Source organism: Kocuria sp. 2SI, from assembly GCF_005502825.1.
Taxonomy (GTDB): Bacteria; Actinomycetota; Actinomycetes; order Actinomycetales; family Micrococcaceae; genus Kocuria; species Kocuria palustris.
This window is the reverse complement of record NZ_SCNB01000002.1, coordinates 171,101-228,403: the sequence shown is the minus strand read 5'-3', so window position 1 is coordinate 228,403 and position 57,303 is coordinate 171,101. Positions and strand designations below refer to the sequence as shown.

The 57,303-nt window shown below is 71.0% G+C and carries 52 protein-coding genes, 1 tRNA gene and 1 other RNA gene (2 of these 54 only partly in view); 18 read left to right on the top strand and 36 right to left on the bottom strand.

The genetic code is table 11. The features are described from left to right. Positions 1–27: the final stretch of a peptide deformylase gene (gene def, locus FFS25_RS02250; protein WP_137801761.1), read on the top strand. The gene continues 546 nt to the left of window position 1, outside the view; the window shows 27 of its 573 coding nt (coding positions 547–573); the start codon falls outside the window, past its left edge; the stop codon is at positions 25–27. Between the two features lie 438 nt (positions 28–465). On the opposite strand, the gene FFS25_RS02245 is transcribed toward def, so the two are convergent. Further along, on the bottom strand, positions 466–1,254 hold the full coding sequence (locus FFS25_RS02245; protein WP_137801760.1) for a YaaA family protein: 789 nt from the start codon (positions 1,252–1,254) through the stop codon (positions 466–468). Between the two features lie 44 nt (positions 1,255–1,298). Between FFS25_RS02245 and rnpB the strand changes: the two genes are divergently transcribed. Continuing rightward, positions 1,299–1,670: RNase P RNA component class A (gene rnpB / locus FFS25_RS02240), an RNA gene on the top strand. A 35-nt stretch (positions 1,671–1,705) separates the two neighbouring features. Here the strand turns inward: rnpB and FFS25_RS02235 are convergent. Next, on the bottom strand, positions 1,706–2,437 hold the full coding sequence (locus tag FFS25_RS02235) for a zinc ribbon domain-containing protein (protein WP_137801759.1): 732 nt from the start codon (positions 2,435–2,437) through the stop codon (positions 1,706–1,708). Continuing rightward, positions 2,434–3,333: a Nif3-like dinuclear metal center hexameric protein gene (locus tag FFS25_RS02230; RefSeq protein ID WP_137801758.1), complete on the bottom strand. Its 900-nt coding sequence runs from the start codon at positions 3,331–3,333 to the stop codon at positions 2,434–2,436. The genes FFS25_RS02235 and FFS25_RS02230 overlap by 4 nt, the downstream gene beginning before the upstream one ends. Before the next feature lie 134 nt (positions 3,334–3,467). Between FFS25_RS02230 and msrA the strand changes: the two genes are divergently transcribed. The 3 genes from msrA to epsC all read left to right on the top strand — a co-directional run bounded on the left by msrA (position 3,468) and on the right by epsC (position 5,862). Beyond that, on the top strand, positions 3,468–4,001 hold the full coding sequence (gene msrA / locus FFS25_RS02225) for a peptide-methionine (S)-S-oxide reductase MsrA (protein WP_137801757.1): 534 nt from the start codon (positions 3,468–3,470) through the stop codon (positions 3,999–4,001). A gap of 117 nt (positions 4,002–4,118) precedes the next feature. After that, complete coding sequence (cysK, locus tag FFS25_RS02220; protein WP_137801756.1) at positions 4,119–5,054, top strand: cysteine synthase A; 936 nt, start codon at positions 4,119–4,121, stop codon at positions 5,052–5,054. Positions 5,055–5,277: 223 nt separating this feature from the next. After that, positions 5,278–5,862 carry a serine O-acetyltransferase EpsC gene (epsC, locus tag FFS25_RS02215; protein ID WP_058871204.1) on the top strand — a complete coding sequence of 195 codons (585 nt, stop codon included), beginning with the start codon at positions 5,278–5,280 and terminating at the stop codon, positions 5,860–5,862. Positions 5,863–5,962: 100 nt separating this feature from the next. On the opposite strand, the gene gnd is transcribed toward epsC, so the two are convergent. Further along, positions 5,963–7,417: an NADP-dependent phosphogluconate dehydrogenase gene (gene gnd / locus FFS25_RS02210; RefSeq protein ID WP_058871205.1), complete on the bottom strand. Its 1,455-nt coding sequence runs from the start codon at positions 7,415–7,417 to the stop codon at positions 5,963–5,965. A 109-nt stretch (positions 7,418–7,526) separates the two neighbouring features. Between gnd and FFS25_RS02205 the strand changes: the two genes are divergently transcribed. Next, positions 7,527–8,444, top strand: a complete 918-nt coding sequence (locus FFS25_RS02205; protein WP_137801755.1) for an SDR family NAD(P)-dependent oxidoreductase — start codon at positions 7,527–7,529, stop codon at positions 8,442–8,444. 715 nt (positions 8,445–9,159) lie between these two features. Here FFS25_RS02205 and FFS25_RS02200 read toward each other — a convergent pair. Continuing rightward, positions 9,160–9,507 (bottom strand): helix-turn-helix domain-containing protein, encoded by a 348-nt coding sequence (locus FFS25_RS02200; protein WP_171004061.1) that lies wholly within the window; start codon positions 9,505–9,507, stop codon positions 9,160–9,162. Between FFS25_RS02200 and FFS25_RS13355 the strand changes: the two genes are divergently transcribed. After that, the gene (locus tag FFS25_RS13355; RefSeq protein ID WP_171004060.1) at positions 9,497–9,946 is read left to right on the top strand and encodes a hypothetical protein; all 450 of its coding nucleotides are present in this window, start codon (positions 9,497–9,499) and stop codon (positions 9,944–9,946) included. The genes FFS25_RS02200 and FFS25_RS13355 overlap by 11 nt on opposite strands. Then, a complete protein-coding gene (locus FFS25_RS13660) occupies positions 9,934–10,536 on the top strand; it encodes a GNAT family N-acetyltransferase (protein WP_349654404.1) in 603 nt (200 codons plus the stop codon). The genes FFS25_RS13355 and FFS25_RS13660 overlap by 13 nt, the downstream gene beginning before the upstream one ends. Here FFS25_RS13660 and FFS25_RS02190 read toward each other — a convergent pair. From FFS25_RS02190 to FFS25_RS02175, 4 genes are all read right to left on the bottom strand, one after another. Then, a tRNA-Val gene (locus FFS25_RS02190) sits at positions 10,493–10,568 on the bottom strand. The genes FFS25_RS13660 and FFS25_RS02190 overlap by 44 nt on opposite strands. 171 nt (positions 10,569–10,739) lie before the next feature. Then, positions 10,740–11,675: a Sir2 family NAD-dependent protein deacetylase gene (locus FFS25_RS02185; protein WP_137801753.1), complete on the bottom strand. Its 936-nt coding sequence runs from the start codon at positions 11,673–11,675 to the stop codon at positions 10,740–10,742. Beyond that, positions 11,672–12,139 carry a peroxiredoxin gene (locus FFS25_RS02180; protein ID WP_006215105.1) on the bottom strand — a complete coding sequence of 156 codons (468 nt, stop codon included), beginning with the start codon at positions 12,137–12,139 and terminating at the stop codon, positions 11,672–11,674. The genes FFS25_RS02185 and FFS25_RS02180 overlap by 4 nt, the downstream gene beginning before the upstream one ends. A 103-nt stretch (positions 12,140–12,242) precedes the next feature. Then, entirely contained in the window at positions 12,243–12,659 is a 417-nt protein-coding gene (locus tag FFS25_RS02175; protein ID WP_006215104.1) for a DUF3052 domain-containing protein, read from the bottom strand. A 383-nt stretch (positions 12,660–13,042) separates the two neighbouring features. Between FFS25_RS02175 and aceE the strand changes: the two genes are divergently transcribed. The 6 genes from aceE (at position 13,043) to FFS25_RS02145 (ending at position 21,228) form a co-directional block, all read left to right on the top strand. Beyond that, positions 13,043–15,778 (top strand): pyruvate dehydrogenase (acetyl-transferring), homodimeric type, encoded by a 2,736-nt coding sequence (gene aceE, locus FFS25_RS02170; RefSeq protein ID WP_137801752.1) that lies wholly within the window; start codon positions 13,043–13,045, stop codon positions 15,776–15,778. Between the two features lie 73 nt (positions 15,779–15,851). After that, the gene (locus FFS25_RS02165) at positions 15,852–17,231 is read left to right on the top strand and encodes a PucR family transcriptional regulator (RefSeq protein ID WP_137801751.1); all 1,380 of its coding nucleotides are present in this window, start codon (positions 15,852–15,854) and stop codon (positions 17,229–17,231) included. 78 nt (positions 17,232–17,309) lie between these two features. Next, a complete protein-coding gene (locus FFS25_RS02160) occupies positions 17,310–18,221 on the top strand; it encodes an ACP S-malonyltransferase (RefSeq protein WP_137801750.1) in 912 nt (303 codons plus the stop codon). Between the two features lie 48 nt (positions 18,222–18,269). After that, entirely contained in the window at positions 18,270–19,337 is a 1,068-nt protein-coding gene (locus tag FFS25_RS02155; RefSeq protein ID WP_137801749.1) for a beta-ketoacyl-ACP synthase III, read from the top strand. 261 nt (positions 19,338–19,598) lie between these two features. Beyond that, positions 19,599–19,844, top strand: a complete 246-nt coding sequence (locus tag FFS25_RS02150; protein WP_006215098.1) for an acyl carrier protein — start codon at positions 19,599–19,601, stop codon at positions 19,842–19,844. Between the two features lie 124 nt (positions 19,845–19,968). Continuing rightward, on the top strand, positions 19,969–21,228 hold the full coding sequence (locus tag FFS25_RS02145) for a beta-ketoacyl-[acyl-carrier-protein] synthase family protein (protein ID WP_058871209.1): 1,260 nt from the start codon (positions 19,969–19,971) through the stop codon (positions 21,226–21,228). Between the two features lie 310 nt (positions 21,229–21,538). On the opposite strand, the gene FFS25_RS02140 is transcribed toward FFS25_RS02145, so the two are convergent. The 24 genes from FFS25_RS02140 to ftsY all read right to left on the bottom strand — a co-directional run bounded on the left by FFS25_RS02140 (position 21,539) and on the right by ftsY (position 44,708). Further along, complete coding sequence (locus FFS25_RS02140; protein ID WP_053447201.1) at positions 21,539–22,042, bottom strand: DUF3145 domain-containing protein; 504 nt, start codon at positions 22,040–22,042, stop codon at positions 21,539–21,541. Positions 22,043–22,355: 313 nt separating this feature from the next. Beyond that, positions 22,356–23,333 (bottom strand): tyrosine recombinase XerC, encoded by a 978-nt coding sequence (locus FFS25_RS02135; RefSeq protein ID WP_137801748.1) that lies wholly within the window; start codon positions 23,331–23,333, stop codon positions 22,356–22,358. Positions 23,334–23,363: 30 nt separating this feature from the next. After that, a complete protein-coding gene (dprA, locus tag FFS25_RS02130) occupies positions 23,364–24,560 on the bottom strand; it encodes a DNA-processing protein DprA (protein ID WP_137801747.1) in 1,197 nt (398 codons plus the stop codon). A gap of 34 nt (positions 24,561–24,594) precedes the next feature. Beyond that, complete coding sequence (locus tag FFS25_RS02125; protein WP_137801746.1) at positions 24,595–26,139, bottom strand: YifB family Mg chelatase-like AAA ATPase; 1,545 nt, start codon at positions 26,137–26,139, stop codon at positions 24,595–24,597. A 286-nt stretch (positions 26,140–26,425) separates the two neighbouring features. Continuing rightward, positions 26,426–26,821, bottom strand: a complete 396-nt coding sequence (locus tag FFS25_RS02120; RefSeq protein ID WP_137801745.1) for a YraN family protein — start codon at positions 26,819–26,821, stop codon at positions 26,426–26,428. 90 nt (positions 26,822–26,911) lie between these two features. Next, positions 26,912–27,592 carry a ribonuclease HII gene (gene rnhB, locus FFS25_RS02115; RefSeq protein ID WP_249933726.1) on the bottom strand — a complete coding sequence of 227 codons (681 nt, stop codon included), beginning with the start codon at positions 27,590–27,592 and terminating at the stop codon, positions 26,912–26,914. Continuing rightward, on the bottom strand, positions 27,589–28,458 hold the full coding sequence (lepB, locus tag FFS25_RS02110) for a signal peptidase I (protein WP_137801743.1): 870 nt from the start codon (positions 28,456–28,458) through the stop codon (positions 27,589–27,591). The genes rnhB and lepB (FFS25_RS02110) overlap by 4 nt, the downstream gene beginning before the upstream one ends. Continuing rightward, positions 28,458–29,159, bottom strand: coding sequence for a signal peptidase I (gene lepB, locus FFS25_RS02105; protein WP_053447196.1), 702 nt, complete (start codon positions 29,157–29,159; stop codon positions 28,458–28,460). Before lepB (FFS25_RS02105) ends, lepB (FFS25_RS02110) begins: the two co-directional genes overlap by 1 nt. 61 nt (positions 29,160–29,220) lie before the next feature. Next, complete coding sequence (lepB, locus tag FFS25_RS02100; RefSeq protein ID WP_006215088.1) at positions 29,221–29,919, bottom strand: signal peptidase I; 699 nt, start codon at positions 29,917–29,919, stop codon at positions 29,221–29,223. A 60-nt stretch (positions 29,920–29,979) separates the two neighbouring features. After that, positions 29,980–30,321, bottom strand: coding sequence for a 50S ribosomal protein L19 (rplS, locus tag FFS25_RS02095; protein ID WP_006215087.1), 342 nt, complete (start codon positions 30,319–30,321; stop codon positions 29,980–29,982). A 250-nt stretch (positions 30,322–30,571) separates the two neighbouring features. Next, positions 30,572–31,354 carry a tRNA (guanosine(37)-N1)-methyltransferase TrmD gene (trmD, locus tag FFS25_RS02090; protein ID WP_137801742.1) on the bottom strand — a complete coding sequence of 261 codons (783 nt, stop codon included), beginning with the start codon at positions 31,352–31,354 and terminating at the stop codon, positions 30,572–30,574. Then, the gene (rimM, locus tag FFS25_RS02085) at positions 31,351–32,022 is read right to left on the bottom strand and encodes a ribosome maturation factor RimM (protein WP_061712013.1); all 672 of its coding nucleotides are present in this window, start codon (positions 32,020–32,022) and stop codon (positions 31,351–31,353) included. Before rimM ends, trmD begins: the two co-directional genes overlap by 4 nt. A 155-nt stretch (positions 32,023–32,177) precedes the next feature. Beyond that, positions 32,178–32,420 carry an RNA-binding protein gene (locus FFS25_RS02080; protein WP_040561204.1) on the bottom strand — a complete coding sequence of 81 codons (243 nt, stop codon included), beginning with the start codon at positions 32,418–32,420 and terminating at the stop codon, positions 32,178–32,180. A 2-nt stretch (positions 32,421–32,422) separates the two neighbouring features. Further along, entirely contained in the window at positions 32,423–32,845 is a 423-nt protein-coding gene (rpsP, locus tag FFS25_RS02075; RefSeq protein WP_137801741.1) for a 30S ribosomal protein S16, read from the bottom strand. Between the two features lie 216 nt (positions 32,846–33,061). Beyond that, a complete protein-coding gene (locus tag FFS25_RS02070; protein WP_137801740.1) occupies positions 33,062–34,309 on the bottom strand; it encodes an ABC transporter permease in 1,248 nt (415 codons plus the stop codon). Then, positions 34,306–35,271: an ABC transporter ATP-binding protein gene (locus FFS25_RS02065; RefSeq protein WP_137801739.1), complete on the bottom strand. Its 966-nt coding sequence runs from the start codon at positions 35,269–35,271 to the stop codon at positions 34,306–34,308. The genes FFS25_RS02070 and FFS25_RS02065 overlap by 4 nt, the downstream gene beginning before the upstream one ends. Before the next feature lie 178 nt (positions 35,272–35,449). Then, positions 35,450–36,235 carry a response regulator transcription factor gene (locus tag FFS25_RS02060; protein ID WP_137801738.1) on the bottom strand — a complete coding sequence of 262 codons (786 nt, stop codon included), beginning with the start codon at positions 36,233–36,235 and terminating at the stop codon, positions 35,450–35,452. Positions 36,236–36,248: 13 nt separating this feature from the next. Next, positions 36,249–37,718, bottom strand: coding sequence for a sensor histidine kinase (locus tag FFS25_RS02055; RefSeq protein ID WP_137801737.1), 1,470 nt, complete (start codon positions 37,716–37,718; stop codon positions 36,249–36,251). Between the two features lie 68 nt (positions 37,719–37,786). Further along, positions 37,787–39,184 (bottom strand): hypothetical protein, encoded by a 1,398-nt coding sequence (locus FFS25_RS02050; RefSeq protein ID WP_137801736.1) that lies wholly within the window; start codon positions 39,182–39,184, stop codon positions 37,787–37,789. Between the two features lie 82 nt (positions 39,185–39,266). After that, positions 39,267–39,749 (bottom strand): NUDIX domain-containing protein, encoded by a 483-nt coding sequence (locus tag FFS25_RS02045; protein WP_137801735.1) that lies wholly within the window; start codon positions 39,747–39,749, stop codon positions 39,267–39,269. A 41-nt stretch (positions 39,750–39,790) separates the two neighbouring features. Beyond that, entirely contained in the window at positions 39,791–41,413 is a 1,623-nt protein-coding gene (gene ffh / locus FFS25_RS02040) for a signal recognition particle protein (protein ID WP_137801734.1), read from the bottom strand. 201 nt (positions 41,414–41,614) lie between these two features. Then, a complete protein-coding gene (locus FFS25_RS02035) occupies positions 41,615–41,953 on the bottom strand; it encodes a P-II family nitrogen regulator (protein WP_024290723.1) in 339 nt (112 codons plus the stop codon). Beyond that, on the bottom strand, positions 41,950–43,272 hold the full coding sequence (locus FFS25_RS02030) for an ammonium transporter (protein WP_137801733.1): 1,323 nt from the start codon (positions 43,270–43,272) through the stop codon (positions 41,950–41,952). Before FFS25_RS02030 ends, FFS25_RS02035 begins: the two co-directional genes overlap by 4 nt. A 266-nt stretch (positions 43,273–43,538) precedes the next feature. Then, on the bottom strand, positions 43,539–44,708 hold the full coding sequence (gene ftsY, locus FFS25_RS02025) for a signal recognition particle-docking protein FtsY (protein ID WP_137801732.1): 1,170 nt from the start codon (positions 44,706–44,708) through the stop codon (positions 43,539–43,541). An 85-nt stretch (positions 44,709–44,793) separates the two neighbouring features. On the opposite strand from ftsY, the gene FFS25_RS02020 reads away from it, so the two are divergent. Further along, on the top strand, positions 44,794–46,107 hold the full coding sequence (locus FFS25_RS02020; RefSeq protein WP_137801731.1) for an MFS transporter: 1,314 nt from the start codon (positions 44,794–44,796) through the stop codon (positions 46,105–46,107). A 128-nt stretch (positions 46,108–46,235) separates the two neighbouring features. Here the strand turns inward: FFS25_RS02020 and smc are convergent, their stop codons facing one another. Both smc and FFS25_RS02005 read right to left on the bottom strand, forming a co-directional pair. Further along, positions 46,236–49,988: a chromosome segregation protein SMC gene (smc, locus tag FFS25_RS02015; protein ID WP_137801730.1), complete on the bottom strand. Its 3,753-nt coding sequence runs from the start codon at positions 49,986–49,988 to the stop codon at positions 46,236–46,238. A 110-nt stretch (positions 49,989–50,098) separates the two neighbouring features. Beyond that, on the bottom strand, positions 50,099–52,012 hold the full coding sequence (locus tag FFS25_RS02005; RefSeq protein WP_058871225.1) for an FMN-binding glutamate synthase family protein: 1,914 nt from the start codon (positions 52,010–52,012) through the stop codon (positions 50,099–50,101). Positions 52,013–52,141: 129 nt separating this feature from the next. On the opposite strand from FFS25_RS02005, the gene FFS25_RS02000 reads away from it, so the two are divergent. Genes FFS25_RS02000 through FFS25_RS01990 form a run of 3 tightly spaced genes read left to right on the top strand, consistent with a single transcriptional unit; the run spans position 52,142 to position 57,062 of the window. Beyond that, positions 52,142–53,173: a 3-oxoacyl-ACP synthase III gene (locus FFS25_RS02000; RefSeq protein ID WP_137801729.1), complete on the top strand. Its 1,032-nt coding sequence runs from the start codon at positions 52,142–52,144 to the stop codon at positions 53,171–53,173. 2 nt (positions 53,174–53,175) lie between these two features. Then, positions 53,176–55,905, top strand: coding sequence for an alpha/beta fold hydrolase (locus FFS25_RS01995; RefSeq protein ID WP_137801780.1), 2,730 nt, complete (start codon positions 53,176–53,178; stop codon positions 55,903–55,905). Next, entirely contained in the window at positions 55,902–57,062 is a 1,161-nt protein-coding gene (locus FFS25_RS01990) for an NAD-dependent epimerase/dehydratase family protein (protein ID WP_137801728.1), read from the top strand. The genes FFS25_RS01995 and FFS25_RS01990 overlap by 4 nt, the downstream gene beginning before the upstream one ends. A 202-nt stretch (positions 57,063–57,264) precedes the next feature. Here the strand turns inward: FFS25_RS01990 and FFS25_RS01985 are convergent, their stop codons facing one another. Next, positions 57,265–57,303, bottom strand: partial view of a type II toxin-antitoxin system Phd/YefM family antitoxin gene (locus FFS25_RS01985; RefSeq protein ID WP_137801727.1) — the 3' portion only. It continues 213 nt past the right edge of the window; the window shows 39 of its 252 coding nt (coding positions 214–252); its start codon lies beyond the right edge, outside the window; its stop codon occupies positions 57,265–57,267.

Genomic DNA, 57,303 nt, shown 5'->3' with positions numbered 1-57,303 from the left:
GTGGATGAAGACCCCTTCGGACACTGATCCGGCATCGGGCCCTCGGTCTGCCCGGCAGCAGCCGCGAGGCGACGACCGCACACCGCGATGGCACGGGCCCGGCGCTCAGACCTGGCGCGCTCCGCGCCTCAACAGCAGCGCCGCCCCGGTGAAGATCACCGCGAACAGCACCAGCACCACCACGCCGGACCAGTCCAGCGACAGAGCATCGGTCCAAGTGAAGGCGTTGAGTCCCAGCCCGAAAAGGCGCCGCCGAGATCCCCCAGGCCCCAAGCAGCCGCGACGCCCACGACGAGCAACAGGTGGAGAGCGGCGTTCACTCTGATGACCGGACGCGAAACCTCCTGCGCGGGGGCAGCTGCAGGCACAGTCGGCGTGGAGGCAGTCAGCAGGTCCGACATCCTAGACCCGGAACCGTAGCCCGCCCGCTGCCCGGTCCTGCTGATCGGCCGGGCAGGGCTCGGCTCAGGCGGGCAGCACGACGGTCAGCTGACCGGGCCGTCGACCGCTCGGCTCCTCCAGCTCGACGCGCCACCGCTGGCTCGCCGCTTCGGCCAGCTCCTGGGCCGTCTCGACGCGGCGGCCCTGGGCGAGCTGCTCCAGCACGTGACGCGCCAGTTCGCCGCGCGTGTGCTTGGCGAAGTGCGAGACGACCTTGCGCTGGCCGTCGTCGGAGACAGTGACTGCGCGGACGGCCACGGTGGTCTCTGACGGGGCGGCGAAGGCTGCCGAGTAGGCGGAGGAGCGGCAGTCGATGATCAGCTGGCCCTCGGTCTGCGTGCCCAGCGCCTCCCCCAGCCGCGGCTTCCAGAACGACGACAGCTTCACCGGCTCGCGCTTGCCCAGCCCTCGCAGGGCCGTGCCCATCGACAGCCGGTAGGCGGGGATCCGATCGGTGGGCCGCACCGCGCCCCACAGGGCCGAGATCACCACCACGGAGTGCTCCGCGACCCGGCGCTGCTCGGCGGTGAGCGTCTCGGTCCCGAGCGCGTCGTAGAGCACCCCGGTGTAGATCTGCAGCGCCGGTGCCGCCGGTGCGGTCCGCAGCGACAGGTTGCGCTGCACCTCCGGCGCGAGCGAGGCCCCCACGCCCAGTGCCTCGAGCGCATTGCGCTGCCCGCTGACCTTCTCCAGCGCCTTCAGCACCCGGAGGCGGTCGTCGTTCAGCTGCGGCAGCGACAGCTCCTGCAGCTGCGCCGGATCCCCGGAGGCGGGTTGGGTCTTGGTCTCGGAGGGCGGCAGCAGGATCAGCATCCGAGCATGCTATCGGCCGCAGACGGGTACAGTGGTCGCCTGGACAGGACGGCCGGGTGATCGCGCGGCGCCATGTGCGCCTCGAGGAAAGTCCGGGCTCCGCAGAGCAGAACGGTGGCTAACGGCCACTCGGGGAGACCCGCAGGAAAGTGCCACAGAGAGCAGACCGCCCACGGCCTGCCGTGCGGTGAGGGTGAAAGGGTGGTGTAAGAGACCACCAGCGCGCCGGGCGACCGGTGCGGCTAGGCAAACCCCGTTCGGAGCAAGGTCAGACAGGGTGCGACAGGGCTGCTCGTCCTGCATCCGGGTAGGCCGCTCGAGCCCATCGGCAACGATGGGCCTAGATGGATGATCACCGCCGTGCCCCGGGCGACCGGGCACGTGCACAGAACCCGGCTCACAGGCCGTCCTGTCCCTCGACATCCCCGCTCCGGCACCTCCGCAAGCGCTCTCAGGGCACCAGGATCGCGCCGCAGTCGGAGCAGGCGGCCACCGTCTGCGGATCGGCTTCCAGGGCCGAGACCTCCGCGGGGCTCATGGGGCTGCCGCAGGCTCCGCAGGCCGAGGCCTGACGACGCGCCGCCGCGATCTTCTCCCGTCCCGTGCCGCCGCCGCGGATCCGCTCGTAGCGCGCCACCAGCTGATCGTTGCCCACGGCGAGCACTGCGTCCTGCCGGCCCTGATCCAGCCCGGCCAGCTCCTCCCGCATCTGCTTGCCGGACTCCTGAGCCGCACTCACGCGCGCGCGGGCGTCGGCATCTGCGGCCTTGAGCCGCGGCATCAGCTCGTCGCGCTGGGATTGGAAGGCGGCCAGCTCCTGATCGACGCGCTCGGCCCCGGCACGGGCCTTCTCGACCTGCCCGGTCAGCGATTCGATCTGCCGGGTCTGGGCCGAGACCTGCTTGGCGGATCCGCCGGCATCGCGCCGGGCACGCTCCGTCTCGAGCCGGCCGAGGAGGTCATCGACCTTCTGATGGGCGGCGTCCCGGGCGCCCTCCAGCTCAGCGCCCCGGGCCTGCAGCTCCTTGGCCTTGGCGACGGCGGCGCGCTGGCGCTTGAGGGACTCCACGAGCTCGGGCTCCTTCTGAAGCGCCGTGAGCCGCTCGCGCAGGGTCGCAGCGCGAGAATCGCGGGACTGCAGCGCCAGCAGCGCCTCGAACTGCTCAGGGGCGGCGGTGGTCATGATGCGGCTCCTGTCGATCGGCTCGGCTCCCACACGTCCTGCGGGGGCTCGTGCGGGCTGGGCACCCGGAAGTCCCAGGGGTCGCTGCGACGCCGCGAGACCCGGACCTCGGCCTGGAACCCGCGCGCGGAGAGCTCCTCCTGCAGCGCGGCCGCGCCCACGGGCAGCCACAACCACTCGCTGGCCGCGTGCGAGAGGTCGATCAGCGCCGGTGAGCCGTCGCCGGTCAGTGCGGTCTCGCGCGCCTCCGAAGCCGGGTGATGGCGCAGATCGGCGGTGACGTAGACATCCGCCTCGGCATGCCGCACGGTCTCGAACAGAGAGTCCCCCGAGCCGCCGCACACCGCCACGCGGCGGATCATCCGGTCGGGATCCCCTGCCACGCGCACGCCCTGGGCGGTCGGCGGGATCACGGCGGCCAGCCGCTGGGAGAGCTCGACGAGGCGCACGGGCTCGTCCAGGTCGCCCACACGGCCGATCCCGATCTCCGGATCCTCCGACGACGGCTCGAGGGGCTGCATCCGTTCCACGCCGCAGGCGCGCAGCAGGACATCGGAGACGCCGTCGCGCGCGGCGTCGGCATTGGTGTGGCAAGCCAGCAGCCCGATCCGGCGCTCGATCAGCTCGTGGAGCACCCGTCCCTTGTAGGTGTCGGCGGCCACCGTGGACACCCCGCGCATCAGCAGCGGATGGTGCGTCAGCAGCAGATCCGCCTCCGTCTCCACGGCCTCCTGGACGGTGGGCGTCACCGCGTCCACGGCCATCAGGATCCGGCGCACAGGGGCCTCCGGTCGCCCCGCGATCAGCCCCGAGGCATCCCAGGACTGCTGCGTGCGCAGCGGCCACAGCCGATCCGCGGCGTCGACGACCTCTGCCAGCGTGGGGATCTCGCTCATGGCACCGAGTCTAGGAGGAGACGACGACAGCGCGCCCGGCCGGTCGGGACCTCACCGCTGGGACCCTCCCGAGGCCGGATCGGCAGGAGGTCGAGCGCAGGAATACCGAGGCCGCGAGGAAGGTTCCACCGACCATGACCACCACGACCTACGTCCTGGGCGCCGGCTGCTTCTGGTGCCTCGACGCCATCTACCGCAAGACCCGCGGCGTGAGCGACGTCGTCTCCGTCTACACCGGCGGCCATGTGAGCCACCCGACCTACGAGCAGGTCTGCTCCGGTCAGACCGGCCATGCCGAGGCGGTGGCGGTGAGCTTCGACCAGGAGGTCGTCTCCCCCGAGATCATCCTGGATCTGTTCTTCACCTCGCACGATCCCACGAGCCTGAACCGCCAGGGAGCGGATGAGGGCCCGCAGTACCGCTCGTCGATGTTCTACGCCGACGAGCAGCAGAAGCAGCTCTTCCAGCAGGCCATTGAGCGGATGGCCCCGAACTTCGAGCGCCCGATCGCGACCACGCTCGAGCCGCTGGGCACCGTCTGGGAGGCCGAGCCGGTCCACCAGGACTTCTACGCCCGCCAGCCCTATAACGGGTACTGCCAGTTCGTCATCAATCCCAAGCTGGCCAAGGTCCGGCAAGGTTACGCAGAGTTTCTGACCACCTCGTGACTCGCAGGCGCCGCGGCCTCGGCCGTTAGGCTCGAGCAGAGTCCGATCGCCCCGCACACGGATGCCGTCTCACCGCGGCTGCCAGGGCACCGCAGATCCCCTTCGGAAGGAATCATCATGGGCAAGATCCACGACAACGTCACCCAGCTCATCGGCGGCACCCCGCTGGTGCGACTCAACGAGCTCGACAAGGACCTCCCCGGCAACATCGCCGTGAAGCTCGAGTTCTACTCCCCCGCACACTCCGTCAAGGACCGCATCGGCCGCGCGATCGTCGACGCCGCCGAGGCCTCCGGCGAGCTGCGCCCCGGCGGCACCATCGTGGAGGGCACTTCCGGCAACACCGGCATCGCGCTGGCCATGGTCGGGGCGGCCCGCGGCTACAAGGTCATCCTGACCATGCCGGAGACCATGTCCACCGAGCGCCGCGCCATGCTGCGCGCCTACGGTGCCGAGATCGTCCTGACCCCGGGTGCCGACGGCATGCGCGGGGCGGTCGAGAAGGCCCGCGAGCTCGTCGAGTCCTCGGACAACGCCATCCTGGCCCGCCAGTTCGAGAACGAGGCCAACCCTAAGGTCCACCGCGAGACCACCGGCCCGGAGATCTGGGAGGACACCGACGGCCAGGTCGCCGTCTTCGTCGCCGGCATCGGCACCGGCGGCACCATCACGGGCGCCGGCTCCTACCTCAAGTCGCAGAACTCGGATGTGCGCGTGGTCGCCGTCGAGCCGGCCGACTCCCCGATCCTCACGCAGGGCAAGGCCGGCCCGCACAAGATCCAGGGCCTGGGCGCCAACTTCGTCCCGGACGTCCTGGACCGCGAGGTCTACGACGACGTCTACGACGTCGAGGTCGACGACGCCGTCCGCGTGGCGCGTGAGCTCGGCACCAAGGAGGGCATCCTCGGCGGCATCTCCACCGGCGCGAACGTCTTCGCGGCGCTGGAGGAGGCCAAGAAGGAGGAGAACCGCGACAAGCTGATCGTCACGGTGGTCTGCGACTTCGGCGAGCGCTACATCTCCACCGTCCTGTACGAGGACATCCGGGGCTGATCCCCGCAGCGACCTCTGAACGCGCCGAGCACCGGCGCGGTACGGTCCCGACGGACCCGCGTGCTCCCCTCCCTGCCTTCGACGGGGTCGACGAGCGGCGGGTCCGTCGCCTTCCCCGACCTCCTGCGATCTCCCCTCGGTCCCTGCCGGCCGGGACGGATGCCGCTGGACCCACCGCCCCGCCGGGCTCCGCCCGCCCGGTGACGCTTCGATGAGGAGATCCGTGAGCTTTCTCAGCAGACTGCGCGAGGACATCGACACCGCGCGCGCCTTCGACCCCGCCGCCCGCTCGGACGTCGAGATCGTCGTGAACTACTCGGGGCTGCATGCCATCTGGCTGCATCGCCTCTCGCATCGGCTCTGGGAGCGGGAGCAGACCAAGGGCGTGGCCCGCACGGTCTCCCAGCTCGGGCGCTTCCTGACCGGCGTGGAGATCCACCCGGGCGCCACCATCGGGCACCGGTTCTTCATCGACCACGGCATGGGGATCGTGATCGGCGAGACCGCAGAGATCGGCGATGACGTCATGCTGTATCAGGGCGTGACCCTGGGCGGCACGTCGCTGGCCAAGGTCAAGCGCCACCCCACGATCGGCGACGGCGTGACCGTGGGCGCCGGCGCCAAGGTCCTGGGCGACATCGAGATCGGCAGCGGCTCGGCCGTGGGCGCCAACTCGGTGGTCGTCAAGGACGTCCCGGAGGACTCGGTGGTCACCGGCATTCCCGGCAAGGCCCGAGCCCGCACCCCGGACAAGCAGGAGCCGCTGGTGGATCCGGCCGCCTACATCGATCCGGCCATGTGGATCTGAAGTCTTCCGGTTCACGACGACGGCCCCGGACTCTCGTTCACGAGAGTCCGGGGCCGTCGTCGATCCGGCTGCCGGAGCCCGAGGGCCCCGACGGCTCGGGTCAGCTGTCGATCTCGGAGCGGTCGCCGCTCCACAGCGTGTGGAAGGCACCTTCGGAGTCGGTGCGCAGGTAGGTGTGCGCACCGAAGTAGTCCCGCAGGCCCTGGGTCAGGGCGGCGTTGGAGCGGGGGCGGCGCAGGCCGTCGTAGTACGACAGCGACGAGGCGAAGACCGGGGCCGGGATGCCGCGGTTGGTGGCCTCCACGACCACGCGGCGCCACGACGGCAGGTACTCGGCGATGACGTCGCGGAAGGCCGGTGCGAACAGGAGGTTGCGCGGGGCGGTCTCCTTGTCCTTGTAGGCGGCCATGATGTCCTCGAGCAGCTCGGCGCGGATGATGCAGCCGGCGCGCCACAGCGAGGCGATGACGTCGAGCTGCAGGTCCCAGTCGTGCTCGGCCGAGGCCGCATCCAGCATCTCCAGGCCCTGGGCGTAGGCCACGAGCTTGGAGCAGTACAGAGCGCGGCGGACGTCCTCGATGAAGGCTGCGTCATCCACGGTGCCGGGCTCGGGAACGCCTGCGGCCAGGACCTCCTGGGCCTCCAGGCGGGTCTCGCGAGCGGTGGAGGACAGGGCGCGGGCGAAGACGGACTCGGCGATGCCGGTGACCGGCGAGCCCAGCTCGAGGGCGGCCTGCACAGTCCAGGTGCCGGTGCCCTTCATGGCTGCGGCATCCACGATGACGTCGACCAGGGGCTTGCCGGTGCGGGAGTCCACCTGCTTGAGAACCTCGGCGGTGATCTCGATCAGGTAGGAGGACAGCTCGGTGCTGTTCCACTGCGTGAAGATCTCGGCCTGCTGAGCCGGCTCGATGCCGCCGACCTGGCGCAGCAGCTCATAGGCCTCGCCGATGACCTGCATGTCGGCGTACTCGATGCCGTTGTGGACCATCTTCACGAAGTGCCCGGCGCCGTCGGTGCCGATCCAGGCGCAGCAGGGCTTGCCGTCCCCGGGGGCGTCCGCGGCGATGGACTCGAGCATGGGGCCCAGGGAGTCGTAGGACTTCTGCGAGCCGCCCGGCATGATCGACGGGCCGTTGAGCGCGCCCTCCTCGCCGCCGGAGACGCCGACGCCCACGAAGTGCAGGCCCTTCTCCGCAAGCGCCTGCTCGCGGCGGATGGTGTCCGGGTAGTGCGAGTTGCCGCCGTCGATGATGATGTCGTCCTCGTCCAGCAGCGGGACGAGCTGTTCGATCACGGAGTCCACAGGGGCGCCGGCCTTGACCATGATGAGGATGCGGCGCGGCTTCTCGAGCGAGTCCACGAGCTCCTGCACGGTCTCGGTGCGGATGAACTCGCCCTCGTCGCCGTGCTCGGCGATCAGGGCATCGGTCTTGCCGACCGAGCGGTTGTGCAGGGCCACTGTGTAGCCGTGGTGCGCGAAGTTGCGGGCGAGGTTGGCGCCCATCACCGCGAGTCCGGTGACGCCGATCTGAGCTTTCTTCTCTGAAGTCATGGGCCTCAGCCTAGTCCGGGGGCCGGACAGCCCTCCATGGGTACTGCTTGTTGCCCCGGCAGTGCTCGAGCAGGCCATGGTCGGGCCGGTGGCATGGGAGAATCTGCTCGTGGAGCAGACCATCGTGATGACGGGCGCGAGCCGCGGAATCGGCTGGATCGCGGCGCAGCGGCTGCTGGCCGAACGGCCCGGAGCGCATCTGGTGATCTTCAGCCGCGGCCCTTCCCGTGAGCTCGTCGACCAACCAGCGGTGCTCGATGGAAGGCTGTCGAGCATCGGCTGCGACCTGTCCTCGCTGCCCAGCACGCGCGATGCCGCGGACGCCGTGCTCCAGAAGCTGAGCGCGGGCGGCCTCCCGCCGCTGGGAGCCCTGGTCTGCAACGCCGGCGTCCAGCACACGAACGCGTGCACGCAGACCGACGACGGCTTCGAATCGACCTTCGCGGTCAACGTGCTGGCGCACCACGTCCTCATCCGGCGGCTGCAGAGCGCCCTGTCCCCGCAGGGCAGGATCGTGGTGACCGTCAGCGACACCCACTTCGGCGATCTGCGGCACAACCTCGGCATGGTGCCGGGCCCGCGCTGGCAGCCGGTCGAGGCTCTGGCCCGCCCGGGGGCCTTCGACAGGCCGAGCAGCACGACTGCTGGTCGCAGGGCCTACTCGACCAGCAAGCTCGCGTCGATCCACCTCATCCATGAGTTCGCGCGCCGCTTCCCCTCCGGGCCGACCATCGTGGGGTTCAACCCTGGCTTCGTCCCCGGCACCGACCTTGCCCGCGAGGCCGATGTCGCATCTCGCCTCGTCATGCGACGAATCATGCCGCTGCTGGCTGTCACCCCGCTGGCGAGCACTCCGGAGCAGGCCGGCAGCTGGCTCGCCTCCGTCGTCACCGGAGACCTGGAGGCGCCCACGGGCGCCTACATCGACCGCGACACCGTGCAGAGGTCCTCGGCGCAGTCGTACGACGCCCGGCGCGAGCTCGAGGCCTGGGACGCCGTGGAACGGCTGACTCAGAGCCGACTCTGATCCCTACCCGTCGCAGCATGTCCGCCGCACATGGGCGGATGGATGAGACGCAGGCCCTGCGAGTGCTGGAAGGCCCTTGCGTTCGATGCCTGATCATGGAGCTTGTCAGAGAGCTGTCCGAGGAGCCGAGACCGCAGACTTGGGAGCTGGCCTCCGAGCATGACCTGCATCGCGGGGACAAGCTCGCGGCAGCCCCTGTCGACCGGACCGGTCTCCTTGCCTGGGCCCAGCGGACGCGGGCGGCGGAAACCCGCAAGCGACGTCGCCGGCACCGGCCGTGGAAGCCCTGGTCCTCCGAGCGCGGCGACTTGTCCGCGTGCACCGCGCGACGGCGCGTGGGTCATCCCGGGCGGGAGCGCTAAGGGGCGCGGGGGCGGCTGCATGAAGCTGCCGGTGCTCACCTACCTGGAACCGGCCGGCCGTGCGCTGGCCGGGGACAGCACCACATCCACGGAGATCGCCGGCTGGCGCCCCGACACCACGTACAGGCTGCGCGAGGTCCCAGTGCCCGCAGCCCCCGCCCCGCGCAGTGCCCAGCATCCGCAGGACGACCACTGGAGTCGGGCTGAGGCGAACCGCGGGGCACACGAAGTGCTCGGCGACTCAGCAGCCGTCGTCCACGCACCGAGGTCGGCCAGGATCTGCCGCGGATGACGGCCTGGGGCTGCTCGCGCATTGGAATCGCCGGACGCACAGGCGCCGGCTCCGGCGGTTCTCAGATCCGGCCCGGAGCGGTGAGCCGGGCCAGCACGGCAGCGGCCAGGTACCGCATGCGTCCGGTGACGGTGCCCGGGTCGTAGCCCAGCAGATCGCACAGCGCCTCGTGGCGGGACTGCACCGTCGAGTGGTGCATGCCCAGGGTGCTCGCCGCCGCGCGGATGCTCTCGGAGGTGACGAGCGCCTGCAGCACCTCGAGCTGCCGGTCGTCGAGCCGGAGGAGGGTCGCGACGTCGCGCGGAGGGTCCTGCGGGTCGCAGCTCTGCGCCAGCAGCAGCACCGACCCCAGATCGGCCGCATCCACGACCGGTTGCTCCTCGGGCTCGGTGAGGCGCATGGCGATCACCGCAGGGCTCCAGGACGACGGCGCCTCGGCGGGATCCGTCCAGATGCCGATCCCGCCGCGCGGCGGGAGCTCGGTCGTCGTGCCGCTGAGAGACGCAGCAGTCAGCGTCGCGCGCAGGATCCCGAACTGGGAGGGCATGATCGCCGAAGGCCCCGGCCGCCAGACCGCCGCCGGCGCTGGCGCTGGCACCAGCGATCATCAGCCGCTGCGGATCGATCATCTCCGGGGTGATCACCGGCAGCTGCTCGGCGATCGCGTTCATCGAGGCCTCGGTCTCGGCGTCGAAGGGCGGACGGTGCGTGATGCTGGACATCAGGGTTCCTCATTCCTCGCCGCGGCGTCGGAATCACGCTCCCACCAGCCGGGGATGTTGCGGAACCGCCGGATGCGGCAGGTTGCGGGCAATCGCTCCGCCATGCGCGCACCATGGGGCGCATGATCTGCACCAGCACCCAGGTTGTCGCTGATAGTTTTTCGGATGTGATCGATCCGATCTGGACCCTGCGCCGCCCGACGCCGTCCGATGCCCACGAGCTCGCCCGGGTGCACACCCAGTGCTGGCGCGAGACCTATGGGATGCGCCTTCCCACCGACCCCACTGAGGCCTCGGCACTGGAGCGACGGCAGGAGCTGTGGTCCGGCCTGGTGCGAGACGAACCAGATGGTCAGCGGCTCATGCTGGCCGAGGCGGGCGACGAGGTCATCGGCTTCGCCATGGCAGTCCCGACGGATCACGACAACCCACCGAGCACGCAGCTGCGCATGCTCTATGTGCTGCGCAGACACCACGGTTCGGGAGCGGGACAGGCGCTCCTGGACGCCGTCGTCGGCTCCGAGCCCTGTCAGCTGTGGGTCGCCCGGGAGAATCCGAGCGCCCACCGCTTCTATCGGCGCAACGGCTTCGTGCCCGATGGGACCGAGAAGCAGGACGAGCGTGCCGGCGGCCTGTGGGTGATGCACTGGGTCCGACAGCGGATGCCCGCTGTGGTGGGCCCTGCCGGGATCGAACCGACGACACCTGCGGTGTAAACGCAGTGCTCTGCCAGCTGAGCTAAAGGCCCTGGATGTGGCGGCATCGGGTGGACGACTTCTGCAGCCGTCAGCACCCGATGCTGACGCAAATGTTACCCCCGAGTCGGCTCTTATGTGACGCTCCGACAACGATTCCTGATGCGGAAGCTGGTGTCTTCCATCACGTCGGCTGTGAAGACGTCCTCCTGGCCCTGGGCCCCTCAGGGTCGACGGCCGCGTGCGCCCTCGCTCAGCGGGGCTTCGGCTGCGGCCAGGAACTCCGCGACCTGCGCGTCGATCTTGACCGAGGCATCGGCATCCGAGCGGGTCTGGCCGTGGTTGACGATCACCACGGGGATGCCCGCTCGCACAGCTCGGCGCACGAATCGCCGCGCCGAGTGCACGGTCAGCGAGGTCCCCAGCACCAGCAGGGCCTGAGCCAGCTCGGTCTGATGCCAGGCGGCGGCGACGTCGTCGGGATCAGCGCTCTCGCCGAAGAACACCACGTCCGGCTTGACCACGCCCCCGCAGACCGGGCAGTCCGGCACGCGGTAGGCGTCGCCGGCATAGGCGACCTCGGCATCGGCGTCCGGGGCGAAGTCGATGTCGGCGGGATCCGCCGAGGCCGCTGCGGCCTCGGGGTTCAGCGCGTCGAGCCGATCCGACCAGACAGTCCGTGGGATGAGCGTTGCGCAGGCCATGCAGCGCACGCGGTCGTAGCGCCCGTGCAGGTCGATCACGCAGCGCGAGCCGGCGCGCTCGTGCAGCCGGTCGATGTTCTGTGTGATGACCGCCCGCACTGCTCCGGCGGCTTCGAGCCGGGCAAGGCTGCGGTGCGCGGCGTTCGGCTCGGCGCGCTGCAGGTTCCGCCACCCGATCTGGTTGCGCGACCAGTAGTGCGCTCGGCGCTCGGGCGAGCCCGTGAACTCCTGGAAGCTCATGGGCTGGCGCGGCTGGGCGTCAGGTCCGCGGTAGTCCGGGATCCCGGACGCCGTGGACATGCCCGCGCCCGAGATGACGAGGGCCTCCCGCCCGGCCAGCTGCTCGAGGGCGGCCGGAAGCCCGGCTTCGAGGCTCAGAGCCTGCGGATCGGGGAACAGGTCCGGCTCATCGCGGGGGCCGTATCCGGCCCGCAGGATGCGGACAGGAGGGCTCACGCGGTGGGTGCCGGCAGCTTGGCCAGCGCCTCGCGATAGCGCTCGACGGGCCTCTGCGAGGTGATCTCCGAGGTGAAGCGGTCGAGCACGATGCCGTCGGCATCGATCAGGAAGGTCGTGCGGCTGGCCATGCCGGTGGTCTCGTCGAACACACCGAAGGCGCGTGCGGTCTCGCCGTGGGGCCAGAAGTCGGAGAGGAGGTCGAACTCCAGGGACTCCTCGCGACTGAAGGCCTTGAGGACGTACTGGGAGTCCGTGGAGACCGCCAGCAGGAGGGCATCGGCCTCCTGGACCTCATCCATCATGTCCTGCAGCTGGCACATCTCCCCCGTGCACACTGAGGAGAAGGCGAACGGATAGAAGACCAGCGCCACGGGCCGGCCGAGGTGCTCAGCGAGCGTCACGGCCTCCCCGTACTGGTTGTTCAGCGTGAAGTCGGGCGCGAACTGGCCGATCTCGATCATGGGTCTCACCTCGCCGCGTCCGGGATCGGCCGAGACGGCCGACTCCGGTGCAGATCATCGTGGGTCTGGGGGTCCGTGCAGCGGCGCGGAGGCCGCCTGCTCGTCAGTGATTGCGCTTGGGCGCCAAGCGCAGCGCGGTCCAGTCCTCGCTCACGCCTGCACGCGAGGTGGTGTGCAGTCCGGCCGTGGAGCTCGAGGACTCGACGTCCGCGGGGCTGACATGGCCGTCGCGACCGGGCTTGGGCGTGAGGAGCCAGACGGCTCCGCCCGTGTCGAGCTGCGTCTGAGCGTCGACCAGCGCGTCGATGAGGTCGCCGTCTCCGTCGCGCCACCACAGCAGCACGGCATCCACGACGTCCTGATCGTCCTCGTCGAGCATCTGCGACCCGATCAGGTCCTCGATGCGATCCCGCAGATCGAAGTCGACGTCGTCGTCGTAGCCGAACTCCTGCACGATGGCGTCCTCAGGCAGCTTGAGCTCGCTCATCGCGTCGTCTGCGGCGGCCTTGGCCTCGCCCACGTCACTCTCCTTCACCGGGCCCTCCCGCCGGGAGGTGCACCGAAAGACATGCCGCTCAGTCGCGGCCAGTTGTGCTGCCGGATCGCAGGACGCGGTCCGGCCCTCGACGCAACACAACACCTGTTGGCCGCTGCGTGCAAGGCGACTGGCAACCAGAGCCCGTCATTGGCGCTGCCAGCGAACCCGTGACGACGGCTTCGACCCCACCCGGCCCGACTGTGACCAGAGACGCATGACAAGTCCCATGACAGGAGGTCAAGGCGTGGACGCACGAGACGGCAGAATGTTGGATGATGGTCTGAGGACTTCCGGCGGGGCGCGCCCCAACACGCGGCGCAGCTGCCGCCAGGACCGCCGCCGCACTCGACGAAGAGAGGTTGATCGTGGCATCCGAGAGCAACAATCACATCCTGAGCGGGCTCACCAGCCAGCTGACCGACTCCAACACGGAGGAGACGGAGGAGTGGGTCGAGTCCCTGAGGGACCTCGTGAAGACCCAGGGCACCGAGCGCGCGCAGTACATCATGCGCGCCCTCCTGCAGGATGCGGGCGCCCAGGGCGTCGGCGTCCCCATGGTCACCACCACCGACTACATCAACACGGTGCCCGTCGACCAGGAGCCGGACTACCCCGGCGACGAGGAGATCGAGCGCCGCTACCGCGCCTACATGCGCTGGAACGCCGCGATGATGGTCCAGCGCGCCCAGAAGCCGGAGATCGGCGTGGGCGGGCACATCTCGTCCTTCGCCGGCGTGGCCACGCTCTACGAGGTCGGCCAGAACCACTTCTTCCGCGGCCCGGATCATCCCGGCGGCGGCGACCAGATCTTCTGGCAGGGCCACTCCTCCCCGGGCAACTACGCCCGCTCCTACCTCGAGGGCCGTCTCAGCGAGGAGGACCTGGACGGCTTCCGCCAGGAGAAGACCAAGGAGGGCCATGCGCTGTCCTCCTACCCGCACCCGCGCATGATGCCGGACTACTGGCAGTTCCCGACCGTCTCCATGGGCAACGGCCCCATGGACGCGATCTACCAGGCCCAGTTCAACCGGTACCTCGAGAACCGCGGCATCAAGGACACCTCCGAACAGCACGTCTGGGCCTTCCTGGGCGACGGCGAGATGGACGAGCCCGAGTCGCGCGGCGTGCTGCAGGCCGCCGCCAACGACAAGCTCGACAACCTGACCTTCGTGGTGAACTGCAACCTGCAGCGCCTGGACGGCCCGGTGCGCGGCAACGGCAAGATCATCCAGGAGCTCGAGGCGTTCTTCCGCGGCGCCGGCTGGCACGTCATCAAGGTCATCTGGGGCCGCGAGTGGGACGAGCTGCTGAAGAAGGACAAGACCGGCAAGCTCGTCCAGATCATGAACCAGACCCTGGACGGCGACTACCAGACCTACAAGGGCGAGTCGGGCGCGTTCATCCGCGACCACTTCTTCGGCCAGACCCCCGAGACCAAGGAGCTCGTCGCGGACCTGTCCGACGACGACCTCTGGAACCTAAAGCGCGGCGCGCACGACTACTTCAAGATCCATGCCGCCTACAAGGCCGCCATGGAGTTCAAGGGCCAGCCGACCGTCATCCTGGCGCAGGGCGTCAAGGGCTACGGCCTGGGCCCGCACTTCGAGGCCCGCAACGCCACGCACCAGATGAAGAAGCTGACCGTGGAGGACCTCAAGGCCTTCCGCGATCACCTGCGCATCCCCATCGAGGACGAGCAGCTCGAGGACCCGTACGACGCCCCGTACTACCACCCGGGCATGGACTCCCCCGAGATCCAGTACATGCTGGAGCGCCGCAAGGAGCTCGGCGGGTTCCTGCCCGAGCGCCGCCACGAGCAGAAGGAGATCACCCTTCCCTCGGACAAGGCCTACGCCTCGGCCAAGAAGGGCTCCGGCAAGCAGCTGGCCGCCACCACCATGGCGCTGGTCCGCACGCTCAAGGACCTCATGCGCGAGAAGGACTTCGGGCACCGCATCGTGCCGATCGTCCCGGATGAGGCCCGTACGTTCGGCATGGACTCGTTCTTCCCCACGGCCAAGATCTACAACCCCAACGGGCAGAACTACATGCCGGTGGACCGCGAGCTGATGCTGTCCTACAAGGAGTCCGCACAGGGCGTGATCCTGCACCCGGGCATCAACGAGGACGGCGCCACGTCGCAGTTCCTGAACGCGGGCACCTCCTACGCCACTCACGGCGAGGCGATGATCCCGTTCTACCTCTTCTACTCGATGTTCGGCTTCCAGCGCTCCGGCGACGTCTTCTGGGCGGCCGCCGACCAGCGGGCGCGCGGATTCATCATCGGCGCGACCGCAGGGCGCACCACGCTGACCGGCGAGGGCACCCAGCACGCGGACGGCCACTCCCCGATCCTGGCGAACACCAACCCGGCTGTGATCACCTACGACCCGGCCTACGGCTACGAGATCGCCCACATCGTCAAGCGCGGCATCGAGCAGATGTACGGCACCGCCGATGAGGATCACGACGTCATGTACTACCTCACGGTGTACAACGAGCCGATCCAGCAGCCGGCCGAGCCGGAGGACGTCGATGTCGAGGGCATCCTCAAGGGCATCTACCACCTGAAGGCCTCCGAGCAGGAGGGCCCCCGCGCCCAGCTGCTGGCCTCCGGCGTGGCCGTGCCCTGGGCGCTCGAGGCCCAGAAGCTGCTGGCCGAAGACTGGGGCGTGTCCGCCGACGTCTGGTCGGTGACCTCCTGGACCGAGCTGCGCCGCGATGCCATGGCCGCGGAGAAGGACGCGTTCCTGAACCCGTCGGAGGGCGTGCGCACGCCGTACGTCACCCAGGCGCTGGCCGGTGCCGAGGGCCCGATCATCGCCTCGACGGACTACGCCTCCGAGGTCCCGGACATGATCCGCCAGTACGTCCCGAACGATTTCGCCACACTGGGCGCGGACGACTTCGGCTTCGCGGACACGCGTGCCGGTGCCCGTCGCTGGTTCCACATCGACTCGCACTCGATGGTGGTGCGCGCTCTGCAGATGCTGGCCAAGCAGGGCGAGGTCGACTCGGACGCCCCTCAGAAGGCGATCGAGAAGTACGACCTGCTCAACCCGAACGCCGGCACCTCCGGCAACGCGGGCGGCGACGCCTGATCAGCTCAGGCGACGGCAGTCGGCAGGAGGTCCGGGGCGCTCGCCCCGGGCCTCCTGTCGTATCCTGGCCGTCATGGCGAAGGACACCTCGACGGACTCCGATTCCCGCTCCGGCGGCGCGCTGCTCGGCGGGAGCCGGTGGATCCGCGGCGCCAAGTCGACCGGCGGCAGGCCTGCGCGCTCGTCCCGACGCAGCGCGCGGCGCGCTGAGCCCATGCCGGGACGCAAGACCCTCGACCGGGTCCGAGCCAACGTGGCGCCGCTGTCGGATGTGGCGATCGACCGGCTGGGCGAGGACCTGCCCTGGTTCGCCGAGCTGCAGCCCAAGGACCGCTCCGAGCTCGGGCTGATGGCCCAGCGCGGCATCGCCGGCTTCGTGACGTGGTGCGAGGATCCGGAGGACGAGAAGTTCCTCCTCACGATGTTCCGCGAAGCGCCCACGGATCTCACCACCGCGATCTCCCTGCACCAGGCCCTGCAGGTGCTGCGCGTAGTGGTCGACGTCGTCGAGGACCGGGTCCCCGAGCTGGCCACGGGAAGCGACGCCGCCGTCCTGCGCGACGGCGTCCTGCGCTTCTCCCGCGACATCGCCTTCGCCGCCGCCGACATCTACGCCCGTGCCGCCGAGAACCGCGGCTCCTGGGATGCTCGCATGGAGTCCGTCGTCGTCGACGGCCTGCTCAGCGGCGAGCGCAGCGAGACCCTGCGCTCCCGCGTGGCCGCCCTGGGCTGGGACTCCAAGGGCCCGGTCACGGCTGTGGTCGGCAGCAGCCCCGAGCAGACCAGCCCGGCCGTGGTGGCCCGCATCCGACGCGTGGCCACCCGGCACGCCTCGGATGCGCTCGTGTCCATCCAGGGCGATCGTCTCCTGCTGATGCTCGCGGACATGCAGCGCACCGACCGCGCCCTGGCCCGGCTCGCCGCCCTGTTCGGCCCCGGCCCGGTCGTCTACGGGCCGGAGGCCGACTCGCTGTTCTCGGTGGTCGCCTCCTCCGAGCCGGCTTCCGCCGGGCTCGAGGCAGCCCATGCCTGGCCCGCCGCCCCGCGCCCGGTGCACTCCGAGGAGCTGTGGCCAGAGCGCCTGATGACCGGGGACCCGCTGGCCCGCGCGGCGATCGTGGAACAGATCCACGCGCCGCTGGCGGCCTCGACCACCGGGCTCGAGGAGACCCTGTCGACCTACATCTCCGTGGGCCACTCCCTCGAGGCCACCTCGCGCGAGCTCTACGTCCACGCCAACACCGTGCGCTACCGCCTGCGGCGGATCACTGACCTCACCGGCTGGGATCCGCTCGTGCCCCGCGACGCGTTCGTGCTGCACTGCGCGCTGGTGGCCGGCCGGCTCGCCTCCAGCTCCGCCGCGCGCAGCGGCCCCGGCGCAGCTGGAGGCCCCGCACAGCCGCCCCGACCGGCGCGCCGGAGCCCGGGCGAGGCGCCGTCGCAGGCCTTGTAGGGAGTCGACAAAGCTCCGACGGGGCCTTCGTGCGAGCCGCAGGTCGCTGCGCGTTCCCCGATCTGGTGGAATTCACGGGTGATTGCGATCCTCTGCCCAGGACAGGGCGCCCAGAAGCCAGGAATGCTCGCCGAGTGGCTGCCGCTGCCCGGCGTGCGGGAGCACCTCGAGCGGCTCTCCCGCGGTGCCGACCTCGACCTCATCCACTACGGGACCGAGGCCGATGCCGAGACCATCAAGGACACTGCGGTCGCCCAGCCGCTGATCGTGGCGGCCGGGCTGGTGGCCGCGCGCCTGCTGCGCAGCGAGCTCGACGGCCGCGACGACCTCCTGTTCGCAGGCCACTCTGTCGGCGAGATCACCGCCTCCGCCCTGGCCGGCGCGCTGAGCGAGGACGACGCCATGAGCTTCGTGCGCACCCGAGCCACCGCCATGGCCCAGGCCGCCGCCGCCGCGCCCACCGGCATGTCCGCGGTCCTCTCCCCGCAGGAGGACGTCACCCGCGAGGCCATCGAGGCCGCTGGACTGACCCCGGCCAATGCCAACGGCTCCGGGCAGATCGTCGCCGCCGGCTCGCTCGAGGCCCTCGAGGCCTTCGCCGCGAACCCGCCGGAGCGCTCGCGCGTGGTCCCGCTGAAGGTCGCCGGCGCCTTCCACACCGACTACATGGCTCCTGCCCTGGAGCCGCTGCGCGAGCTCGCCGGGTCGCTGTCTCCGCAGGACCCCGCCTCGGTCCTGCTCTCCAACCGCGACGGCCGGGCCGTCGCCTCCGGGCAGGCGAACCTGGAGTCCCTCATCGAGCAGGTCTGCCGCCCCGTGCGCTGGGACCTGTGCATGGAGGAGATGAAGCGCCGCGAGGTCACCCAGCTCATCGAGCTGCCGCCCGCGGGTACGCTCGTCGGACTGGCCAAGCGCGCCATGCGCGGCGTGCCGGCCGTGGCCGTGACCTCGGCCGAGGCCCTCGAGGACGCGCGCAGTGCGCTGTCCTGAGCCCGCGGCCGCGCATCGGTCCATCCACTACTTCCAGGAGACGCCCGCATGGTGACGCTGAACCAGTACACCCCGACCGCCCACTCCCGCATCCTGGGCCTGGGCGCCTCCCGACCGGATGTCACCGTCACGAACGACGACATCTGCCAGTGGATCGAGTCCTCGGACGAGTGGATCCGACAGCGCACCGGCATCGTCACCCGCCACCGCGCCGATGAGTCCACCAGCGCTCTGGACATGGCCCTGGAGGCCTCGCGCGAGGCGCTCGAGGCGGCCGGGATCCAGGGCTCGCAGCTCTCCGCGGTGATCGTCGCCTCGATCTCGCATCCGTACCAGACCCCGTCCATGGCCGCCGTGCTCGCCGATCAGCTGGGCGCCACGCCCGCTGCGGCGTTCGACGTCTCGGCGGCCTGCGCCGGATACTGCTACGGCGTCGCCCAGGCCGACGCCCTGATCCGCTCGGGCATGTCCGAGCACGTGCTGGTCGTGGGCGTGGAGAAGCTCTCCGACGTCATCGACAACGGCGAGCGCTCGATCAGCTTCCTGCTCGGCGACGGCGCCGGCGCGGCCGTCGTGGGCCCCTCGCAGACGCCCGGGATCGCCCCCACCGTGTGGGGCTCGGACGGCTCCAAGGCCGAGGCCATCCGCATGACGCACCCGCTGACGGATCTGCGCCTGATCGATCAGGGGCAGCCGCGGCCCTTCCGCGCCGATCTGGCGGACAAGGAGACCGGCGAGATGCCGGCCGACGCCCCGCTGTCGCCGACCCTGCGCCAGGACGGGCAGACCGTGTTCCGTTGGGCCTCCTTCGAGGTCGCCAAGCGGGTCACGCAGGCGCTCGAAGCTGCCGGGATCGGACCCGAGGATCTGGGCGCCTTCATCCCGCACCAGGCCAACATGCGGATCATCGACCAGATGGCCAAGGTGCTGAAGCTGCCCGAGTCGGTCGTCATCGCCCGCGACATCGCCGATGCCGGCAACACGTCGGCGGCCTCCGTGCCGCTGGCCGCCCACCGCCTGCTCAAGGAGCACCCGGAGCTGTCCGGCAAGCCCGCCCTGCAGGTCGGATTCGGCGCCGGACTCGTGTTCGCCGCCCAGGTGGTGATCCTGCCCTGAGCCCTCCGCTGCGGGCCTCGTGCCTGCAGCCAGCGGCTCCCCCGCCTTCCGATCCGCAAGCGGCCGACGACCTCCTCCCGATGAGGCAGTCGTTCGAGGATCGGGCTCCACGCTCAGCGGCCGGCCCGCCCGTAGAGTTGAGATCGCAGTGACAACGTAGATCGCCGGGTTCGCACCGCGAGCCGGAGATCACCGGTCGGCGACCGCCGACCGACGCGATTGGGAACGGCCCTCTCGAGGGCCAGACGAAAGGAAGACAGCATGGCGAGCAAGGAAGAGATCCTGGCAGGTCTGGCCGAGATCGTGAACGAGGAGACCGGCCTGGAGACCGAGGCCGTCCAGCTCGACAAGAACTTCACCGAGGACCTGGACATCGACTCCATCTCGATGATGACCATCGTCGTGAACTGCGAGGAGAAGTTCGAGGTGACCATCCCGGACGAGGAGGTCAAGAACCTCAAGACCGTTCAGGACGCCGTCGACTTCATCGACAACGCCCAGGGCTGATCGGCCCACCGGAACCGCAGGCCGAGCGCGCCGCCGCCCCGTCGTGCCACGTCACGACGCAGGCGGCGCGCCGGCCGCGGACTCCCGGCCCCTCCACCCCTGAGATCAGGAAGCAGCAGCGCACATGACCCGTAAAGCAGTAGTCACCGGACTCGGAGCCACCACGCCCATCGGCGGCACCGTCCCCGAGCTGTGGCGCAACGCCCTGGCCGGAGTCTCCGGTGTCTCCGCGATCGACGCCGAGTGGCTCGAGCTCTACCCCACGAGCTCGCGCATCGCCGCCTCCGTCTCGACCCCCGCCTCCGAGGCGCTCTCCCGCGTGGAGGCCAAGCGCCTGGATCCGTCGGGGCAGCTGTCCCTGATCTCCGCCCGCGAGGCCTGGGCCGACGCCGGCTTCTCCGGCGCCGACGCCGAGCTCTCCGATGAGGTCGACCCCGAGCGCCTGGCCGTCGTGTTCGGCACGGGCATCGGCGGCGCCTGGACCCTGCTCGATGCCTGGGACACCATGCGCGAGCGCGGCGTCCGACGCGTCATGCCCATGACCGTCCCCATGCTCATGCCCAACGGCAACTCCGCCACGATCGGCATGGCTCTGAAGGCCCGCGCAGCCGCCATCACCAGCGTCTCCGCCTGCGCCTCCGGCACTGAGTCCTTCTACCAGGGGCTCATGCTCATCCAGACCGGCAAGGCCGACGTCGTCGTGGTCGGCGGCGCCGAATCTGCCAACCACCCCGTGAACTTCGCGGCTTTCGGCGCCATGCAGGCGCTGTCCACCCGCAACGACGAGCCCGAGCGCGCCTCCCGTCCGTACGATATCGACCGCGACGGCTTCGTCATGGCCGAGGGCGCCGGTGCGGTGGTCATCGAGTCCGAGGAGTTCGCCAAGGCCCGCGGCGCCCGCATCTACTGCGAGCTCGCAGGCGCTGGCCTCAGCGCCGACGCCCACCACATCACGGCCCCCGACGACACCGGAGCCGGTGCGGCCCGCGCCCTGCGCGAGGCGCTGCGCGAGGGGGATATCGCCCCCGAGGACGTCATCCACGTCAACGCGCACGCGACCTCCACCCCCAAGGGCGACCTCCCGGAGGCCACCGCCATGCGGGCGGCGCTGGGCGATGCGATCGACGGCATCCCCGTCTCGGCGACCAAGTCCATGACCGGGCACATGCTCGGCGGCTCCGGCGCCGTGGAGGCGATCCTCACGATCAAGGCGCTCACCGAGCGCACCGCGCCGCGGACCATCAACCTGGACAACCAGGATCCCGCGATCGATCTCGACGTCGTGACCGAGCCGCGCGAGCTGCGCTCCGGCGACGCGACGGCCCTGTCCAACTCGTTCGGCTTCGGCGGTCACAACGCCGTGGTGGCCTTCCGCTCCGTCTGAGTCGGCTTCTGCTGCCGGGACGATGCCCGGAAAGCATCGACGGCCCCGCACCTCGAGGTGCGGGGCCGCAGTCGTTCCGGGCCGCAGTCGTCGAGTGGCCTTGCAGTGCGATTCAGCGGTGCTCACTCATTCGAGTGGTGCGGCAGTGTGCGTCCGACGCCCCGAACGCACATTCCGACGCCCCTCGATTCGGCTGCTCACACGCAGGCCCCACTCGATAGTGGGGAGGCGGAGGGGCTGCTCGTTCCGGGTGAGGGATCAGCGGCCAGGCGTCAGGTCCCGCAGAACAGGCCCGCGAGGCCCGGGACTCTCAGGAGACCCGGTGGAGCCAGCGGACGGGGGCGCCCTCGGCGGCGAGGCGGAACGGCTCGAGCTCCTCGTCCCATGCCTCGCCCAGAGCCAGTGAGAGCTCGTTGACCACCAGGGCGGGGTTGCCATGGGAGTTCTCGAAGGCGTAGCGGATGCGGTCCTCGCAGACCACCACGTTGCCGGCGGCGTCGGTGGTGGCGTGGAAGACGCCCAGGTCAGGGGTGAAGGACCAGCGGGATCCGTCGGCTCCGGGCGAGGGCTCCTCGGTGATCTCGAAGCGGATCTTCCCGAGCGTGCGCAGGGCGGAGGCCATCAGCGCGCCGGTCCCGGCCGGTCCGGCCCAGGTGAGCTCGGCGCGCAGAGTACCGGGCTCCGCCTCCTGGGCGGTCCAGTCCAGTGCGGTGCGTCCCCGCGCGAGCGCCTCGAGCGCCCACTGGATATGAGGGCACAGCGCCTGCGGGGCGGAGTGGATGTGAAGCACTCCCCGCGTGATCGTGGTCGACATGACGTGTCCCTCCGACGTGTAGGTGCGTCTTCCCCAACGACCTTCACGAGTTCCAGAAGCGACAAGGACCCTTCAGCCCGCGTCTGCCGATGCGGTTCGATCGGGGAGGATTCGAGGCCTCCGGGATCGTCCCGCGATGAAATTTTCTGTCCTGCGGCGCCCCACCGTGCTGATGGATTCGAGGTCATCAGACATAGGAGCAGTCTCATCTTTCTCGATCGATGACTCTGCCGTCAACTCGGCGGCGAAGTGTACGACGGACTCCGACGTCATAAGGACGTCGATGACACCGCGCTTCGGCTCCGCGAGGGGCTTAGGCCCGGGGATGCGCCTGCTGGAAGGCGGCCCCCAGCCGGTCGACCGAGACGTGCGTGTAGATCTGGGTGGTCGACACGGACTCGTGGCCGAGCAGCTCCTGGACGCTGCGCAGGTCGGCGCCGCCGTCTAGCAGGTGGGTGGCCGCTGAGTGCCGCAGCGCGTGGGGGCCCCGGGCGGCAACGTCCGGGCGGGCCGCGAGCTCCCGATCGACGATCTCGCGGATCTGCCGGGTGCCCAGACGTCCTCCTCGGGAGCCGAGCAGCAGAGCCGGGCCGCTGGCCGGGGAGCTCAGCTCAGCGCGCCGGCTCAGCCATCGCTCGAGCGCGGCATCGGCCGGCGCGCCGTAGGGGACGACGCGCTGCTTGTCGCCCTTGCCGGTCACTCGCAGGGTCCGGCGCTGCCGATCCAGGTCATCGACATCCAGGCCGGACAGTTCCGCGACGCGGACGCCGGTGGCCCACAGCAGCTCGACGATCGCCAGGTCGCGGGAGGCCAGCGCCCGGTCCCGCTCCGAGGACTTCGCGTCCTGGGCTCGGGCGGCGAGATCGTCGAGGATCGCCTGCAGGTCGCCGGCACCCACGACCTCGGGCAGGTGGGAGCCGCGCCGAGGCGCCTTGAGGCGCAGGGTCGGGTCTGAAGGCGTGCGCCCGGTCGCGGTGGTCCACCCGAAGAAGGTGCGCAGGGCGGAGGTGCGACGAGCCAGGGTCGACGCCGAGGCCCCGTGCGCATGCAGCTCGGCCAGCCAGCCGCGCAGCACGCTCAGGTCGATCTGCTCCACCGCAGCTTCCCGACGACGGGCCCACGCCAGCATGAGCTCGAGATCGGCCGTGTACGCCGTGATGGTGGCCTCGCTGCGCGAGCGCTCGAGGCGCAGGTGCTCGCCGAACTGCGCGAGCAGCCGGGACTCGGCCTCGGTGGAGTCGTCAGCCGCTGAGTCGTGCGGTGCGGCGGGGGGCGGACCGGCGTGGGACATGCCTCCGATCCTATGACGGTGCAAGCCGGCCTATCGGATCCTCGGCCTGCGCCACAGGCCGTCGCGCTCCATGGCCAGGCCGTCGCGCTCGAGGCGGCGCAGGGCACCGAGCAGGAGGCGCACCGGCAGCCCGGTGGCGGAGACCAGGGCGTCGATGCTCGCACCGCTGCGCACGGGCAGGGCATCGGCGAGCATGCGGTCCTGCTGGCTGAGCCCGTCGAAGATCTGCCGCTGCTCGGCCGGTGCGGACTCGGCGACTGCTCCCAGGGGTTCCAGCAGGGACAGGACCTCCTCGACGTCGCTGACCAGGACCGCCGCGCCCTCTCGGATGAGGCGATGGCACCCGGCCGAGGCGGCCGAGTGGATGCTTCCGGGCACGGCACCGACCGGTTTGGAGAGCTGGTCCGCGTGATGCGCGGTGTTCTGCGCCCCGGAGCGCCATCGCGACTCCGTCAGCACGGTCGCCGCCGACAGCGCCGCGATCAGCCTATTGCGGTCCAGGAACCGGTAGCGCGCCGGCATGGTCCCCGGTGGCGACTCGGAGACCACCGTGCCCTCCGCGCACACCCGCTCGAGCAGCTCCTGGTTCCCGCGCGGGTACAGCCGGTCGACGCCGCCGGCCATCACGGCGACCGTGTGGACGGGACCGACCCCGGTGGCCAGAGCAGCTCGGTGCGCCGCCTCATCCACCCCATAGGCTCCGCCGGAGACGATCGTGCGACCGCGCGCGGCCAGGGCCCCCGCCAGATCGAAGGTGATGCTGCGCCCGTAGCTGGTGACGTCGCGGGAGCCGACGATGGCCACAGCATCGCGCGGCCATCGGCCCAGCGCGGTGCGTCTCCCTCGGCCCCACAGAGCCACCGGCGACTGCAGGCCGAGCTGGTCGAGCTGCGCCGGCCAGTCGTCGTCCTCGGGAACGCACAGCCACCCGCCGACGTCCTCCAGGGCGCGCCGATCGGCATCCGTGTCCACGACCGTGGCCCGTGCCTTCCAGCGCTGCGCTGCCGTGGCCATGCTCCCGCCCACCGCTTCCGGGGCGCGCTGCATCGCCTGAGTCAGGGCGAGGCTCTCCTCGGCGCTCAGGCGGCGTCCGCTGGACACGATCTCCCAGGAGACGACGGGTCCCAGGGCCTTGATCAGCACATGGCCGATCGCATCCCGCGGCTCGATCACGCGGGACAGGCCCGCCCGCGCTCGGCGGATGAGCTGCTGGTCCTCGAGGGTCATGGTGATCTCCTGATCCGGTGCATGGAGGGGCGGTTCACGCCAGGGAGCTGGCGCGGAAGTGCAGGGCGGTGTCGACGTCGTCGGCGGTGGGGCCGTCGCGAGCCTCCAGGTCGGCCAGCGTCCAGGCCACGCGAAGCACCCGGTGCATGCCGCGGGCGGTCAGCGCACCGCGCTCCATCTCCCGCTCGAGACCCGCCATCACGGACGCGGCGCTGCGCAGGGGCCCGCTGAGCAGGGAGGACGTGAGCTCCGCATTGGTGCGCAGCCCGTGAGGTCGCAGCCGCTCGGCCTGGACGGCACGAGCTGCGGCCACTCGGCGCGCCACGTCTGCGCTGGACTCCCCCGTCTGCCCGGCCGTGAGCTCGGCATATCTGAGCGCCGGAACCTGCAGCCGCAGATCCACCCGGTCCAGCAGCGGCCCCGACAGCTTCCCGAAGTACGCCCGGCGCTGAGCCGGCGTGCACCGGCAGTCCTCGCCCTTGCCGCTCGAGCGTCCGCACGGACACGGGTTGGCCGCCAGGACGAGCTGGAAGCGCGCGGGATAGGTGGCGCTGGCGCTCGAGCGGTCGATCCGCACGTCACCGGTCTCCAGGGGCTGGCGCAGGGCGTCGAGCACGCCGCGGTCGAACTCGGGCGCCTCGTCCAGGAACAGCACCCCGCGATGCGCCCGGGACACCGCCCCGGGCCGGGGAATGCCGGAGCCTCCGCCCAGCAGTGCTGCGGCCGAGGTCGAGTGGTGCGGAGCCTCGAACGGCGGGCGGCGGATCAGCCGCCGCCTGGGCCCCACCAGCGTCTCCAGCGACCGCACGGCGGTCACCTCGGTGGCCGCCTCATCGTCCAGCTCCGGCAGGATGCTCGGCAGACGGGAGGCCAGCATGGACTTGCCCGCCCCCGGCGGTCCGGTCAGCAGCAGGTGCAGGGATCCGGCCGCTGCGATCTCCAGTGCCATGCGTGCTTCCGCCTGACCGGCCACATCGCACAGGTCGGGAAGCGGTGCCTCCTCCTCGTCTGCGACGCCGACCGAGGTGGCGGACTGGCTGGCTGGCCTGCGAAGCGGCCGCGGATCCGCGCCGAACTCGGCGGCGGCATCGGCCAGGCAGTCATAGGCGCGCACCTGGGCCCCGGTCACGAGCGCGGCCTCCTCCGCGTTGGCCGTGGCGACGACGATCCGGTCATAGCCGGCGCGCACCGCTGCCAGCACGGCGGGAAGCACCCCGCGCACGGGTCGCAGCGCTCCGTCCAGGGAGACCTCCGCCAGGTAGACCACACCGGGCGGGGCTGCGAGCTGTCCGTCGGCCTGCAGCGCGGCCATGGCGATCGCCAGGTCGAAGCCGCTGCCGCGCTTGGGCAGCGTGGCAGGGGAGAGGTTCACGGTGATGCGCCGCGGGCTCAGGGGGATCCCGGCATTCCGGGCGGCCGAGCGCACGCGGTCGCGGGATTCCTGGACCGAGGCATCTGGCAGTCCCAGGATGGTGAACGCCGGGATCTGCGAGCCGATGTCCGCCTCGACCTCCACGACCGTGCCCTCCAGCCCGATCAGCGCCACCGACAGGCTGCGCGCGTAGCCCGGACCGCTCATGCTGACCCCCTCCGATGCCCCGGACCTCCCGGGTGGCCTCAGGGTGGATCACTGACCGGCTCGTCGGATCTCTACCGAGCCGATGCAGGAGGGCTCGTCCCGGAGGCGGCAGAAGCAGCAGCCTGTGGAGCCGCGACGCCCGCGCGGTTCCACCTCCGGCATCCGGCCGGGTCTCCGGCCTCCGGTCGCCGGCATCCGGTGCCCGGCCGCGGCGGCGAGGCTCCTCCCCGGCTCGTCGCCGGCAGCTCGGGCTCCGCAGATGCTGGTCGCGCCCGAGTGCCGCGGCTCAGTGCAGCCCCGCGCGGTGCTCCAGCCGGACCCGCTCGTGTTCCGGGCCGCCGAGCAGCAGCACGGCGATCACATCCACTCGCCGAGCGGCCGTCCAGCCCCGCTCGCCCGCCCAGGCCGCAAGCAGAAGGTGCAGCCGCCGCAGCCTGATCTCATCGACCGCCTCGAACGGATGGCCGTAGTAGGTGCCGCGCCGCGTCTTGACCTCCACGCCCACGAGCACGGCCTCACACTGCACGATCAGGTCCAGCTCCCCGCGCACGCCGTGGTGCGTCGGCCGGGCATGCCAGTTGCGCTCCAGCACCTGGGCCCCGCGACGCACCAGGAAGGCCTCGGCCAGCCGCTCCCCCTGCTCCCCCAGCTGCAGCCTCGATCCGCTGCCCTCCTTCGGCATGAGCTCCCCCGTCCGTCGTCGTCCCTTGGGGCCCAGGATGACGACACCCGCACGGGCGGACCAGAGCCGCCCTGCGTCTGTGGACGAGGTTCAGCTCCGAAGACCGAGCTTCCAGCTGCGCCGGTGGTGCTCGGTGACCCCGCGCTCGAGCAGGGCCGCTCGGTGCGCGGCGGCGCCGTAGCCCTTGTTGCGCGCCCATCCGTAGGCCGGGTGCTCGGCATCCAGAGCCTGCATCAGGGCGTCCCGCTCGACCTTGGCCAGCACGGAGGCACCGGCGATCGAGGCGCAGGTCATATCGCCCTTGACCTGTGTGCGCACCGGACCGTCCCATGCAGGGGCCGCATCGGAGTCTGCGGCCAGCGCCAGCAGGTCGCTCGGCGGGCTGAGCCAGTCATGGGAGCCGTCGAGCAGCACGAGGTCCGGCTGCGCCGTCGGGTCCAGGTCCTCCAGCGCCCGTCGTCCGGCCAGGCGAAGAGCCCCGACGATCCCCAGCGCGTCGATCTCCGACGGCGAGGCCATGCCCACCGCCGAGCCGACGGCCCACGAGCGGATCTGCGGCACCAGCTCCTGGCGCACGGCCGGGCGCAGCAGCTTGGAGTCGCGCACGGCGCTCGGCGCCCCGGGCGTCGAAGCGGACACGACCGCCACGCCGACGGCCACCGGACCGGCCAGCGCCCCGCGACCCACCTCGTCCATGCCCGCGATCCGTGCGCCGGCGGGAAGAGCCTCGAGCAGGGAGCGCTCGAGCTCGAGTGTGGGGGCCGCACTCACCGCCACGGCGGCTGGGGGCCGAGGGCTGCGGCCCGGGACTCGTCGTAGACCCAGGTGCCGTCCGGCAGCGGCCCCATGCGATCCAGCGGCCAGCCGACGACGAACGCGGTTCCCTCGACCCGGTCGTGGCTCACGAAACCCTGATCGGTGTTGAGCACATCGCGGGAGTCGTGCGAGACGGAGCGGTAGTCGCCCAGCACGAAGTACTGATCATCCGGGACGATGACGTCGAACTCGATGTCGGAGGCGATCTCACCGGGGTGCAGGTAGGCCTCGGCCTCGTCGATCGGGACCTCGTTGACCATGATCCGCCCCTGGGCGTCGCAGCAGGAGACCCGGTCGCCGCCGACCCCGACCACCCGCTTGACGTCGTGGTCCAGCGAGCGATCTGGGGACAGCCCGAAGAAGGACAGGGTCTGCTGCACGGGATTGGCCTCGCGTCGGTCCACGGGGCTCGCCGGGTCGCCGTCGAGGCGCCGGAACACGATGACCTCACCGCGATCAGCACCGGAGACCGTCAGATCCAGCACGTTGGCGAACACCCGGTCCCCTGGCCGCAGCGTCGGCTCCATGGCCTCATCGGTGACCAGATATCCGCTGACCAGCACGTGCTGGGACACGAACGTCATCAGCAGGCCGGCCATCACCACAGTCGCGACATCGCGGGCCGACTGCATGCCGCGGCTGCGCTCGGGCTGCGACGCATCCGCGCCTCGCACGCGGCGACCGGTGGGCCTGCGGCGCATGGGCACGCCGTCCGAGCGCACCGCAGGAGCGTCCCGCACGCCGACCCACTGGGCGGGCGCCGAGACCTCCGCCTTCTCCTGCTCGGGAGGCGATGACTGCGACGACGGCGAGCCGGTCATCAGGACGGGTCGGGGACGTCGGCGAAGGTGTCGGAGGGGTTCGACAGCCAGGTCCACCGATCGATAGGCCACAGGATCGAGAAGGCCGAGCCCACCACGTCGTCGTGGCTGACGAACTCGGTGCCCTGCTCGATGTGGTACCGGGAATCGGCGGAGGCCGAGCGATGATCGCCGAGCACGAAGTAGCTGTCCTCCGGGACGGTGACCTCGAACGGGATCTCCGAGGGCTCGTCGCCCTCGTACAGGTAGGGCTCGTCCAGCTCCTGCCCGTTGACCGTGATCCTGCCGTCCGCGGAGCAGCAGGTGACGGTGTCGCCCTCGGTGCCGATGACGCGCTTGATCAGGTACTGCTTGGAGCGATCGGGCGCCAGCCCCACGAACTCGAGGCCCTGGCGCACGGGGTTCGAGGAGGTCTCGGCGGCCGGCAGCCAGCCCTGGGTGTCCTCGAAGACGGCGATGTCCCCGCGCTCGAGCGGTCCCGCCCACGGCTCGGCGACGTTCACGCCGATCTTGTCCTGCAGCTGCAGCGTGTTCTCCATGGACCCGGAGGGGATGTAGAAGAGCCGGAACAGGAACGTCTTGAGCAGGAAGGAGATGATCAGGACCACCAGGATCGTGATCAGGATCTCCTTGAGCATGCCGCCCGACGAGCCGCTCTTCTGCGCCTTCTCGGGGGTGCTCGACGCGGGCTGATCGCTCACAGGCAGTGCTTCCTTCCGGACAGGGGGCCGCAGGGCGGTTCGCCGCGCGTCGGTCGATGGATCAGGGGAGGTCCCGACCGGGCGGCCAGACGACGGCCACCGGTGTCCCGAGCACTCTATCCGCCCGGACCAGGCCTCCGCCCGGTGCGCCGAGCAGTGACCGGGAATCCACGGAGACCGATCGGTGATCGCCCAGCAGCCACAGGCGTCCGTCCGGCACGACGACCTCGAACTCGGTCTCGCTGGGGGCATCGCCCGGGAACAGGTAGGGCTCCTCGAGCGGCTCCCCGTTGACCGTGAGACGGCCGTCGGCCGCGCAGCAGGCCACGGTGTCGCCGGGCACCCCGATCACTCGCTTGACGAAGATGTCGTCCGTCGGTCGGATCCCCGCCCAGCTGGCCAGCCGCTGACCCGCCTCCACCAGGGGCGGGTCAGCGTCGACGGGGGCGAACGATCCGCGTCCGTCGAAGATCACGAGGTCCCCGCGCTGCAGCTGCGAGGCATCGACCATCTGATCGGAGAGGATCCGGTCCCCCGGCTCGATCGTGGGCTGCATGGACTGCGAGCCGACGTAGTAGATGTCGAGCACCCACGTGCGCACGCCGATCAGCACGACGAGCGCGGCGATCACCGCCACGAGCACCAGCCGCCAGCCGCGGCTCCAGCGCTCGAGCAGGGACGTCCGCTGCGGATCGGAGGGACCCTGAGACGACGAGGACCCGGCCGGAGCCGGGTCCTCGTGCGTGCTGCGCTCAGCCAATCGATCGGCTCCCCGCGACGGCCCCGCCCCGAGGGGCGCAGCATGCCATGGGGAGGGTGATCAACGCTTCTCGCGGATGCGAGCAGCCTTGCCGTGGCGATCGCGCATGTAGTACAGCTTGGCCCGGCGGACGTCGCCGCGGGTCAGGACCTCGATCTTGTCGATCACCGGCGAGTGCACCGGGAAGGTGCGCTCCACGCCGACGCCGAAGGAGACCTTGCGGACCGTGAAGGTCTCGCGGACGCCCTGGCCCTGACGGCCCACGACGAAGCCCTTGAACACCTGCACACGAGAGCGATTGCCCTCGATGATGTTGACGTGCACGTTCAGGGTGTCGCCCGGCCAGAACTCGGGGATGTCGCTGCGCAGCGACTTGGCATCGAGATCATCAAGGATGTTCATGGTGCTTCTCCTGGCGGACACCGCAGGTCGCCCGCGTGAGGTCTTCGGCACAGCGCTGGCCCTGGCGGATGTCCCGTGGGCTTCGCGTGCCGCGAGTCGTGTGCTTGCCGCCGATCTCCATGGAGGGATCAGGCGGTGCGTGCGCTGTTGAGGTCGCTCTTCCCCCTGCGGCAGGGGCGTGCCCAGCGCACACGCGAGCGACTATTATGCCACAGCGGGCCGCCGAACTCACGCTGCGCGGCCCGGGGATTCACTGCGCGGCTCCCGGCTCCCAGCCCAGCTCCTGGAGCACCGCGCGGTCGTGCTTGTCGAGGGTCTCCGGGTCCAGCTGCTCGAGAAGGTCGGGACGCCGAGCGGCCGTGCGCCGCAGCTGCTCGTCCCGTCGCCAGCGCGAGATCTTGGCGTGATGGCCCGAGAGCAGGACCTCGGGGATGGGCCGATCCCGCCACAGGGCGGGCTTGGTGTAGACGGGGTACTCGAGCAGCCCGTCCGAGTGCGACTCCTCCACGAGGGACTCCGGGTTGCCGATCACCCCGGGCACCAGGCGGGCGATGGCCTCGACCATGGCCAGCACGGCGACCTCTCCCCCGTTCAGGACGTAGTCGCCCAGGGACATCGGCCGGACCTCGAAGCGCTCGTGCGCCCAGTCGAGCACGCGCTCGTCGATCCCCTCGTAGCGTCCGCACGCGAAGACCAGGTGCTCGCGTCCGGCCAGCTCGTAGGCGGTCGACTGTCGGAAGACCTCCCCCGCCGGAGACGGCACGACCAGCACGGGACGCGGCCGCTCGACCTGGCCCGCGTCCGATGACTCCAGGACGCCCTCGAGCGCGCGCGCCCACGGCTCGGGCTGCATGACCATGCCCGCCCCGCCGCCGTAGGGCGTGTCATCGACGGTGCGGTGCCGGTCGGTGGTGACCTCCCGCAGGTCGGTGACCGTCAGGTCCAGGAGGCCGTCGCGCCGGGCCTTGCCGATCAGCGACAGGTCGAGCGCGGCCAGGTACTCCGGGAAGATGCTGATGACGTCGAGCTTCACGGGCGCTGGTCCTGGGTCTGCCCGGGAAGCTCGACACCGCTGAGATCGGCCGGCTCGCCGGTCTCGGCAGCGCGTTCGGCGGCCTCGCCCTCGGTGCCCTGCGATGCCTCCAGATCCAGCAGACCGGGCGGCGGGTCGATGACCACGCGCGCCGCGTCGGGGTCGACCTCGAGCACGATCTGCTCGACGAACGGCACCAGGCCCTCCTGCCCGTCCGCCAGCTCGAGCTCGAGCAGGTCCTGGGCCGGCAGAGTCCGCAGCCCGGTGACCCTGCCGACCGCGGCGGGCTCGCGCCCCTCGGCCTCGGCGCGCTCCAGCTCGGCGGCCAGCACGACGTCCAGTCCGAGCAGCTCGTGCTCGTACCAGGCGTCGTCGTCCTGGTCGTCGTCCTCGGACTCGGCCCACAGGCGGGACTCGCGCAGCAGCTCCGCGGCATTGCGATCCTTCACGGAGGTGAAGCCGAGCACCATGACCGACTTGTTCCACCGGGCCGAGGAGATCTCGAGGGTCCCGGTCGGCGCGAGTCGGGCCGCCTGGTCGGTGGCGGCCTCGAGCTGCAGGACGGCGCCGGGCGCGCAGCGCCCCTGGGGATCGTCGGTGAACAGCTGGACGGTGACTTCGCCGCGGATGCCGTGCGGCTTGCCGATGCGGGCGACCTGGACCTTCACGCAGTGCTCCTTGCGCACGGGATGCCCGTGCTGATGGTTCGTGGCCCCTCGCTGAGGAGGGGGCGGGATGACGACGGCCCCCGCGCCCTTGCGGGACACGGGGGCCGTGTTCGGTGCACGATCGCTCGTGCCGGATCCGTGCGGACCCTCTCGCCTCAGCGTCGGCGGTCGGTGTCGACCACGTCGACCCGCACGCCCTCGGACTCGGACAGGGCGCTGATCACGGTGCGCAGCGAAGCCGCCGTGCGGCCGTGGCGCCCGATCACGCGACCGAGGTCATCCGGATGCACACGCACCTCGAGGGACTCGCCGCGTCGACCGTTCTTGGCGGTGACGTCGACGTCCTCGGGGTTGTCCACGATGCCGCGGACCAGGTGCTCCAACGCGTCGGCGAGCATGATCACTCGGCCTTCTCGGCCTCAGCCGGAGCATCCTCGGACTCGGCGGAGTCCTCGGTCTTCTCGGCCTTGGGGGTGATCGCCTCGGGGATGATCACGGAGCCCTTGTCCTCGGCCACGAAGGCGGCCTTGGACTCCGGCTGCTGCAGGGTGCCCTCGGCGCCCGGCAGGCCCTTGAACTTCTGCCAGTCGCCGGTCACCTTGAGCAGGGCCAGGACGGTCTCCGACGGCTGAGCGCCGACGCCGAGCCAGTACTGCACGCGCTCAGAGGTGATGCGGATGAGCGAGGGGTTCTCGGTCGGCTGGTAGATGCCGACCTCCTCGATCACGCGACCATCGCGCTTCTTGCGGGAATCCACGACGACCACGCGGTAGCGGGGATCGCGGATCTTGCCCATGCGCTTCAGACGAATCTTGACTGCCACTTGTGCAATCTCTCCTTGGTATTCAGGTACGGATGCACCGGTCACGCTCCCGTGGGGCGGGCCGATCTTGAGGTGCACCCTGTGGACGCGAATCCGGGCGGAGAGAGGGTCCGCTCGTTTCGGGTACCCAGCTATTGTGCCAGATCTGTCAAGGCTGCAGGCGATGACGCCTCGGTACCCGGTGCGAGTCCGCTCACGCTTGCCGGAGGCGCCGTCTCAGTCCTCGAGCCGCATCGCCTGGCGCCAGGACAGCGAGCGCCCGCCCTGGAACACCGCGCGCTGGTAGACCCGCTCTCCGATCCGCAGCATGGCCCAGCCGAAGGCGCCGCACACGGCCAGGGCCGCGAAGGGCTCCCACACGGCCGCCTCGCCCTCCAGGAGGCGCACCGGCATGGCGATCGACGAGATGATCGGGACGTAGGAGGCGACCGTCAGCCAGGTGCCGGTGCCCATGAGCCCCGCCAGCATGGCGACGACGAGCACTGTCATGATCGGCGTCATGGACGTGTTCAGGTCCTCGCTGCGCGAGGCCAGTGCGCCGAGGGCCGCCCAGATCGTCGCCTGCGCGGCGAAGCCCACGACGAAGAACGCGATGAACCAGCCGGAGGCCGACAGCGCCCAGCCGAGGTCGTCCGTGAGCCCGAGCAGCGAGGCCGTGAGGAGACCGGCGCCTGCGAACAGACCCATCTGCGCGAACGCCATCACGCAGTTGCCGAGCACCTTGCCGTAGAGGATCTGGCGCACCGGGATGGCCGTGGCCAGGATCTCGACCACGCGGTTCTGCTTCTCCTCCAGGACGGAGTTGGCGATCGCCGTCCCGAACATGATCGCCGCCATGTAGAACAGCATCGCGAAGACGTAGCGCAGCACGAACGAGGCCGCGGTATCCCTGCTGTCCGACCCCTCGCCGATCTGCTCGACCCGCACCTCGGAGCCCTGCGCGAGCTGATCCATCGAGGTGCCCGCGCTGGCCGCGTTCGCGGCGATGGTCGCGCTGGAGACCGACTGCGTCACGGCCTGCTCGAGGACCGGATCGAGGGAGCCGTCGCCGAGCAGGACCCACGAGCCGTCCTCGTGGACCAGAGCCGCGTCCACGTCGCCGTCGTCGAGCAGCTGCTCGGCCTCCTGACGCGTCGCCTCCCGCGGACTCGCCGAGTCGTCGTCCGACAGGCTGTCATCGACGGCCTCGACCATCTCGACCGAGCCGGCGCCCACCGCCGCGATCTCGTGCTCGCTGCCCGAATCCGTGCCGGAGAGCAGCGAGGAGGCCACGAGGCCTCCGACGATCAGCACGAGCGTGACCGCCGTGGAGATCAGCACGGAGCGGTTGCGGACCTTCACGGCCAGCTCCCGCATCATCACGGTCAGCCACGGACGCTCGACGGTGCGACCGGGGCCGCCGGCCTTCTCGGAAGCACCGGGTGCGGAGGAATCGGGTCCGTCGGATCGGGTCGCAGAGCTCATCGGGTCACCTCGCGGTAGATCTCGGAGAGGGTGGGCGCCAGGTCGGTGAACTCCTGCAGGCCGCGCTCCAGCGCTCGGCGCAGCAGCTCGGCGCGTGCGGCGTCGTCGTCCAGGCGCACGACGGCCCGGCAGCCGTCGAGGTCCTCGACCTGCACGCCGTGGACATCGCGCACCCATCCGACGTCCTCGCTGCATCGCAGGCGATGTGACAGCGGGCGGGCGGCGCGCAGCTCGTCGGCGGTGCCGTGCTCCAGCACGCGGCCGCCGGAGAGGATCACCATGGAGTCGCACAGCCGGTCCACGAGGTCGAGCTGGTGGGAGGAGAAGAGGACGGGGACGCCGCGGGCCATGTGCTCGCGCAGCAGCTCGACCATCGAGTCCACGGCCACCGGGTCCAGCCCGGAGAAGGGCTCGTCGAGGATCAGGGCGGACGGGCTGTGCAGCAGGGAGGCCGCCACCTGGACGCGCTGCTGATTGCCGAGCGAGAGGGTCTCGAGCTTGTCCTTGGGCCGATCGGCCAGATCGAAGCGCTCGAGCAGGCGCTGGGCCTCGCGCAGAGCCTGGGCGCGCTCCATGCCGTGCAGCTGACCGAGGTAGCCGAGCTGGTCCAGGATCCCCTGCTTGGGATACAGCCCGCGCTCCTCCGGCATGTACCCGAACCCCACGCGGTCGGCGGCGGTGATCGGGCGGCCGTCCCAGAGCACCTGCCCGGAATGGATCCGCAGCACGCCCATCATCATGCGCATGGTCGTGGTCTTCCCGGCGCCGTTGGCCCCGATGAACCCGGTCATGCCCCCGGGCTCCACGGTGAAGGAGACGTCGTCGACGGCGGTCTTCTCGCCGAACGTGCGGGTCAGGCCTCGGACCTCCAGCCGATGGCCCCGGCTGGGCGGCGAGTAGGTGGTGCTGCGGCTCGCGGCGACGTGGGAGGGCGTCTCCTGCGCTGTCTGCGTGCTGCTCACGTGGGCTCCTGAGCTCTCGGCCTCAGCGCCGGGGCAGCTCCCCCAGCGCAACTGGGACCAGCCTAGGGACGGGCCTCGCCGCGGTCCTCCGCCGTGCGACGGAATCTCCGGGGCAGCCCAGCGGCTGGCCATGGACGACGCCTCCGCCGCGAGGCGGAGCGGCCCGAGATCGTGCGCTTCAGGACCCGACGACGCCGGCCCGGTGCGCCAGCACGACGGCCTGGACCCGATCACGACTGCCAGTCTTGGCCAGCACGTTCGACACATGGGTCTTCACGGTGGCCGAGCCCACGAACAGGCGCTGGGCGATCTCGGCGTTGGACAGCCCCTCGGCCATGAGCCGAAGGATCTCGGACTCCCGCTCGGTCAGGCCCTCCAGCAGACGGCGATGCTCCTCGGACGGACGCCCCGGGCCCGATGCGCCGACTTCGGTGGTTGGGCCGGCGGAGGGATTGGTCGCCGTCGTCCCGGTCTTGCGCTGCGCAGCGGCTGCCGACGTCGGCGCGGCTGCGCCGTGGGGGGCGGAAGCGCCCGGAGCCGCTGCGTCCGCGGCGACCCACCGCTGGATCACCCGCACCGTGGCCTCCGGAGCCAGCAGCGCGTGACCGTCGGCCACCGAGCGCACGGCGTCGACCAGATCGTCCGGGTCGGCGTTCTTGAGCAGGAAGCCCGAAGCACCGGCGCGCAGCGCCTCGAACAGGTAGTCCTCCCGGTCGAAGGTCGTGAGGATGATGACCTTGGCTCCGCCTGCGGCCACGATGCGCCGGGTGGCCTCGAGCCCGTCCATGTCAGGCATCTGCACGTCCATCAGCACGACGTCGACACCGCCCTCGGCGACCTTCTCCACGGCCTGGCGACCATCGGCGGCCTGGCCCACGACCTCGAGGTCGTCCTCGACGGAGAGCACCATGGCGAAGCCTGAGCGCACGAGAGCATGGTCATCGGCCAGCAGCACAGAGGTCATGGCTGTGATCCTCTCATCCCGAGTCGGGTGCCTCGGGACCGAGCCTCTCGAGCGGGAACCTCGCCCGCACGCGCCAGCCGGGCCCGGGATCCCGGCTGCCGATCTCCACTGTCCCGCCGTGGAGCTGGACCCGTTCGCGCAGTCCTCGCAGTCCGAAGCCGGTGCCGGCGCTGCCCGCACGGGGCCTTCCCCCGTCCAGCACCTCGAGCTCGATCGCCTGCGCTGCCCCGGAGCCGTGGTCGTCACGGCGGATGCTGCGGATCACGACCTCGGCGCTGGTGGCGGTGGAATGGCGCACCACGTTCGACAGCGCCTCCTGGACGCAGCGGTACATGGACAGCCCGAGGGCCGGCGGCAGCTCAGCGGCCTCTGCCCCGTCGACCCAGGTCACCGTCACCGACAGGCCGCGCTGGGCGTGCTCGCGTGCGAGCTGCTCGATCTCCTCCAGCCGGGGCCCGGGGCTCGTCGCCGGCGCCGGCTCCGCTCGCGGCTGTCCATCGGCGGCCTCCGCGTCCGAGTCCGCTCGCAGGACGCCCAGCAGCTGCCGGGTCTCGCTCACGGCCTGGCGGCTGGATCCCTCGATCGAGCGCAGCGCCTCGGCCGCCAGCTCGGAATCTCGGTGCAGGACCTTCCGGGCGGCCCCGGCCTGGATCCCGATGGCCGAGACGTGGTGGGCGATCACGTCGTGCAGCTCGCGGGCGATCCGCAGGCGCTCATCGACGACGGCCTGCCGGGCCAGGCGCTGCGACTGGCTGCGCAGCTGCTCGGCCTGCGCGCGGTTCTGATGGTCCCGCAGCGCCGAGCGCCACGAGGTCCACCCCAGGAAGATCGTGATGCCGAAGCCCAGGATGTTGAGCAGGAAGGAGTAGGCCGAATAGGCGGACATGGGCTCGAAGGGCCCGGCCTCGGAGTCGAGCTCCTCGACCATCTCCGCGTACGAGCCCGTGATGGCCAGGTCGATGCCCACCCACAGCAGCAGAAGGACCAGGAACAGGGCCACGATGATGCGCACGACCTGCCGCGACGGCCCCCAGGCCACGAGCGTGTAGACCGCGACGTACAGCCCGAGCACCGTCCCCGACTGACCCGCCGCCATGGGTGTCAGGTAGTAGCCGATCACGTAGACCGCCGTGGAGACCACCATGACCGCAGCGGGCCAGCGGCGGCGCCCGGCCAGCGGCAGGATCTGCAGCGCGACCATGAGATAGCCCAGCCAGCGGGGTCGGTTCTCGCTCGTGCCGGCGAAGCTCTCGAGCAGGGCCAGGATGAGGGCGGCCACCGCGAACAGGGCCAGGGCCCCCAGGACATCGCGGCGCAGCCCCGTGGCACCGGGCCCGGGACGGCGCCAGTCCGGATCCGAGGGGTCGGAGAGGACCCCGATCAGGCGCTCGGCGGTCGTGGGCCGGGACTCGGGTCGCGGAGCCGTCCGGGCGGGAGCAGACGGGGCGACATCCTGGCGGGGGTCCTGGCTGAGCTGCGACACCCCAGCACGCTATCGCCTGCCGCGTCCTGGCAGATCCGTCGCGCGACGGATCTGCCGGCGGCGGCCGCTCAGTCGTGCGATCGGCCGGGCCGCCTGCCGTCTCGACGGCGGCGCTGCCTGCGCAGCACGGCGTAGAGCCCCGACAGCGAGGCCGCATCCGTGAACGCGAGTCCGGACAGCGTGCCGAGCACCAGGCTGCCGCGTCCCCCGCGACGACCCAGGGCGGCGAGCCCGATGCCCACGGCGGTCTGCGCCCCGGCGGCGGCCAGCAGGATCTCCGGGCGCTCGGCCAGCCTGGCCTGCAGGCGGGAGAAGGTGCTGTCGTCCGTGGGCTCCATCCCCAGGCCCTGCATGACGGCCTCACGCATGCTGGTGGGCTCGAACCGCTCCAGCCCCTCGATCTCCGACAGCGGCTTCTGCCCCTCGACGATCTTGGCGGCCAGCACCGGCAGCTCGAGCAGCTGCAGCACGGACTCGAGCACCAGCGAGGAGGTCTCCCCGTCGACGTAGTTGCGCAGGCGCACGGTCTGCACCGGGTCCAGGTCGAAGACCGAGGCCACCGACTCGACGTGCATCTGGGTGGTCTCGCCATCGCACAGCTGGAGGACCTCGCGGGTCAGCCGTGCGGCGGGGGTTCCGTCGTCGTCGATCGAGACCGCAGACCAGGCCGGGCCCCAGGACAGCCCGCAGGCAGCTCGGTCGCCGGAGGACTCGGCCGAGATCCGAGTGGGGTCGGGCCGGGCAGTCTCCGGATGGCGGCCCACGCCGTCAGCGCCGTCGAGCAGGACCTCCAGGGAGCGGGCGGCGCCGTCCGAGGCCAGCGCCACGGCCGTGCCGGCGACTCCGGTGCGCAGAGCCCACCACGAGGCGTCGTCGTCGGGCACGAGCACGGACCAGCCGTCGCGGCTGACCGCGCGGAAGGCGGCGCCGGCGCTGCTGGCCAGCAGGGGCAGCTCGGGAGCATCCAGGTGCAGGATCAGCGCCCGCTGCAGGCGGGGGTGCTGCGGCTCGAGGGTCTGACCGGTGATGCGGTGGACGGAGGCGGCGATCTCCTCGACGCCCTGGCCCGGCACGACCGCTCCGTGCTCGCCCACGGTGGCCGTGCGGCCCTGGTCGTCGACGAGGACCGCGATCTGCAGGTAGTCGGAGCCCTCGGCGGCGGCGGCCACGGCGCGGTGGTGGCCCAGGACCTTGCGGATGCCCTGCGCGGTGGGCACAAAGCCCACGATCTCGGCGGCATCTGCGGTGTTCGGGCCCAGCAGGTCGGAGCCGTCGACGTCCGGCACGGAGCTGCGGCTGCTGATCCGCACCGCCAGAGGCAGCACCGACCAGCCGTCCAGGGCGGAGGTCTTGCGATCCACCGGGGATTCCGCGCGTCGGCGGCCGTGCCGGGCGCCGTCTGCTCCGCCTGCGCCGGCCGCGCCGGAGGACGACGGATGCTGGGGTCCGGAAGAGGGGGTGGTCATGCGCGCCATGCTACCCGCGGGCACTGGACGACCCCGGGGTGCGGGCAGCAGATTCCGCTGAGAGCCTGCGCCGGGGCGTCCTTCAGCCTCCGATCACGAACTCGGACACGCCGCCGGCCTCGAGCTGCTCGAGGCCGCTGAGGATCATCCGTCCCATGCGATCGCCCACGTACCCCAGGATCTCGCCGGGCTCCGCCCAGCGGTGGCTGTCCAGCTCCTCCTCCTGCAGGGTGATCTCGGTGTCCTCGGGGATCACGCCGCCGTCGTAGAGGAACGCGACCGAATCGCCCCAGATGCCGGCGGCGAGCCCGTGGGCCACCACGAGAAGCCGTCCCTCCGGCAGCTGCAGCCCGACCTCCTCGAGCACCTCGCGGAAGCATCCGGTGCGGGGATCCTCCCCGGCCTCGACCGTTCCGCCGGGCAGGGTCCAGCCGTCGCGGTAGTTCGGTTCGACGATCAGCACCCGGCCGTGCGGGTCGCGGATCAGCGCCGAGGACGCCAGGCGGCGGGTCGGCAGAGAGGCGATGAATTCCTTGAGCTCGTTCTCGGGGAGGTACGACGACATGGTGGCGCCTTTCACTCAGCGGCGCGGGGGCAGCTGCGGGGTCACTTGAGGAACTTCTCGAAGCCCTTGGGGAGGTCCTTGAGGTTCTGCTCGGGCTGCTGGGGCTGGCCGAACGACGAGCCCGTGGGTGCCTTGGAGCGGTTCTGCGCGGCGGCGGCCTCCTGCGCGCGCTTGGCCGGATTGCCGGAGCGCGAGCCCTTCTTCTTGGCCTTGGACTTGGAGGACTTGCCGCCGCCCGCGCCGGGCAGCCCCTGCATGCCCTGCATGCCGGCCATGGGGTTGCCGCCCTGCGGTCCCATGCCCGGAGCGCCGCCGCCCATGCCCGGGAGGTTCGGCATGCCCTTGCCCTGGGACATCTTGCGCATCATCTTCTGCGCCTGCCCGAAGCGCTCCATGAGCTGGTTGACCTCCTGCACCGTGGCCCCGGAGCCCTTGGCGATGCGCGCTCGGCGCGAGCCGTTCATGATCTTGGGCGCCACTCGCTCGTGCGGGGTCATGGACTGGATGATGGCCTCGATGCGGGTCAGCGCGGACTCGTCGAAGTTCTCGAGCTGCTCGCGCATTCCGGCCATGCCCGGCATCATGCCGAGCAGCTTCTTCATGGAGCCCATCTTCTTGAGCTGCTGCATCTGGGCCAGGAAGTCCTCGAAGGTGAAGTCCTCCTGGTCGGCGAACTTCTTGGCCATCTTCTGGGCCTCGGCCTGATCCCAGGTCTTCTCGGCCTGCTCGATCAGGGTCATGACATCGCCCATGTCGAGGATGCGCGAGGCCATGCGATCCGGGTGGAACTGCTCGAAGTCCTTCACGCCCTCGCCGGTGGAGGCGAACATGATGGGCTTGCCGGTCACCGAGGCCACCGACAGGGCGGCGCCGCCGCGGGCGTCGCCGTCGAGCTTGGAGAGCACCACGCCGGTGAAGTCCACACCCTCGTTGAAGGCCTGGGCGGTCTGGACGGCGTCCTGGCCGATCATGGCGTCGATGACGAACAGGACCTCGTCCGGCTGGACGGCGTCGCGGATGTCGCGGGCCTGGTGCATCAGGGGCTGGTCGACGCCCAGGCGGCCGGCGGTGTCCACGATGACGACGTCGTAGAGCTTGGAGCGGGCGTGCTCCACGCCCTCGCGGGCCACCTCGACCGGATCGCCGGTGGGGTCGTCGAACTCGGAGGTGGTGCCCGGGTGCGAAGCCCACACCGGCACGCCCGCGCGCTCTCCCACGACCTTCAGCTGGGTCACGGCGTTGGGGCGCTGGAGGTCGGAGGCCACGAGCAGCGGGCGGTGGCCCTGGCTCTTGAGCCAGTACGCGAGCTTGCCGGCCAGCGTGGTCTTGCCGGCGCCCTGCAGGCCCGCGAGCATGATGATCGTGGGCCCGGTCTTGGCCATGCGGATGCGCCGGGTCTGACCGCCCAGGATCTCCTGGAGCTGGTCATTGACGATCTTCACGACCTGCTGGCCCGGGTTCAGCGCCTCGTTGACCTCGGCCGACAGCGCGCGCTCCTTGACGGCGGCGGTGAACTCGCGGACCACGGGCACGGCGACGTCGGCGTCGAGCAGCGCGCGGCGGATCTCGCGCACGGTGGCATCGACATCCGCCTCGGAGAGCTTGCCCTTCCCGCGCAGGTTCTTGAACGTCGCGGTCAAGCGGTCGGAGAGGGAGTTGAACACGTGGTCCTCGCTGTGGATCTTCGATGGTCTGGGGCGGCGGGCCGGCCTGGACGCGCGTCGACGGCGCGACCAGGTGGCCGCGCCGTCGTCGCCCCTGGGGGTGCGCAGTGCGCACCGGATCAGTGCTCCAGGGTAGCAATGCCCGCCGTCAGCACATGCTCGGCTCCTGACGCCGTGCGCTGAAGCGCCTGCGGGACGTGTTCAGACAGCGGACTCGCCGCCCTCCCCCGTGCGCAGCCGCACGACCTCCTCCACGGGGGTGACCCAGACCTTGCCGTCGCCCGCCCGGCCCGTGGTGGCGGCAGCGGCGATCGCGTCGACGACCTCGTGGGCCTGCTGGTCCGTGACGACCAGCTCCAGGCGGGTCTTCTCGATGAGGTCCACCGAGTACTCCGCACCGCGGTAGACCTCGGAGTGCCCTCGCTGGCGGCCGTAGCCGTGGACGTTGGTGACGGTCATGCCCTGGATCCCGAACGCGGCCAGCGCGTCCTTGACGTCGGCGAACTTCTCCTGCCGGATGACGGCGACGACGAGCTTCATGCGCGCTGCTCCTTCTTCTGACGCTCGATGACGTCCTCGAGGCTGCCCGGGACCGGGCGACGGGGGCGGAACGAGCCGGAGGCATCGCCCGCGAGGTTGTAGCCGGACTCCGCGTGCTCGGTGATGTCGATGCCCTCGATCTCCGCATCCGCCGTGATCCGCAGGCCGACGAACGCGCGGATGACCAGGGCGATGACGAGAGTCACGACGGCGCAGTAGATGACCGAGACGACCGTGGCGATGACCTGCGTGCCCAGCAGCCCCAGCCCGCCGCCGTAGAACAGCCCGCCTGCCGACTCCGCGCTCGGGATCGCGATGAAGCCCAGGGCCACGGTCCCCACGATGCCGGAGACCAGGTGCACGCCGATCACGTCCAGGGAGTCGTCCATCCCGATCCGGTACTTCAGCGCGACCGCGACCGCGGAGCACATGCCGGCGACCAGGCCCAGGACCATGGCCCAGAACGGGGAGACATCGGCGCAGGCGGGGGTGATGGCGACCAGACCGGCCACCGCGCCAGAGGCGGCGCCCAGGGAGGTCGGGTGGCCGTCGCGGACCCGCTCGACCAGCAGCCAGCCCAGCATCGCAGTGGCCGGGGCGGCCATGGTGTTGACCAGGATCAGGCCGGCCTGCTCGGGGGTGGCCGCAGCACCGACGTTGAAGCCGAACCAGCCGAACCACAGCAGGGCCGCGCCGAGCATGACCAGGGGGAGGTTGTGCGGGCGCTGGCCCGAGTCCTTCCCGAATCCCTGTCGCGGGCCGATCAGCAGGATCAGGATCAGCGCCGCCACGCCGGCGTTGATGTGCACCACCAGCCCGCCCGCGAAGTCGATCGCCTCGCCGAAGCGGGAGCCGATCGCCCCATCGGCGCCCAGCAGGCCCCCGCCCCAGACCATGAACGCCAGCGGCGCGTAGACCAGGGTGGTCCACACCGGCACGAACAGCAGCCAGGCGCTGAAGCGCATGCGGTCTGCCACGGCTCCGGAGATCAGCGCGACCGAGATGATCGCGAACGTGCAGGAGAACGCGACGCCCAGCAGATCGCTGGTGCCGATCAGGTCCTCCAGCCCCGGCGCCTGCAGAGGGCTGCCCGCCAGGCCTCCCAGGATGGGCTCGCCGCCGGAGATCGACCACCCCCACAGGATCCACACCGGGATCACCAGACCCAGGGCGGCAAAGGACATCATCATCATGTTCAGCACGCCCTTGGCACGGGTCATGCCCCCGTAGAACAGGGCCAGTCCCGGCGTCATCAGCAGCACCATGGCGCTGGCGACCACGGTCCACACATCGACCGCGCTCAGCGTCGTCTCGTCCATCGTCAGTCTCTCCTCGCGTCTCGGGCCCTCTCGGGCGCTGCACATGAGTCAAGCGAGGTCATGAGTCACCGGCGTCGCACCGTCGTTTCCGGCGTGTGACAACACGCGCTCGTTCGTGTCGGGCATGTGAACGGGGCTGCGGTCATCGAGCAGCGTCCGCGCGTCCTGAGTACGGCGGAGACAAGACGAGTGGCCCCGCAGTGTGCGTCTGAGCTGCTGGACGAACACTGCGAGGCCACTCGATCTGTGGGATCACACCAGGGGGCCTACTCGAGCAGGGCGTCCACGAACTGCTCGGCGTCGAACGGGGCGAGGTCATCGGCGCCCTCGCCCAGGCCGATGAGCTTGACCGGGGCGCCCAGCGCGCGCTGGATCGCCACGACGATGCCGCCCTTGGCGGTGCCGTCGAGCTTGGTGAGCACGATGCCGGTCACGTTCACGGCCTCGGAGAAGACCTTGGCCTGCGTCATGCCGTTCTGCCCGGTCGTGGCGTCGATGACCAGCAGGACCTCGTCGACCTCGGCGGCCTTCTGGACCACGCGCTTGATCTTGCCGAGCTGGTCCATGAGCCCTGCCTTGTTCTGCAGGCGCCCGGCCGTATCGATCATGACGACGTCGACCTCCGAGTCGATGCCGGTCTTCACGGCATCGAAGGCCACGGAGGCGGGATCGGCGCCCTCCACGTCGGAGCGCACGGTCGGCACGCCCACGCGGTTGCCCCAGGTCTGCAGCTGATCCGCGGCCGCGGCGCGGAACGTGTCGGCCGCACCGAGCATGACGTCCTTGTCCTCGGCCACGAGCACGCGCGCCAGCTTGCCCACGGTCGTGGTCTTGCCCACGCCGTTGACGCCCACCACGAGCATCACGGCCGGGGTGTCGCCCTTGCGGGTCACGGCCAGGGAGCGGTCCATCGACGGGTCGACGAGCTTGAGCAGCTCCTCGCGCAGCATGGCCCGCACGTGGTTCGGGTCCTGCGTGCCCTCGGCCTTGACCCGCACCTGCAGGTTCTCGACGAGCTCCATCGAGGCGTCGGTGCCGAGGTCCGCCATGAGCAGCGTCTCCTCGATCTCATCCCAGACGTCCTGGTCGATGTGATCGCGGGACAGCAGCGCCAGGAGGCCGCGGCCGAACACGTTGTTGGACTTGGCCAGGCGCCCGCGCAGGCGCGCCATGCGGGAGCCGGCGGATTCGGGGGTGTCCAGCGACGGCGCCTTGGCCTCGGTCGCGGCTGCCCCTCCGGCCCGGGCATGCTCACCCGAGCCGTCGCCGGCAGCGCTCGGCGCCGGGTCATCGGCGTCTCGGGTCGAGTCGTAACCGCCGGGAGGCGCCTTGGGCCCGCGCAGCAGCACGAAGCCCAGCAGCGCCAGCACCACCACGGCGATCAGCACGTACACGAAGACAGGGATCTGAGCGAGTATCTGGTCCACGTCCCCCATTGCACCACGATTCGGCGGGGGCCGCCGAGGGGCAGTGCCCGCACTCGCCTGCGGCGTCAGCGCCCTCTCCTAGACTGCGCTGGTGATGGCCTCCTCCTCTTCCTCCCCGGACCCCGCTGCGCGCAGGTCCTCCGACCGGTCGTCGCGATCGAAGTCTCCTGCCCGGACCCCGGTGCCGCGGGAGATCCTGGTGCTGATCGCCGCGGCCTTCGCGATCGCGGTCGGCTACGGCCTGGTGGCCCCGGTGCTGCCCCAGTACGCCTCGAGCTTCGGCGTGGGGGTGGCCGCCGCCTCAGCCGTCGTCTCGGCCTTCGCATTCTGCAGACTGATGTTCGCCCCGGCCGGCGGTCGCATCCTGGATGCCATCGGCGAACGCCGGACCTATCTCATCGGCCTGGTGATCGTGGCGCTGTCGTCGTTCGCCACGGCGTTCGCCGGCTCCTACTGGCAGCTGCTGCTCTTCCGCGGCCTGGGCGGACTCGGCTCCACCATGTTCACCATCTCCGCCATGGGCCTGATCGTGCGCCTGGCGCCGCCGGATTCGCGCGGGCGGATCTCGGGCATGTACGCCTCCACATTCCTGATCGGTGGGATCCTGGGGCCGGTGATCGGCGGGCTGCTGGCGGGATTCGGCATGCAGGCGCCGTTCCTCATCTACGGGGCCGCGATCCTGCTGGCCGCCGGTGTGGTCTTCTGGCAGATCCCCCCGCAGTCGCTGCAGGATCGGGCGGCCGCCAAGGCCCAGGTGCGTATGAGCTTCCGCGAGGCCTGGCAGTTCGGGGCGTATCGGGCTTCGCTGATCTCGGGCTTCGCCAACGGATGGACCTCCATGGGGATCCGCGTGGCGCTGATCCCGCTGATCGCCTCCGCCGTCTTCGGCGCCGGACCTGCCCTGTCCGGCGTCGCACTGACGGTGTTCGCCGCCGGCTCCGCCGTGGCGCTGTCGTTCTCGGGCCGGATCTCCGACTCCGTGGGCCGCAAGCCGCTGGTGATCAGCGGACTGGTGCTGGCCGGCGTGATGACAGCGGTGATCGGGTTCACGGACAGCGTGTGGATCTTCGCGGTGGCCTCCTTCCTCTCCGGAGTGGGCTCCGGAACCCTCAATCCGGGGCAGCAGGCGGCCGTGGCCGATGTCATCGGCCCGCAGCGCTCCGGCGGCACCGTGCTCTCGCGATTCCAGATGAGCCAGGACGCCGGGCAGATCCTGGGCCCGATCCTGGCCGGGGCCCTCGTGGATGCCGCCGGTTTCGGCCCGGCCTTCCTGGTCTCCGGCGTGCTGATGGGTGTTGCCGCGCTGGCCTGGACCCCGGTGATGGACACCCTCAAGCGCCCCGACGTCGACGCCGTCCCCACCGGCTCCGTCCCCCGTGTGTCCGACGAGGAGCGCGAGGACTCCTGACCCCGAGCTCCCCTCGGGAACTTCCATCGAGTGGCCCCGCAGCGTGCCCTCACCATCGAGTGGCCCGGAAGTGTCCGTTTCGCGGTTGAGAAGCACACGCCCAGGCCATTCGACGTGGAAGAGCGGGGCTAGCGCATCTCCTTGAGGCGCTGGCCCAGGACGGTGGTGACGCCGTCGCGCATGGTCACGCCGTAGACGGCGTCGGCGATCTCCATGGTGCGCTTCTGGTGGGTGATCACGATCAGCTGCGAGGTCTCCTGCAGCTGCTGGAAGATCGTCAGCAGCCGGCCCAGGTTGCGGTCATCCAGGGCGGCCTCGACCTCGTCCATGATGTAGAACGGCGAGGGCCGGGCGCGGAAGATCGCCACGAGCATCGCGATCGCCGTCAGCGACCGCTCACCGCCGGACAGCAGCGACAGCCGCTTGATCTTCTTGCCCGCCGGGCGCGCCTCCACGTCAATGCCCGTGTTGAGCATGTCAGCAGGATCGGTCAGCCTCAGCCGCCCCTCACCGCCGGGGAACAGCGTCCCGAACACGGTGATGAACTCGCGCTCGACGTCGTGCCAGGCCTCGGTGAAGACCTGCTCCACGTGCTCGTCGACGTCGCGGATGATCTGCCGCAGATCGGCCCGGGAGCGGTGCAGGTCCTCGAGCTGCTCGGAGAGGAACGCGTGGCGCTCCTCCAGGGCCGCGAACTCCTCGAGCGCCAGCGGATTGACCTTGCCGAGCTTGGCCAGATCGCGCTCCGCCGACGCCAGCCGCTTCTCCTGCTGCTCGCGCACGAACGGGATGCCCACCGGCTCGTCGTAGAGATCCTCCTCCGGCTCCTCCCCGTCCGAAGTGTCCGGGGTTCCCGACGACGGCACCGACTCCCCCTGCTTCTCCGCCAGCTCCTCCGGGGTGATCCCGTGCTGCTCGGCCTCGAGCTCGCGGCGCGCAGCTGCGGCGGCGGCGCGCTCATCGCGGCGCTGCGAGGCCTCCAGGATGGCGTCGGCATCAGGGATGGGCAGGTGCGGGCCGTAGTTGTCGATCAGGGCGTCGGGGGTCAGCCCGAGCTCGTCCAGCGAGCGCTGCTCGAGGGTCTCGATGCGGGCGCGCTTCTGGGTGCGGGCGACCTCGTCGCGGTGGACCTCGTCGGTGAGCTGGGCCAGCCGAGAGGCAAGGCCGTCGTTGGCGGTGCGCACCTCCTGCAGCTCGGCGTCCAGGGCCTGGCGGACCTGCTCGGCATGCTGCCGCTCGGCCTCGGCCCGCTCCACGGAGGCGTCGATGCGCACGAGGATCTGGCGCACAGCGGCCAGCACGGCCTCGGCGCTGCGCGCCTGCTGCCGCCGCCTCTCGGCACGGCGGGCCGCCTCCTCCCGGGCGCGGCGCTCGGCGGCGGCGGCCCGCTCCTGCGAATGCGCGCGGTTGCCCAGTGCTCGGGCCTGCTCCTCGAGCGACCGCAGCGCCAGCCGGGCTTCCGTCTCTGCCTGCCGTGCCTGGGTCGCCTCGCGCTGCGAGGAGTCGCGGCGCGCCACGGCCTCCAGGTGGGCGCGCTCGGACTCGTCGTCGTCGTGGTCCTCCTGGGCGGCCTCCAGGCGCGAAAGCGCCTCGTCCAGAGCGCGCTGATGCGCGGCCACCTGGTCCTGGGTCTCGGCGACCTGGCGCTGGAAGCGATCCGACTCAGCCTGAGCGGAGTCCAGCACGGCCTCGGTCCGCGAGGACGCTCCGGCGGCATCCCGCTCGGCCTTCTCGGCCTCCTGCGCCGCCTTGCGCGCAGCTTCGGCCTGAGGGCGCAGGCGGTCCCGCTCCGCAGCAGCCGACTGGGCGGCCTCCGTCGCCTGATCCAGCGTCTGCCGCAGTTGAGCCAGCTCGGCCTCCGCGGCCTCGGCCTGCGCGCGGATCTCCAGGGAGCCGGCCGCCTCCCGCGCTCCACCCCAGGCGCTGTGCGGGGCGAAGACGTCGCCGTCGCGGGTCACGACGCGCACCTGCGGATGATCGCCGGTCAGGCGCACCGCGGTGGCCGCGTCCGAGACCAGCACGGTCCCGGCCAGCTCCGCGCGCACGCGCTGCACGATGGCCTCCGCAGCATCCCCCGCTCCCGACGCCGCCTCGACGGCCTCGGCCGCCGGCACGACGCCCGCGTAGCCCCGGATCTCGTCCGGCAACTCTGAGACGGGCGCCGCAGATCCGCCCGCCACGAGCATGTGCACGCGCCCGGCATCCGCCTGGCGCAGAGATTCGAAGATGCCCGCTGCCGCCGCGTGCGAGCGCACCGCGAGCGCCTCGGCCAGCGGACCTAGGGCCGCCGTCAGCGCACGCTCCCAGCCGGCGGAGATCGTAAGGACCTCGGCCACTGCAGCCACCACAGCATCGGTGGACTGCGCCTTGACGGCCTCGGTGCCGTCGGGCTGGCGGACCGAGGCCCGCAGCGTCTCGGCGCGGGCGGCCTGGGTGTCGTGGGCGCGCACCGCCTCGGTGCGAGCGGCCTCGGCCTGGCGGTGCAGCTCCCGGGCGGCGTCGAAGGCCTCGACCGCTTCGTCGCGCTCGGAGGCCGCCCGGCGCGAGGCCTCGGCGGCGTCCTCGGCGGCTGCGCGCAGCGTCTCCACCTGGCTCAGCGCACCCATGCGGCGCTGGGCGGCCTGCTGCTCGGTGCCGCGCAGCCGCTCGAGCTCGTTCTCGGCGGCCTCGACCCGCGAGCGCGCAGCGCCCACGCCGCCGGAGAGCTTGGCCACGCCCTCGCGGCGATCGGCGGCGGCCTGCAGGATCGCGGTGACCGCCTTGTCGGCCTCGCTTGCCTGCGCCTCGCTGTCCTCGCGGTCCTGGATGGCCTCGGCCAGGGTGTCCACGGCTTCTTCGACCTGCTCCAGTGCCGACTTCTCCTCCTCGCGGGTGCGCGCGGCCTGCCCGGCCAGCCGGTCCGGGTCGCGGTCCGAGGAGGGCTGCTCCTCCGTGGCTCCGAGCAGTCTCCGCCGCTCCCCTGCCAGCTGCTCGAGCGAGCGGTGCCGCTCGCGCACCGAGGTCAGCTCGTACCAGGTCTCGCGCGCCGCCGTCACCGCCGGTGTGGCCTGCGCGGCGCGGGTCTCCAGCTCGTTCTGGCGGGTGCGGCCCGCCCCCAGACGCCGCTCGGCGTCCTCCTTCTCCTCGCGCAGCCGCTGCTCGGTCTCGATGTCGACGGCCAGCGCGGACTGCGCCTGCACCAGGTCATCGGCGAGCAGGCGCGAGCGGGCGTCGCGGACGTCGAACTGGATGCGCTGGGCGCGGCGGGCGACCTTGGCCTGACGGCCCAGCGGGGTGAGCTGACGCCGGATCTCGGAGAGCAGGTCGTCCAGGCGGTCCAGGTTGGCCTGCATGCCCTCGAGCTTGCGGATCGTGCGCTCCTTGCGCCGCCGGTGCTTGAGGATCCCGGAGGCCTCCTCGATGAAGCCGCGGCGCTCCTCCGGCGTGGCATGCAGGATCCGGTCGAGCTGGCCCTGCCCGACGACCACGTGCATCTCCCGGCCCAGACCCGAGTCCGAGAGCAGCTCCTGGATGTCCAGCAGGCGGCAGGACTGACCGTTGATCGCGTACTCGGAGCCCCCGGTGCGGAACAGGGTGCGCGAGATCGTGACCTCGGTGTACTCGATCGGCAGGGCGCCGTCGGTGTTGTCGATCGTCAGGGCCACGTGCGCTCGCCCCAGGGCCGCCCGGCCCGAGGTGCCGGCGAAGATCACGTCCTCCATCTTCCCGCCGCGCAGCGACTTGGCGCCCTGCTCGCCCATGACCCAGGACAGGGCATCGACCACGTTCGACTTGCCCGACCCGTTCGGGCCGACGACGCAGGTCACCCCGGGCTCGAACTCGAAGCTCGTGGCCGAGGCGAACGACTTGAAGCCGCGCACGGAGAGGGTCTTGAGATGCACCCGGCGAGCCTACCGGGAGGGGGCCGACGACGCCGTCAGCCCGCCCCCGGGTGAGTTCGGCAATGAGATCGCCGGTCAGGAGCCGACCGAGAACACTCTCTGAGCCTGCCTCACTCGGCTGGGCGCCCCTCCGGTCGGGTGCTGTCGCCGACGACCGGCGTGGAGCCGGTGGTCGGCGTGCGGCTGGCCTCCGGTCGGCCGATCGGCTCGTCGCCGTCGCTGCGCACCGGCTGCTGGCCCTGCTCCTGCTCCCCGCCCCGACCGCTCGAAGGGGCGTGCGCGTCCGAGTGACGCTGTCCCGACGGCCCGCCCGGAACATGGCTGCCGCCCGAAGAGGCCAGCGAGCTGCCGGCGCCGACAGTCGCCATCATCCCGGTCTGCGTGGCCATCTCGTCGTTCCAGTGGGGCCCGTCCTCGTCCAAGAAGCCGAGCGGGGCGTGCTCGCCGAAGTGATCGGCGTCGGCCTCGGCCCAGTCCGCGGCCCAGCCACGCGGGGGCTGCTCGAGCAGCTCGCCCTCCCGCAGCCAGTTGTAGATCGAGGCGTAGGAGCGGGTGTTGAGGTGATCCACCCGACGGCGCAGCATCCGCGCGTTGAGCTGCGACGGGGCCTCCACGCCCATGGAGGCCATGATCTGCACGGCCTCGCGGACGGTGAGCTTCTGGTAGTTGTGCACCCGCTTGGCCTTGTCCTCCACGTCCAGTGCGCGCATGAGGCGGGCGTCCTGGGTGGCCACGCCCACGGGGCAGTGGTTCGTGTGGCACTTCTGCGCCTGGATGCAGCCGGTGGCCATCATCATCCCGCGGGCGGACATGGTGAAGTCCGCGCCCTGGATCATGCGCTTGACGATGTCCGAGCCGGAGACCACCTTGCCTGCGGCGCCGATGCGGATCATGTGCCGCAGTCCGGTGCCCACCAGGGCGTTGTGCACGAGCATGAGCCCCTCGGTCAGCGGAGTGCCCACGTGATCGGAGTACTCGAGCGGGGCGGCGCCGGTTCCGCCCTCGGAGCCGTCCACGATGATGTAGTCGGGCGCGATCCGCTCCTCCCACATGGCCTTGCACATGGCCAGGACGTCGGTGCGCGAGCCCACGCAGAACTTGATGCCGATCGGCTTGCCGCCCGAGAGCTCGCGCAGCTGCCCGATGAACCGGACCATCTCGCGCGGGGTCGTGAACGCGGAGTGCGAGGCCGGGGAGATGCAATCCACGCCCTCGGGGACCTCGCGGGCCTCAGCAATCTCGGCGGTGACCTTGGAGCCCGGCAGCACGCCGCCCAGGCCGGGCTTGGCGCCCTGGGACAGCTTGATCGTGATGCCCTTGACCTCGTCGTAGCGGGCCTTCTCGGCGAAGCGCTCGGGGTTGAAGCGCCCGTCGTCGTACCGACAGCCGAAGTACCCGGAGCCGATCTCCCAGAACAGGTCGGCGCCGCTGCCGAGGTGATACTCGGTCAGCCCGCCCTCGCCGGTCTCGTGCACGAACCCGCCCATGGCCGCGCCCTTGTTCATGGCCAGCACGGCGTTCTTGGACAGCGAGCCGAAGGACATCGAGGAGATGCTCATCAGGGGCATCTCGTAGGGCTGAGCGCAGTCCGGCCCGCCCACGCGCACCGTCGGCGGCTCCGCGGCCGGGGCTACCGGGGCGGTGGTGTGCAGCAGGAACTCGTAGCCGATCTCGTCGGTGGCCTTCTCCGTGCCGAAGGCCTTGTGATCGTCCTGGCCCTTGGCGCGGGCGTAGACGATCGAGCGCTGGTCGCGGCTGAACGGCTTGCCCTCGGTGTTCTTCTCGATGAAGTACTGCTGGATCTCGGGGCGGATGGACTCCAGCAGGTAGCGGGCGTGCCCGAGCACGGGGAAGTTGCGCAGGATCGCATGGCGCGGCTGGACCAGGTCCCAGATGCCCAGCCCCAGCAGCAGCAGGGCCACCACGCCCAAGAAGATCCAGGCCCACATGCCCACGAGATAGGCGACGAGGAGGACGAGGGCGAGGGTGACGACGGCCCCGGCCATGAGGAAGCGATTGTTCATGCGCCCATCGTCTCGCATCGGCCCCGGGACGACGAAGCGGCGGACATGGACGCGCTGCCGTCAGGTGATGTCCAGGCGCGTCGATAGACTTCAGGACAGACTCCTCACACCTTCGTCGAAAGCAGTGCCTTGCCAGGGAACTCCATCATCCGCCACAGCAGCGCCTCGCTGCTGTCGATCCAGAAGGTCGAAGCCGACGTCGTCGTCTCCTCCGAGCGCGCAGACGAGCAGCTGCAGAAGACGTTCGAGCGCCTCAAGTTGCCCAAGGGCCTGCTGGAGCGCTTGGCCGGCGTCAAGGAGCACCGCGAGTGGTCCGAAGGCCGCCACTACACCGACGGCGCGATCGAGGCGGCGCAGGCCGCCATGGACCAGGCCGGCATCAGCCCGGATCAAGTGGGCCTGCTGATCAACTGCTCGGTGACCCGCGACGGCTACGAGCCGGCCCTGGCCTCCGGGGAGCACGCCCGGCTGGGCCTGCCCAGCTCGGCGCTGAGCTTCGACATCACCAATGCCTGCCTGGGCTTCATCAACGGGATGACCGTGGCCTCGTCCATGATCGACTCCGGCGCCATCGACTACGCCCTGGTCGTGGCCGGCGAGGATCCCACCCGCTGGCACCGCGAGGCCTTCCGCCGCCTCAGCGGACCGGACGTCACCCGCGCCGAGGTCATCCGGGAGTTCGCCACGCTCACGCTGGGCTGCGGCGCCGCGGCTGCCGTCGTGGGACGGGCGGACAACCACCCCGACGGCCATCGGATCCGCACCTCTGTGACGCGTTCGGCCACCGAGCACTTCGAGCTGTGCGTGGGCGGCTTCGACGGCATGTTCACGGATGCGGGCGGGTTGCTCAAGCACGGCGTCGGCCTGCTCACGGACACGTGGGAGGAGGCCCGCACCCAGGGCTTCGAGTGGGATGACTTCGACTGGGTGGTCGCCCACCAGGTCTCCACCTCCCACACGGACAAGACGGAGGCGGACATCGGGATCCCCGCGCACAAGCTGCCGCGCACCTTCCCGTTCTGGGGCAACGTGGCCTCAGCCGCCCTGCCGATGACCCTGGCGCTGCAGGCCGAGAACGGCTCGTTCCAGAAGGGCGAGCGCGTGCTGGCCATGGGCGTGGGATCCGGACTGAACGCGACCTTCATGGAGATCGACTGGTGAGCATGCAGACCGAGACCCCCCGGATCGACTGGGCCGGCTTCCCCGGTGTGGACCCCCGCTGGTCCCGCACCGTGGAGGCCCCCTCCCACGCGGCCTGCGAGCCGGTCCCCGGCACGACCCGGCGCTGGCACCTGCTCGACAACCAGGCGGTGCTCCAGGAGCAGGGGAAGACCCCGGCCGGCACCATCCTGGCCGTGCACGGCAACCCCACCTGGTCGTACCTGTGGCGCTCGGTCCTGAAGGCCGCGACCGAGGCCGAGACCCCCTGGCGCGTGGTGGCCGTGGATCAGCTCGACATGGGCTTCTCCGAGCGCACCGGCCTGTTCCGCCGCTACGACGACCGCATCCAGGACCTCAGCGACCTCACCGCCGAGATCGGCCTGGACGACGAGCGCGTGGTCACCCTGGCCCACGACTGGGGCGGTCTCGTATCCATGGGCTGGGCCGAGCTGCACCCGAAGGCGCACGCGGCAACGATCATGACCAACACGGCGATCTACCACGATCCCGAGTCCGGTCCCATCCCGGATCCGCTGCGTCTGGCGCTGGCGCCGAAGGTCCACGGAGCCGTCACCTCCCGGACCACCGCGTTCCTGGACATCTCCCTGTCGCTGGTCTCCCCCTCGCTGGCTCCCGAGATCAAGGCGGCGTTCAAGGCGCCCTACGACACCCCCGAGCATCGAGCCGGCATCGAGCACTTCGTGGCGGACATCCCGGCGTTCGCGGATCATCCGTCGAACCACCGCTACGAGCGCACGGCGTCCTGGATGGCCACCTCGACCGTTCCCGCTCTGTTCCTGTGGGGCCCCAAGGACCCGGTGTTCCTGGAGCGCTACCTCCAGGACCTTCGCAAGCGCATGCCGCAGGCGGACGTCCACCGCTTCGAGGGCGCCAACCACCTGCTGCCCGAGGACCGGGACATCGCCACGCCGGTCATGCAGTGGCTGCAGCAGAACCTCGTCGATCCGCACCCCCGCCGCTTCCAGCACCTCGAGGCCCGTCCGCAGGCCGAGGAGCCGTTCGTGCCCTTCACGGCCGGGCTGTCCCACCGGGCCGGCCTGGACGAGGCCACGACCGCGGTCGCCACCGTGGACATGGGCAAGGCCGAGAACGACAGCGCCCCGGCCGTCGAGCGCAGCCTCACCTGGGCGCAGCTCGACGAGCGCGTGGAGCGCATCGCCGCCGGGCTGATCGGGCTCGGGGTGAAGCCCGGAGACCGCATCAATCTCATGGTGCCCCCGGGGGCCGACCTCACCACGCTGATCTACGCCTCACTGCGTGTGGGAGCCGTGATCGTCGTGGCGGACACCGGACTGGGCCTGCCGGGGCTGCGCCGCGCGCTCAAGGGCGCCTCCCCGCAGTGGTTCATCGGCATCCCCGCGGCTCTGACCGCCGCCCGCACGTTGGGCTGGCCGGGGCGGCGCATCAGCGTCGAGACCCTGGATCCGGTGCGCCGGCGCGTGCTGGGGATCGAGGCTTCCGTGGCCGAGCTCGAGCGCACCGCGCCGGGCCTGCTGCCGCAGATCGACCCGGATGCGGACGCCGCCGTGCTGTTCACCTCGGGCTCCACCGGCCCGGCCAAGGGCGTCGTCTACACCCAGCGGCAGATGGCCGCCATGCGCGATGCCGTGGCCGCCGTGTGCGACCTGCGCCCCGGCACCGGGCTGGTCGCCGCCTTCGCGCCGTTCGCGCTGCTGGCCCCGGCCATGGGCGCGGCCTCGGTGACCCCGGACATGGACGTCACCAAACCGCGCACCCTCACCGCCCGGGCGCTGGCCGATGCTGCGGCGGCGATCGAGGCCACCACCGTGTTCGCCTCGCCCGCTGCGATCGTCAACGTGCTGGCCACCCAGAACGACCTGGCACCGCATCAGCGCCAGGCGCTGGGCCGCGTGCGGCTCATGCTCTCGGCCGGGGCCCCGCTGCCGCCGCCGCTGCTGGAGCAGCTGCAGAAGCTGCTGCCCGCGGCCGAGCTGCACACCCCGTACGGCATGACCGAGGCCCTGCCCATGACGGACGTCCGCCTGGAGACCATCCGCGAGGCGGCCGTCGACTCCCAGCCGCTGCACCCCGAGCAGGGCTTCCGCTCGCAGGCCCGCGTGCGCGGGGCCGGCGAGGGCGTCTGCGTGGGCACCCCGGTCCCCGGTGCGGCCGTGCGGATCGCGCCGGTCGATCACGACGGCGTCCCGTCCGATCAGCTCGTGGATCTGCCGGACGTGCTGGGCGAGATCGTGCTGCAGGCCCCGCACGTCAAGGACCGCTACGACTCCCTGTGGATCACCGAGAACGAGTCCACGCGGATCCCCGGCTGGCACGCCACCGGAGACGTCGGGCAGCTCGACGACAAGGGCCGCCTGTGGGTCTCCGGACGCCTCCATCACCTGCTGCTGACCAGCGACGGACCGGTCGCTCCCGTGGCCGGCGAGCACGCCGCGCAGACGGTCTCGGGAGTCAGCCGCGCCGCGCTCGTGGGTGTCGGACCCAGGGGTGCTCAGGTGCCCGTCGTCGTGTGCGAGACTGAGCCTCCGGCACGCCGATCCGGCCCCGCGCGAGCGGGTCTGGCCGGGCGCGTGCGCAGTGCAGTCCACGACGCCACCGGCCTGGATGTCGCGGCCGTCCTGGTGGTGCCCCGGCACCCCACGGACATCCGCCACAACTCCAAGGTCGACCGCACGCGCCTCGCCGCCTGGGCCGATGATGCCCTGAGCGGGGGAAGGATCAGGAACCCGTGAGCACCACGCCAGGCATTCCCCGCGCCGCCGGAGCACCCCGGAAAGCGCATCGTGCCACGCCGGAAGAGCTGCAGGACGTGCAGGAGCTGCAGGGGAAGGGCCGCACCGTCCTGGTGACCGGCGCCTCCGGGATGCTCGGCGAGTCCGTGGCCCGCAGGCTGCTCAGACAGGGCTGGACGGTGCGCGTGCTGCAGCGCGGGCAGGCTCCCGTCGCGCTCGAGGACGGCGTGGAGCAGGTCCTCGGCTCCATCACGGACATGGAGACCGTGCAGCGCGCACTCGACGGCGTGGACGACGTCATCCACCTGGCGGCCAAGGTGTCCTTCGCCGGCGACTGGGAGGACTTCGTCTTCACCAACATCACCGGAACGCGCCTCCTGCTGGAGTCGGCGCGCAAGGCCGGTGCCCGCAACTTCGTGTTCGTCTCCAGCCCGTCGGTGGCGCACACGGGCGTGTCCATCGCCGGCGACGGCGCTGGACCGGCCAATCCGTACAAGGCCCGCGGGAACTACGCCCGCTCCAAGGCGGCGGCCGAGCTGCTGGCCCTGGAGGCCGATTCCGATGCCCTGCGCGTCACCGCGGTGCGCCCGCACATCGTGTGGGGCCCCGGCGACACCCAGCTCGTGGAGCGCATCGTGGACCGGGCCGCGCGCGGGCGCATGCCGCTGCTCGATGACGGCGCCGCGCTGATCGACACCACCTACGTGGACAACGCCTCCGAGGCCATCGTCCGGGCGCTCGAGCGCATCGAGGTCGCCCACGGCGAGGCCTTCGTGGTGACCAACGGCCAGCCGCGTCCCGTCGGCGAGCTGATCGGCATGATGTGCCGCGCAGGCTCCGTGCCCGCTCCCAAGCGGAAGATCCCCGCCGGGGTGGCGCGCTTCGCCGGCCGCACGATCGAGAAGGTCTGGGCCCGGTTCCCCGGTCAGGACGAGCCGCCCATGACCGAGTTCCTGGCCGAGCAGCTCTCGACCGCGCACTGGTTCTCGCAGAAGCGCACCCACGAGGTCCTGGGCTGGGAGCCGTCCGTCTCCATCGAGGAGGGCATGCGCCGGCTCAAGCAGCACTACGACCACCATCCGCTGCCGGTCGTGGTCGAGCAGCGCGAGAAGCGCGAGAAGCGCGTCGAGTCCACGACCTTCAAGGCCGGCAGCTGAGCCTGCTGGTTGCATCGACTGATCTGATGATCGGCAGGTCCGCTGGCCTGCAGCGTCACTGAGCGGCAGACCTGCGCAACGTTCGCTTCGGCCCAGCCTCGTCTCACGAGGCGGGGCCGACGCCATTCCGGAGTCCCTCTCCCGCGACGAGGCCACGTCGGCCAACCCGAAGGTCCCGTGATTCCCGCGCAGAGACAGCACTTCACAGGTCGAGAGGCCGCGACGGTTCGACACGGCGTAC

Excerpts from the sequence above, each read along its gene's own strand:
- FFS25_RS02245 (WP_137801760.1), bottom strand. The coding sequence starts at position 1,254 with ATGCTGATCCTGCTGCCGCCCTCCGAGACCAAGACCCAACCCGCCTCC.
- FFS25_RS02235 (WP_137801759.1), bottom strand. The coding sequence starts at position 2,437 with ATGACCACCGCCGCCCCTGAGCAGTTCGAGGCGCTGCTGGCGCTGCAG.
- FFS25_RS02230 (WP_137801758.1), bottom strand. The coding sequence starts at position 3,333 with ATGAGCGAGATCCCCACGCTGGCAGAGGTCGTCGACGCCGCGGATCGG.
- msrA (WP_137801757.1), top strand. The coding sequence starts at position 3,468 with ATGACCACCACGACCTACGTCCTGGGCGCCGGCTGCTTCTGGTGCCTC.
- cysK (WP_137801756.1), top strand. The coding sequence starts at position 4,119 with ATGGGCAAGATCCACGACAACGTCACCCAGCTCATCGGCGGCACCCCG.
- gnd (WP_058871205.1), bottom strand. The coding sequence starts at position 7,417 with ATGACTTCAGAGAAGAAAGCTCAGATCGGCGTCACCGGACTCGCGGTG.
- FFS25_RS13355 (WP_171004060.1), top strand. The coding sequence starts at position 9,497 with ATGGCGATCACCGCAGGGCTCCAGGACGACGGCGCCTCGGCGGGATCC.
- FFS25_RS13660 (WP_349654404.1), top strand. The coding sequence starts at position 9,934 with ATGGGGCGCATGATCTGCACCAGCACCCAGGTTGTCGCTGATAGTTTT.
- FFS25_RS02180 (WP_006215105.1), bottom strand. The coding sequence starts at position 12,139 with ATGATCGAGATCGGCCAGTTCGCGCCCGACTTCACGCTGAACAACCAG.
- FFS25_RS02165 (WP_137801751.1), top strand. The coding sequence starts at position 15,852 with ATGGCGAAGGACACCTCGACGGACTCCGATTCCCGCTCCGGCGGCGCG.
- FFS25_RS02155 (WP_137801749.1), top strand. The coding sequence starts at position 18,270 with ATGGTGACGCTGAACCAGTACACCCCGACCGCCCACTCCCGCATCCTG.
- FFS25_RS02150 (WP_006215098.1), top strand. The coding sequence starts at position 19,599 with ATGGCGAGCAAGGAAGAGATCCTGGCAGGTCTGGCCGAGATCGTGAAC.
- FFS25_RS02145 (WP_058871209.1), top strand. The coding sequence starts at position 19,969 with ATGACCCGTAAAGCAGTAGTCACCGGACTCGGAGCCACCACGCCCATC.
- FFS25_RS02140 (WP_053447201.1), bottom strand. The coding sequence starts at position 22,042 with ATGTCGACCACGATCACGCGGGGAGTGCTTCACATCCACTCCGCCCCG.
- FFS25_RS02135 (WP_137801748.1), bottom strand. The coding sequence starts at position 23,333 with ATGTCCCACGCCGGTCCGCCCCCCGCCGCACCGCACGACTCAGCGGCT.
- dprA (WP_137801747.1), bottom strand. The coding sequence starts at position 24,560 with ATGACCCTCGAGGACCAGCAGCTCATCCGCCGAGCGCGGGCGGGCCTG.
- FFS25_RS02125 (WP_137801746.1), bottom strand. The coding sequence starts at position 26,139 with ATGAGCGGTCCGGGCTACGCGCGCAGCCTGTCGGTGGCGCTGATCGGG.
- FFS25_RS02120 (WP_137801745.1), bottom strand. The coding sequence starts at position 26,821 with ATGCCGAAGGAGGGCAGCGGATCGAGGCTGCAGCTGGGGGAGCAGGGG.
- lepB (WP_137801743.1), bottom strand. The coding sequence starts at position 28,458 with ATGACCGGCTCGCCGTCGTCGCAGTCATCGCCTCCCGAGCAGGAGAAG.
- rplS (WP_006215087.1), bottom strand. The coding sequence starts at position 30,321 with ATGAACATCCTTGATGATCTCGATGCCAAGTCGCTGCGCAGCGACATC.
- FFS25_RS02080 (WP_040561204.1), bottom strand. The coding sequence starts at position 32,420 with ATGCTCGCCGACGCGTTGGAGCACCTGGTCCGCGGCATCGTGGACAAC.
- FFS25_RS02070 (WP_137801740.1), bottom strand. The coding sequence starts at position 34,309 with ATGAGCTCTGCGACCCGATCCGACGGACCCGATTCCTCCGCACCCGGT.
- FFS25_RS02060 (WP_137801738.1), bottom strand. The coding sequence starts at position 36,235 with ATGACCTCTGTGCTGCTGGCCGATGACCATGCTCTCGTGCGCTCAGGC.
- FFS25_RS02050 (WP_137801736.1), bottom strand. The coding sequence starts at position 39,184 with ATGACCACCCCCTCTTCCGGACCCCAGCATCCGTCGTCCTCCGGCGCG.
- FFS25_RS02045 (WP_137801735.1), bottom strand. The coding sequence starts at position 39,749 with ATGTCGTCGTACCTCCCCGAGAACGAGCTCAAGGAATTCATCGCCTCT.
- FFS25_RS02035 (WP_024290723.1), bottom strand. The coding sequence starts at position 41,953 with ATGAAGCTCGTCGTCGCCGTCATCCGGCAGGAGAAGTTCGCCGACGTC.
- FFS25_RS02030 (WP_137801733.1), bottom strand. The coding sequence starts at position 43,272 with ATGGACGAGACGACGCTGAGCGCGGTCGATGTGTGGACCGTGGTCGCC.
- ftsY (WP_137801732.1), bottom strand. The coding sequence starts at position 44,708 with ATGGGGGACGTGGACCAGATACTCGCTCAGATCCCTGTCTTCGTGTAC.
- FFS25_RS02020 (WP_137801731.1), top strand. The coding sequence starts at position 44,794 with ATGGCCTCCTCCTCTTCCTCCCCGGACCCCGCTGCGCGCAGGTCCTCC.
- FFS25_RS02005 (WP_058871225.1), bottom strand. The coding sequence starts at position 52,012 with ATGAACAATCGCTTCCTCATGGCCGGGGCCGTCGTCACCCTCGCCCTC.
- FFS25_RS01995 (WP_137801780.1), top strand. The coding sequence starts at position 53,176 with ATGCAGACCGAGACCCCCCGGATCGACTGGGCCGGCTTCCCCGGTGTG.